Consider the following 57,671-nt stretch of genomic DNA (forward strand, 5'->3'; position numbering starts at 1 on the left):
AATTTAGCAGGTAATTGGTATTTGTCTTTAGATGTGCGTAGCTGTTTGTCAATCTCAAATTTAGAAATACCCCAAGCCTTTAACGAGCCGAACTCATTCCACAAGTCAGAGCGTAGTTGTCCTAAACGCAAAGCAATTAAATCAAGTTCGTTAGATTTCCAAGTATTTAGTTTTTTAGTCCCTAAAATGGCGATTCTCGTAACGGTTAACTGATTTTTAACTTTGAGTTTCATAGTCTAGACTCACTACCTTCTATTAAATCACATTGGCTACTATTTGGCTCATAAATATTTTGTTTTTCGGCTATTTTTTCCTTGTCAGCCCCCACAAGCGATTGTCTTGGAGTGATAGCTGAATTGTTTATAAACTTGTTCTGGAGTTAGGTATTTCATCTCGCGTTTAAATACGATTAACCCCAATATACTACGTTATTTTGAGATTAAATCCCAAGACCATTAAAAATGCACAAACTCCAAAAAAGGGGCTTGTGCATTTAAAATTATAGAACGGGCGAGGAGGGATTCGAACCCCCGACACCGTGGTCCGTAGCCACGTGCTCTAGTCCACTGAGCTACACACCCTTGACTTACAACCTTGACTTACAAGATTTATAATAACACACACTTTCCCAATTATGCAAGATCATTTTTCAAATTCTTTTTCGTTAACCCATTTGGATGCTCAAGGAGAGGCTCAAATGGTTGATATATCAGGTAAAACAGCCACTATTCGTCAAGCGGTGGCCACTGGTAAGGTGCGGATGTTACCTGAGACTTTCGCTGCTATTCAAGCGGGAAACACTCCTAAAGGTGATGTTTTAGCAACGGCTAGGTTGGCGGGAATCATGGCCGCTAAACAAACAGCTAATTTAATTCCTCTCTGTCACCCCTTACCTTTACAGAAAATTACCGTTGAGATTATCCCTGATGCCCAACTACCTGGTTATCAAATTGATGCTACTGTGAAAACTCAGGCGGAAACTGGTGTGGAAATGGAGGCTTTAACAGCGGTGTCTATTGCTGCTTTAACTTTGTACGATATGGCTAAAGCGTTAGAAAAAACGATTCAAATTGAAGCGATTCATTTAGTTAGTAAAACAGGTGGAAAGTCTGGAGATTGGGGATAGTGGGCATTTGTTGAATAAATCAGTACACTATTATTTGTTAGGACATTTGCCGTACACTAAAGATTTACACATCACATTTATTGTGTAAGAAGTATCATGACTCACTCAATGGCTAGAAACAGCCCAGAAAAATCCTTGCGTTCCAAATCAGAAAGATTAGAAGCCCGTATCAGTCCACAGAATAAAGACCAGATTATTCAGGAACATGAAATCATGGTTTTAAGCAGAAAAGACCAAGAGGTTTTTGTAGAAGCACTGTTTAATCCACCAGAACCCAGTAACAAGTTACGGCTTGCGGCTCAACGCTATAAAAAGAATATGGGTGTAGTAAGTGCAATTAACAGATAATTTTGATGCTTTTAATCATTATTTAATAGAGCCGCTAAAAAAAAAGCATACTTTTTATGAGCATTATCAATTCATTTGCTTTCCTGATTATTCTCATCGGCTTTTTTTGATGATGGAAACGATAGCTAAGATGATCAATTCCGATTAAATAAATTTACTCAAAAACTACCGTTCTATTGCCATAAACTAAAACGCGATTTTGTAAATGTAATCTTACCGCTCTTGCTAAGACAATTCTTTCTAAATCTTTCCCTTTTCTGATTAAATCATTCACTTCATCTCGATGACTTACCCGCACCACATCCTGTTCTATAATTGGTCCTGCATCCAATTCAGGTGTAGCATAATGGGCTGTTGCACCAATAATTTTTACACCCCTTTCAAAGGCTCGATGATAGGGATTAGCACCAACAAAGGCGGGTAAAAATGAATGATGAATATTAATAATTTGCGGGAATTTTGCAATAAAATCTGCACTAACTATTTGCATATATTTGGCTAAAACCACTAAATCAATTTTGTATTCATGCAGTAATTCTAGTTGTTTAATTTCCTGTTCTTGTTTATTTTCTTTAGTTATAGGTATATAATGGTAATCAATGCCAAATTGTTTAACTACCGCTTGTAAATCGGGATGATTACTCATAATTAAAGGAATCTCTGCATGAAATTCTTTTGCGCGATGTCTCCAAATTAAATCAAGTAAACAATGATCTTGACGACTTACCCAAATGGCAATGCGGGGAAGAGTATCAGAAAAGTGTAATTCCCATTTTGCATTTAAAGGTTGAGCGATAGCATTAAAAGCAGGAGCAATTAAATCTTTAGGTAAATTGAATCCTTTTAATTGCCATTCTATGCGATTCAGAAATAATCCGGCTTCAAAGTCTGTATGTTGATCTGCATGAGTAATATTGCCACCATTAGCATAAATGAAATTGGCAAATTTAGCTACTAATCCTCTTTGATCTGGGCAAGAAATTAATAAGGTTGCTGTTTGTTTTGTCATGGCAAGTTTGGTTTAGGTAGGATAGGTAATGGTTTTACATTAGTCTTTTCTTGTATTTGTTTCCATTCTGATATGTCTCGATTGACTGCATTAAAAAAATCCTTGGAAACTAACAATAATTTGAGATTTTGATTAGCATCAGCTTGAGCATATAAGAACCGATTATTAAACTCAGCTTTACCTAAAATCAATTGATAGTTTTGTTTATTTTTCAGTTGAATATCAATAGTCGCTACAGGTTTATCTAAACCAAATTCTGGTAATTCAGTGGGTAAAACTGATACTGTTCTTTCAATTTTACCATCAACTAACAAATCCATCAAGTAAGAAACAATTGCATCATTTGCCGGTGCTGATATGGGAGATTTGATTTCCCATTCAGGTTTTTTAGTTGTATTCCTTTTTTCTAGTTTTAATGTTGTACTTTTGGCTTTAATTGTTAAAGATTGGACATCGTTAGCAGTAAAGGAGAAAATTTTCTGTTTTTGGGCTTTTATTTCTGTTGGTTGAGTTTTTCCTTTAATTTCATAGAAATATACAAAACTCCCTAAACCCAGAGCTAAAAGTATTAAAATCCAAGTCGTTTTTGGCAATTTCATATTGATAACCAATTAATAAAATCATTTAGTTAATGAGAAATTAAAACCGCTTTTCGCCATTTTTGCACTGAGTTAATTATATAGATACGCTGGCTATATTTTAACATTTCTACCGTGATAATTTCCTCTCTAATTTTACATTTTTCAAGTAGATTAGCGCGAAAAGTCCCTGCTAATAAACCGCACTTTACTGGGGGTGTCAGCAATTCTCCATTCAAGTCTACCACAATATTACCAATACAGGTTTCTGTTATTTCACCTCTTTCATTCCACAATAAAACATCATCACAATCAGGAAAAGGGGCTTTTGCTATTTCATAAACTTGGCGATTTGTTGTTTTATGATACAAAAATATATTATTGGATTGAATCGGTGTGCAACACATACCTAGTTTGACAAGTTCATGATTATTTACAGGCAATAAAGGTATTGTTTGATATATAATTTCACCCTGGGAATCTAATAATAACCGTAGTTTATAATCTTGATTGTAAAATGATTTTGTTAATTGATCAAGTTGAGTTTTGACATTATTTATATTCACATTAAAACCAAAGTAATTTGCTGAATCTTGTAACCGTTGTAAATGATAATTCAATACAAAATAACCATTTTGAGGTTGCCATAAAATTGTTTCTAAAAGTGAGAAATCTGGTTGATTTAATGTGAGAACTTGGGCTTTAATCTGACATTCTTGATATTCGTCACTACTCACAGAATCCCAGACAATTCCTCCTCCAACTCCATACTCTGCTTGCTTATTTTCTTTATCAATTAATACAGTGCGAATAGCAACATTAAATTGGGCTTGACGTTGGGGACTAATAAAACCAATACAGCCAGTATAAATACGGCGCGGTGTATTTTCCAATTCCTGAATAATCTCCATCGTCCGGGCTTTAGGTGCGCCGGTAATAGAAGCGCAGGGAAATAACGCGCCCATAATTTCACTCATGGAAGCTGTAGTTTTGGCTGTAACAGTAGATGTCATTTGCCAAACTGTGGGATATTTCTCGACATTAAATAAACTGGGAACTTTGACTGTATTAATATTAGCTACTCGTCCGATATCATTGCGAATCATATCCACAATCATCACATTTTCCGCGCGGTTTTTTTCGGAAAAATGTAGTTGATTAGCAATATCATGATCTGCTACTAATGTTAAACCTCTAGCTGCTGTTCCTTTCATGGGACGCGAGGTTAAGTGATGATCATCAAGATGAAAAAAAAGTTCAGGGGAAGCGGAACAAATAGCAAAGTTATCAATATCAACATAAGCCCCATAATCTGCTTTTTGTGCTTGCACTAATTTCAGAAATAATTCCCAAGTATCACCACTAAAAGGTGCATTTAAACGTAATGTATAATTGACTTGATAAGTTTCCCCCAAGGAAATATATTTTTTAATTTTACTAATGGCTTGATGATATTCTTCTTCACGTACTGAAGGTGTCCAATTAAGTTTATATTCACCAGCTAAGGTAGGTTTTGGTAAATCAATAATTTCTGGTTTTTTATATAATCCAAACCAGAGTAACGGAAATGAACAAGGAGAATGGGTTTTTAGTATCGAATCAAAAGCTGTTGAAGCTTCGTAACTAATAAAACCCGCCCCATATATTTGATGTTTAGCAATCAAATCATTCACGAGTTGCAATTTGGTAACAACTTGATCAATACTATTAGTTTGGATGATTTCATCAGGATCTTGAAAGCAAAGCCAATGCTTTAGTTTAGCATCATGAATTACTAATTTATTTTTCATCTACGTTTCCACCAAATAATAAAACCTGTTAGCAACCCCAGTAAAGGTAATAAAAACACAGCAGATATTGTTAACAAGTTAGCTTCCCGATTTGATATAATAATCCGGCGATTTTTTGGTTGTTTAGGACGAATTGACAGAAGTTTTTCATCCTGTTGACTTAACCAACTAACCGTATTTAAAAAGACATCTCCATTTAACTGTTGTTCAAATAAACTATCAGTGGCAAAATTTGAGTTTCCGAATACTACTAACCGTGATTCTTTAGCAGTATTTCGGGAAGTTTTGGCAGTTGGAATTGCAGTTGGAATTGCAGTTGGAATTGGAGTTGGGGAAGTTTTGGCAGTTGCAGTTGGAGTTGGGGAAGTTTTGGCAGTTGGAATTGGAGTTGGGGAAGTTTTGGCAGTTGGAATTGGGGAATTTGATAATTTTCTAGTTAATGCTACTCCTAAAGTTAAAGGTCCTTTTAAGTCTTTATCTTCATTAAACTCTAGTTTTTCACTTTTTTGATCACTTTCTGCCCAACTATTAGGATAGGGTTTAGTTTTTAATAAAACCATAGACTCAACACCAGAGACAGGATCAATTTCCAGAGGACGAGTTAATGGATATACAGAAATATTATTGGCAAAATCTTTAGTAATAGGATGCTGTCCATATTCTGTCACCAAAATAGTAGCCGGTCCTAGTTGCAAACTTTCTCCAGAATTATCAATGACCAAGCGATTATCTAAACGCACACCCCACTCTTTCAGAAGAGTATCTATTTTCGGGTTGGTGTTGGGATCAATCATCAATAATAAGTTACCACCACGATTAAGATAATTTTGTAACGTTGTAACTTCTCCCGTCAATAATTCTTTTTGGGGTCCAGCTACAATTACAACATCAGCATCATTAGGAACTTGAGGACGTTCTGCTAAATTCAAAGTTGATGTAGTAAAGTTTTTATCAGTTAAGCCCTGTATTGCTTTAGAAATTGCCCCTTTACTACCGGAAAGTGGGTGTTCACTATGTCCTTGAAGAAAGTAAACTTTAGCCGTTTTAGGATTGATCATTTGTTGTAAACGATTAGTTAATTTTATTTCTGATAGTCGTTCATCCTCACTAATTATTTGTACTAATTGCCGTTTTGTTTGAAATTCTAGATAAACTTCGCCATAATCTTTAACACCAAATCTGTCTACTAGTCCTGGTTTTAATTCAGGATCAACATACTCAAATTTAAACTTGTTACTTTGACGATGATAGTTATCTAATAATTCCTGATCTTGGGAATTTTTTTCTTTAGTAAATAACCAAACTTTCATTGTTTCGGGTAAATTACTGACTAATTCCCTGGATTGAGGTGATAAAGTAAATAGTTGAGTATCTGTTAAGTCTAGACGCAGGTGGTAACGAATACCTAAAAAGTTAATTAATCCTAATATAACTAATACGGACAAAGTTGCGATTAAGGCATTAGTAGTAGATTGGGTAGAACGCTTTTGCCACCATTTACTTTGTTGGGTTTGTACTACTACCCACAAGGCACAAATAACTGCACCTGTTATTATTAATGATAGGGGGATTATTCCTGAATTTACTGATGTTAAACGAATGGTTAAACCAGCGGTGATGAAGAATGGTCCTAGCCAAAATATAAGTTTCCAAAGTTTGTTTCTATTCATTTTTTATTCATTATTTATAGGAGAGAATAATCAAGAGAAAATAACTAGTGACGTTGAAAGCGAAGTGCATCAATTGATTGGGCTGTGAGAAAAATACCTAAGATAATGTAACTGGCAAATAAAATCAAGCCGCTGGTATCGAAAATTCCTTGAATCAGGGTATTGTAATGTTTGAGGAGGGATAGATGACTAACTGCTTCACCAATTGGACTGGGAATGGTTTTGGCAATTAAATCAACAAATAACAGCAAAATAACTATGGCAAAGGTGAGGACTGCCGATAAAATTGTACTATCTGTTAATGAGGAAATAAACATTCCTAATGATAAAATTGCTGCTGCTAGTAAGAGTAATCCTAAGTGACCCAGCAAGGGAATTGTGGGTGATATGGGAGGAGTGGAATTGGATAAAGCGATCGCTTCAAATCCCATTAAAGGTAAAATCATTGTCAATAAAAATGTTAATACTCCTAATAATTTGCCTACGGCTACAGCCCAGTTGGTAACTGGTGATGTGGCTAATAGTTCTAAAGTTCCTCGTTTGCGTTCTTCGGCGTAGAGTCCCATTGACAAAATCGGCAAGATAAATAACATTAACCATCCCATTCTATCTAAAAATGCCCGCACAAATTCATAAGGAACATCTATTATTGGTGCTGGAAATCCAGGCTGCTGCCCTTGTAAATCATAACCAGAAACTGTAACTAAAATTCCTTCTGGTCCCAATAAAATCATGACGAAAAATAAACCTGCTAAAAACCAAAATGCACTGGCTATGCCATAAGCTAATGGGGAAACAAAATAACTCTGTAGTTCTCGACGGTAAATGGCAATAATATTGGCGATGACTATACCCATTTATGCAGCTTCTCCTTCTTCGATTTCTGAGTTTATATTTGTGGGTAAATTCTTTTCTGTTGTGGTTAATTCTAAGAAAACATCTTCTAGTGTTGCACTAATACGACGCATTTCATATAAACCAAAGCCAGCCCGAATTAAAGCAGTAGCAATTTCTTTTCCTGGTTCTTCTCCCTGCTGTAATATTACCCGTAAATAAGTATGATCTTCTAGCAAATGTTGATGGTTAGGCATTGATTCTACTAAACTCACGCCAGATATATTTTGTAACATTTGTTTGGCTAAAGGTGCTTCTCCTGTAATTTCTAATTCATATCCTGCCCCACCTGTTAATTGTGTCATTAGATTTTCTGGGGTATTAGTTGTCACTATTTGTCCGCGATTAATAATGGCAACTCGGCTACAGGTCATACTCACTTCCGGGAGAATATGTGTAGAGAGAATAATAGTGTGTGTTCCTGCTAAACTTTTAATTAAGTTGCGTACTTCCGTAATTTGTCGGGGATCAAGTCCCACTGTAGGTTCATCAAGAATAATAGCTGGAGGATCATGAACGATCGCTTGGGCAATACCAACCCTTTGCCGATAACCTTTCGAGAGTTTACGAATAATGACTTGGCGCTTCTCCTCTAGGTTACATCTCTTTATAGCTGCTGTTACTTTTTTCGAGCGATCGCCTGAAGAAACTCCTTTAATTCTCGCTACAAAGTGTAAAAATCCTTCTACCGTCATTTCTGGATATAAGGGTGGTGTCTCTGGTAAGTAGCCAATGCGCTGACGCACAAGCAAAGAATTATCATGGACATCATAACCGTCAATTTTCGCTGTCCCACTGCTGGCAGGTAAATAACCGGCTAAAATTCGCATGGTTGTGGTTTTACCGGCACCGTTTGGACCTAAAAACCCTAAAATTTCCCCTGGTTCAACGCTAAAAGTAACATCAGTAATTGCTGTTGTTGAACCATAAGTTTTAGTAAGATGCTCAACTTCAATCATTTGCATAAATCATAATAATACCTAAACAATCTTAGCTAAATTTGAGATTTTAGATTGATGAGTTTTCTGTTATTTTTAATTTTTAATTGATTTATGCCTCATCTAAAATTAGTAACAAGATAACCTAGTATGGAATGGATAAAATCATGAGAGTTTGGCTGCTATGCTTTTTTGTACTGTTTGCTGCGGCGGAGTTTTTTAAGTGGTTGCGAGCTTTTTCTATACCTTTGCCCATATATATTTTAGCGGGTGCATTTTTAGCCGTCGCTTCCAACTATGATAAGATTTTTGGTGATAAACTTAACCAAAACCTGATAAATCCTGACAAACCAGAGATTAAATAGGGTTTGCTGATAGGTTGCATCGTGTAGCCATAAAAGTCTTGCGGCGGAGTATTATATATTCGCCGAAAACTTTTCACAGATCCTCTTAATCCATAATTACCTGAATTTGATCAAGTTGATTAATTACCACATCTGCACCTTGAACATGATCTGCTTTACCAATCCAAGTAATACCAATACAGCCAGCAGCTTTAGCATCACGCGCCATTTGCATATCACCCACAGAATCACCTATCATTAAAGTCGCTCCTGGCTCTACTCCCAAAGCTTGACAAGCTTCTAAAAACAGTATTGGATCTGGTTTACTAGGACCATCATCAACACCCTTTTCTAGCTGTAAATAATTACTTAACTGATGAGTTCTTACAAATGTCTGTACCTCTTCAGTGGTTGCTGCTGACAGAATCCCCAATTTTAACCCCGCTACTGACAAAGACTTTAATACCTCCAAACTCCCCACAAATAAAGGTGAAGGAGTTTTACTAACATATCGGTCAGCCTCATTTATTGCTTGACGGGCAATTTTTAAAGACTCAAACCATCCCCTCCCGGTTTCCGCAATATAGGCCGCTGCTGCAATTTCTGTTTCTCGACGACTGGCTACTGATATTAAACCCGCTGGATCTAAGAAATCACCGTTAATACCAAAAGCCATTAACAATGGTTCGCCAATACCAGGAATTTGCGCGTCTATCATCCTCGCTGCTTTTTGTCCTAGTGTTCTTAAATATGCCTCAGAATCTTCTAAAGTGCCGTTTTTATCAAATAAAATTGCTTCGATACGGTAAAACGCCGTGTTTTGACATTTAATAGTTACCAAAATATCTCACCCTAGTCATATTCAAGGTAAAAAAAAGGGGGGTGTCCCCTCTTGATCATACAACGATCTCAGTTATAATTACTTATAACTATAAATCTATTATTCTTCAGTCGCTGGGGGAATTTCTTCCTCGGCCACAGCTTCCACAACTGCAACTTCTTCAGCTATGGTTTCTTCAGATCCGGCTTCCAGCGGTGCTACTTCTGTCGGTGTGGTAATACCTTGCTGTTTAGCAAGCAGTTGTTCCCGATACTTAGCTGCCATTTCTTCAGCCTTGTCATAAACCAAATCACGGTTTTTGATCATGTCACCAGGTTCGGGTTCCAACTGTTTAGTAGACAGCGAAATCCGTCCCCTTTCGGCATCCAAGTCAATGATCATAACTTTAACTTCATCATTGACATTGAATACGCTATGGGGAGTGTCAATATGCTCCTGGGAAATCTCCGAAATATGTAGTAGTCCGCTTACACCACCAATATCAATAAAAGCACCATAAGGTTTGATACCGCGAACCGTACCAATGACTACTTCGCCAACTTCTAAACGGTTCATCTTGCGCTCAACTAGCGCCCGACGATGGGAGAGAACTAAGCGGTTACGCTCTTCATCTACTTCTAGGAATTTCAAAGGTAGTTCTTCACCTACCAAATCTTCCTTGGGTTTGCGAGTGCTAATATGAGAACCGGGGATAAAGCCGCGCAGTCCTTCAATTCGCACTAATGCACCACCACGGTTGGTTGCGAAAACGCCAGAACGGACAGTAGCATCTTCTGCTTGTAACTGTCGTACCCGTTCCCAAGCACGCATATACTCAATCCGACGAATTGAAAGGGTGAGCTGACCATCTTCATTTTCATCGGTAAGGATGAAAAATTCCCGCGTTTCGTTTGATTGTAAGACTTCTTCCGGGGCATCTACCCGGTTAATAGACATTTCTTGTATGGGTATATATGCTGCGGTTTTCGCACCTATGTCAATCAGAGCGCCGCGCGGCTCTATACTGAAAACTGTACCCGGTACGACATCACCAGGGCTGAAGTGATAGTCGTATTTATCAAGTAGAGCAGCGAAATCTTCGAGAGTAAATCCAATTTCTGTAGCGGTTAAATTCTGATTGACCATGCTAATGTGTTCCTGGTTCTAGTCTCCGTAAAGGTTTTGTCATAAATTCAGTGCATAAGTAAGCAGTCGGAGAACCGTCTGCACTTACATTTCTGTCTTATCCTAGCTTAGAATAGCTAATCTTAACACATATCAACTTCCAGATATAGGATTATATCATATTTAGGGAAGAGGGAAAAGGGAAAAGGGAAGAGGGAAGAGGGAAGAGGGAAGAGGCAATAATGACAACTGACAACTGACCACTGACCACTGACCACTGACCACTGATGAAAATATCCGTTGCTACTATTAGTAACAACGGATATTCTAGGCAATTCAAAAGTCAAAAGCCATGGGTTCAAAAGTGAATAAATTATTTTTCACCAATGACCAATGACTAATAACTGATTAACTACTTATCTTTCTTCTCAAAACGGGGGGGTTCGCGGAAGGCGATCGCAAAAAAGAGAACACCGATGGCGAGGGTTAAAATCAAGATGTAAGCAACACTTTCCATATTTTTCAGATCCTGCCTGTTGAGCCAGTAATTTTAGTTGACCAAGCCAGGGAAAAAGCATGAAGTAGATATTTTCCACTTCATACCTCATCCAAGTTTTAAGCTTCCTTACGACGAGTTGACTTGTCGCCCACTTTCTGGAACAGACCCCATTCAACTTGTTCTTCTTCAATTTCTACACCGGCAAATACATCACGGTAGATAGTCCGTGAACCGTGCCACAGGTGACCAAAGAAGAATAATAAAGCGAATACAGCATGACCGAAAGTAAACCAACCTCTGGGAGAAGTACGGAATACACCGTCAGAGTTCAAAGTTTCTCTGTCAAATTCAAAGATCTCGCCACCTTGAGCTTTCCGGGCGTACTTCTTGACATCAGCGGGGTCTGTGAAGGTTTGACCATTCAGATTACCACCGTAGAAGCTGACAGTCACGCCAGTTTGTTCAAAGCTATATTTAGATTCTGCCCGACGGAAGGGGATGTCAGCACGGACAACACCATCTTTATCGGTCAAAATTACGGGGAAAGTTTCAAAGAAGTTAGGTAAACGACGAACTGTTAATTCCCGGCCTTCGGCATCTGTGAACACAGCGTGACCTTGCCAAGATTCAGCAATACCATCACCTTTCACCATTGGTCCTGTACGGAATAGACCACCTTTCGCGGGGCTATTACCAACGTAATCGTAGAATGCTAATTTTTCAGGAATTTTCGCCCAAGCTTCAGACAAAGTAGCGCCTTCGGACACACTGGTTTGCACACGACGCTGAATTTCTTGACGGAAGTAGCTTTGATCCCACTGATAGCGGGTAGGTCCAAATAGTTCTATGGGGGTAGCAGCGTTACCGTACCACATAGTTCCAGCAACGACGAAAGCAGCGAAGAATACTGCCGCGATACTGCTGGAAAGTACGGTTTCAATATTACCCATCCGTAGGGCTTTGTAGAGCCTTTCGGGGGGTCTAACTGTGAGGTGGAATAAACCAGCGATAATACCGACTACACCAGCTGCAATGTGGTGAGCAACAATGCCACCGGGGTTAAAGGGGTTAAACCCAGCCGGACCCCATTCTGGTGCTACTGGCTGAATACTGCCAGTGATTCCGTAAGCATCAGATACCCACATTCCTGGACCAAAGAGTCCAGTTTGGTGGAAAGCGCCAAAACCAAAACAAAGTAAACCGGATAAAAACAGGTGAATACCAAACATTTTTGGCAAGTCTAGGGCAGGTTCACCTGTGCGAGGATCTCTAAAGAGTTCTAAATCCCAGAAAACCCAGTGCCACACGGCAGCCAAGAATAATAAACCCGAGAGAACGATGTGAGCCGCAGCAACGCCTTCAAATGACCAGAAACCGGGGTCTACTGCTGTACCACCGGTTACACTCCAACCACCCCAAGATTCGGTCACGCCTAAACGTGCCATAAAGGGAAGTACGAACATCCCTTGTCGCCACATGGGGTTAAGAATTGGATCACTAGGGTTATAAACGGCTAGTTCGTACAGTGCCATTGAACCTGCCCAACCAGCTACTAAAGCTGTGTGCATTAAGTGTACAGAAATCAGCCGACCTGGATCGTTCAGAACGACTGTATGTACTCGATACCAAGGTAGTCCCATTAACTACAAGCCTCCTGGATAGTTATGTTGACAAAGCAATTTTGTGACTAAAGTTCTAAAATGACGGAAATCGCCCATCATTAAGAATCTCTGAGTTTTTTATTGCTGATTTTGATTTTGGCAATGCTGACGGACTACCATAACTTGATTCTTTTGTCAAGAACTTGCTATGGGAATGTTTGAGCAATCGCTAAACAAAAATGAGAATATTTTAAAAAGTGTAACTATTGATGGCACGCTTTGCAAGCGTTTCCATCCTTGAGGTTACGGAGTTTGTGGTTTGAATGTCGCTATCAGTCGCCAGAAATGCTGATTATAACCTCATCTATCTGGAAAGCTGAAGTTTTTTAAGTCCACTATTCCAGGATAAAACTAAATTGGGGTTTTACCAGGCGATCGCTCCTTGAATAATTACCAGTTTTATTTCAGACTCAGTTTACGCGGGTAAATTCTGGCTATTGGGGAACAATAGACGCAAGTGATCAACCACAACTATGAAACTAACAGATCATCTCTGGCTAAAGCGAATAAATACATAATAAAGCAGAATCTAATAAGTAGTAGAGAAAACATCAGAAAATATAATTATTTATTATAGATTTATAATAGTTTGTCCGCTTCATGATCAAGATTTAGATATTAAGGCAGAAAAGTTATGGCAGTGCCGATGGTCTGAATTATAATTCAGATGTGCAGCATGGGTCAAATCAAAAATTGCCCAGAAATAGCATGATCACGGAACTTACACGATGAACACCAAAACCAAAATTGACTGTCCTGTTTGCGGGTATCAAGGAATTGATGGTCATATCTGTCCTAGTTGCGACACTGATATTTCTCTAATTCGCTCTTTGGAGGAATTGCCCCAGCGCCCAAAATCTTGGACAAGAGAAATCGCCATTTTAATGCTGATGATAGGTATTACTATCGGTGCTGGGGGCAGTTTTTTCTCCCTGCAAACAGCTTTGTATACTGCGACTATCCCCAATCGTACTCCTAAAGTTACTAGTAGTCCCAACCCCAGTCCACAGATAATTACTACTACTCCAAAGAAGCCGCCAATACTAGCCACTTATAATGTAAAATCAGGAGATACTCTCAGTAGTATTGCTGGAAAGTTGTGTAGTAAACCTACTGATTGGCAATTAATAGTTGCAGTTAACCCCGAATTACAAAAGCGGGAAAATAAATTAGATATAAATCAGGTGTTGAAAATTCCTAGTAGCTGCAAAGGCAAAACCCCATGAGTATAATTTACAGATTGAAACAAGATAGTCAGAAAGCTGAAAATTTCGCCCAAAATAAACAATTTGGGAGCGATTTTTTGCTATATAAATTATTTTTTGTTTCTCAAAATTGTCAAAATATGGCAATCATGTCTGATTTGTGAAAACCTCCCATGGCTAGATACCGGAATTGTTAAATAATTCGGCTATCTGATTTTTAGATATCATTTTTTTAGCTTCTAATACCTCTTAGATAATTTGTTATTTATGAGCTTCATTAAATAGGCTCATATTTTCTCGAATATAACTTAAAGTTTCAGATCCCTGACCTCTTTAAGAATTTAGGGATCTTTTTATTCCTGTCCTCCAAGTAAGATAGTGTATCATTATCTTTATCTTTTTGCCCATAATTTACCATGGCTACAATTAACGACAACTACCTGAAACTCAAAGCTGGTTATCTGTTTCCTGAAATTGCGCGACGGGTCAATGCTTTTGCACAGGCTAACCCAGATGCTAAAATCATTCGGTTAGGGATTGGTGATGTCACCGAACCCTTGCCAGAAGCCTGTCGCACAGCCATGATTAAAGCTGTGGAAGATATGGGCGATCGCTCAAGTTTTAAAGGATATGGACCAGAACAAGGTTATAATTGGCTAAGGGAGAAAATCGCCACCCACGACTTTCAAGCGCGAGGAGCAGCTATAGAAGCTGATGAAATCTTTATTTCCGACGGTTCTAAGTGCGATTCTGGCAACATTTTAGATATTTTTGGCAAAAATAACGTTATCGCCGTTACTGACCCCGTATATCCCGTTTACGTAGATACTAACGTCATGGCAGGTAACACGGGAGATGCGAACGAAAAAGGCGAATATGGTGGTTTAGTTTATTTACCTGTTACTGCTGAAAATAATTTTACAGCGGAAATTCCTAGCCAAAAAGTTGATTTAATTTATCTTTGCTTTCCTAATAATCCCACAGGTGCAACTGCTACGAAAGAACATTTGCAAGCATGGGTAAATTATGCTAAAGCCAACGGTTCAATTATCTTTTTTGATGCTGCTTACGAAGCATTTATTAAAGATCCTAGTTTACCTCATTCTATTTTTGAAATAGAAGGCGCTAGAGATTGTGCAATTGAATTTCGTTCTTTCTCTAAAAATGCCGGGTTTACTGGGACTCGTTGCGCTTTAACTGTTGTTCCCAAAACCCTCACCGCTAAAGCTGCTGATGGTTCTAATGTCGAACTTTGGAAACTTTGGAATCGTCGTCAGTCTACTAAATTTAATGGCGTTTCTTATATTATTCAAAGAGGTGCAGAAGCGGTTTATTCAGAAGCAGGACAAGCACAAATTAAAGCTTTAGTAAACTTCTATTTAGACAATGCTAAAATCATCCGTCAAGAACTAACAAACGCTGGTTTAAATGTTTATGGGGGCGTAAATGCACCTTATGTATGGGTGAAAACTCCCCATGGTTTATCCAGTTGGGAATTTTTTGATAAGTTATTAGAAACTGTGAATGTGGTGGGAACTCCTGGTTCTGGGTTTGGTGCTGCGGGTGAGGGTTATTTCCGCATTTCGGCCTTTAATAGTCGGGAAAATGTGGAAGAAGCCATGAAGCGAATTACGGCTAAGTTTACGGTGTAATTCAAGTTTAATTATTTGTGGTGGGTAATTCCCACCCTAATTTTGTTAAACTTAATCAATCAATAATAATAATAAATGCTATGAGTGTAGCTATTCCTGTTTTCAAAGCCGTAAGTCAGATACAATTAACACCTGGTAGTACAGTTAATATTCCAGATGTTAGCTGGGAAGAATTTGAGGCGATTTTACAAGAACTGGGAGAAAAAAGAGCTTCACGAATTGCCTATAATCAAGGTAATTTAGAAATTATGCTCCCTTTACCTGAGCATGAAATTTCCAAAGATCTAATTTCTGATATTGTTAAAATATTGTTGAAAGCTAAAGGGATTAAATATCAACCTTTTGGTTCAACAAGTTTCAAAAAACAAGGTACAGCAGGAATTGAACCAGATGCTTGTTTTTATATTCAAAATTATCAACAAATTGGTTTACGGAGGTTACAACCTGATCATCTACCACCAGATTTAGCTATAGAAATTGATGTGACATCAAAAACAACTCTTGATGCTTATGGAGCGATTGGAGTTCCAGAATTATGGATATATGATAGTGGTAAATTGGCTATTTATTTATTGAAAAATGGTAAATATATCAAATCTGATCAAAGTCCTTATTTTGAAGATATAGCTATTACTCAGATTATCCCTAATGTGAGCAAAAGGAGTTGGGAAGTAGGCAGTTTTCAGGCTTTGGAGGAATTTGCAGTACAAATATAATCCATAAATATCAATTTTTACTTAACAGTAAATCAAACATCAAAATCTAGAGATTATTTTGTTAATAAGGGTTGATTGAAGTATAATGTTAGTACAACCTCCTGGTAAATCACATCTATTAACTTGTCGGACAATTTTAACAGATCAAGATAAAATTAATATTAAATGTTTTTGTCAGCAAGACGAAGAAATAAGGATAAGTGTAGAATCCTTATTATCTAAATAATTAATCTAAATAACTAATATTATTCCCTATGCTCTCCTTTCCCCCGCAGTTCTAATTAATTCCCCTATCAAAGCCACAATAGCAGTGATCGAAATTAACATCACACTTAAAGCATTAATATCCGGTTTAACTCCCGTTCTAATGCGGCTAAAAATTTCCATTGGTAAGGTATTAGTCCCACTTCCCGCAGTAAAACTAGCAATTAAAAAATCATCTAAACTCAATACAAACGCTAATAAGCAACCGGAAATAATTGCTGGCATTAATTGAGGTAATAAAACTAAAATAAAGGCTTGTATTGGTGTCGCACCTAAATCTAAAGCTGCTTCTTCTAAATGAGGGTTGATATTATTCATGCGCGAAGAAACCACCAAACCCACATAAGATAGACAAAATACAATATGAGCAGCGATAATAGTCCAGATACTCAAAGGAATAGCAAAGGCTGATAAACATACTAACGTAGAAACAGCGATCGCAATATCAGGAATTAATAAAGGTAAATAAGCAATTCCCTGATATAATCTCTTGCCAGGAAAGTCATAACGTGCTAACCCCACAGCCATTAATGTTCCCAAAATTGCGGAAACTCCCACAGCGCAACAACCCACCAATAAACTATTATATAAACCTGATAAAATCCGTTCGTCACTAAATAATTTACCGTACCATTCTAAGGTAAATCCTTGCCATTTAGCGCTGTAAGGTGACTGATTAAAGCTATAAAAAGCCAGTACCAGAATAGGTAAGTACATAAACACAAATACCACCAGCGCAAACACTGCTGGCCACGAAACACGCGATTTATTTATTTGTTTGTATATATTCATGTCACCTAATATACCCAATATTTGCCTCTCATATTATATGACAATATGGTTCTCTGAGAAAAAAAATAGAAAATTAAGACAATTGATCATCTTTTTTCCTGGTATTAAATTAGCCTAGCCAGTTAAAGATTTTTTGTGATCAATAAAATGTATGGTATTATACTCGTTTTCCTTTCTATTTCCAGCAGCAAATCCCAAAAATAACTATTGTACTATGTGTATTATGTCTAATTTATTCCTGAAGTATCAGACATTTACATTACCTCAGATAGACAAAAAATATCGAATATAAAACATAAGATCTAATAGTAATCATAAATAAGGATGGTTTTTGTATTTTTGGCTATTTCTCTGTTAGTTATTTCATTTATTCATCAACTAACTAGAAGTAGAAATCTGATATTTTAGGAGATTGATCATGAAAATTGCTCAGGTTTCTCCACTGTGGGAAAGAGTACCACCACCAGCTTATGGTGGGATAGAATTGGTAGTAAGTTTATTAACTGATGAATTAGTCCGTCGGGGACATGAAGTGACTTTATTTGCATCAGGAGATTCTTTAAGTTTAGCCAAGTTAGTATCAGTGCATCCCCGCGCTTTAAGGCTAGATCCTACTATTAAAGAGCCTGGTATTTATGAGATGTTACTGTTAGGTTTAGTTTATGAACAAGCAGAAAATTTTGATATTATTCACTCTCATGTAGGACTAGGATCACTAGTTTACGCCAATTTAGTCAAAACTCCTACAGTTCACACTTTACATGGAATTTTTACTCCAGATAACGAAAAAATTTTTAAATATGGCAAAAAACAGCCTTATGTTAGCATTTCTAATTCTCAGCAAGAACCCAGATTAGGCTTAAACTATGTAGACACTGTTTATAATGGTATTGATGTTAGTAGTTATGAATTTTATCCTCAACCAACAGAACCACTTTATTTAGCTTTTTTGGGAAGAATGTCTCCCGAAAAAGGACCCCATTTAGCAATTGAAATTGCTCAAAAAACTGGTTGGAGGTTAAAAATAGCAGGTAAGGTAGATGTGGTAGATATGGAATATTTTACGCAAAAAATTAAACCACATATTGATGGTAAGCAAATTGAATATTTAGGTGAAGCTAATCATATCCAGAAAAATGCCCTCATGGGTGGTGCTTATGCGACTTTGTTTCCCATTACTTGGCGAGAACCTTTTGGTTTAGTTATGGTAGAATCAATGGCATCAGGAACACCTGTAATTGCAATGCGACTGGGTTCAACGAGGGAAGTTATTGTGAACGGGGAAACCGGTTTCCTTTGTAATAATGTGGAAGAATGTATTAATTCTCTTGACAGGGTAGCTGATTTAAATCGTTACGCTTGTCGTCAATATGTGGAAGAAAATTTTAGTGTTCAAAAAATGACTGATGGTTATGAAGTGGTTTATCAAAAACTAATTGCAGAAAAATTAGCGCAACAAAATGGTTATTTACGTAATAGTAATACTCTAGTTAGTTAATAATCAATTAGATACAGCAGTTTCCGATATGATGAGGTACGGATATTAATGATAAAAATAAAAATCTTGTGGTGCGGGCATCTTGCCTGCTAAAAGTGTACTTCACCCTGATGGTAATATGCTGTATTTGTTTTTCATCATCCTTGTAGAGACGTTCCATGAAACGCCTCTGCTTTTTCATTTAAACACCTTTTTGATGTTTAACTTCAACCACTGTATGTACATTTCCACGGGGGGTAAAATCGGTTTTTACAGTCACTTCCACAGGATCACAAGCTGCGACAAAATCATCTAAAATTTGATTGGCTGTTTCTTCATGGGAGATATAGCGATCGCGGTAACTGTTAATATAAAGTTTGAGTGCTTTCAACTCTACCACCCGTTGATCTGGAATGTAAGTAATATAAATGGTCGCAAAGTCAGGATAACCGGAAAACGGACATTTACAAGTAAATTCCGGTAAGGTAATATTAATATCATAGCGCCGTCCGATGCGGGGGTTAGGAAAGGTAATTAGTTTCCCTTCCGCAATTTCCCGTTCACCATATTTCATTTCTTGAATGTCTGGGGGTAGGGTTTCAGGTGCAAAGTTACTCATTGTGTTAGTAAAAAGAAATGTAGAGATTCACAATTATTAACTTAGCACTCAATTTCCTTTTCCCAGTCTGGACAATTTTGATCATCCCAACCATGGGGGTGCATAGCACAAACTAACAAATTACCGCCATAAACCTGTCCGTGATAGTGGCTACAACCAATACAAGCCGCATTTTTCTTTATTGTAGCTTCTACTGCATAAGGAAAACCTGGATCTACATCTTCCGTGATGTTGATGTCTTCTAGTTCCCAGTAAATTTCCAGAATTGGTTCTGCTAATTCTTGTAAAAATTGTTCGTGCAGCCTAGCGAAGTTATCAATGTCTGCTACATAAGTGCTTTGTACTTCTTCAGTAATTTCTTCCGCGAACTCAAAAAAAGCATCTACCATGTCATTCATTCCCAGGAAGAACTGCTCTACTTCATCAGCCACGTTTTCGATCATGTCTATTAAGTCTTTTTGCCACTGTTCCATAAACTTAAAGCCCTTACTGGCTAAAAACATGAAGCTTAACGCCATCAGGCTGGAATTGCTAGAGTACAAGGTAAGTAATTACACTTAAAACCACTTTGGGTATTCTGTGACTTTTCTATAATTGACTGTGACTGATACCAAACTCAAGGTAAAAAATTGTTTTTTACGGTTCTCGTTGCAGCCGTTTTAACTCTTCCTGTAGTTCTCGCACTTGATCCCGCAGCTGATTTACATTATCGCCATGATCTTTATTATGATCTTTATTTTCTTTTTTCGTCTCTTTCCCAGTTGGTTCTTCGTCATCCTCTAGGATATCTATCCGACGAGGTTCAGAAGTAGGGGTTTTTTGAGACGCTTCTCCATATCCTGGCTGCTGTTGGGCTTGCTTCATCATATCCTCGACGAAGCGGCGAGCTTCTTCTGTGTTCATCTCGCCTTTAGCCACCATTTCATCTGCTAATTTTTGGACTTGCGATCGCAGTTCGGCTAATTTCCCCCCAGCTTTTTCACTGGCGTAGGAGGCTAACCCAACACCGAGATAAAAAGCTTTTTGTACAATATCTCCAAAACCAGGCATTGCTGCTAAAAGCTCCTACAAGTAAGGCGACCCGGAGACTACGCCTACCACAAGCATCCCTTATTGCTGCTACCTTCCGGTCCTGACAAGGTTTGGGCGTTGAAGTTGCATAGATCCAGGTCTTCATTTATCATAACACGAAAATTCAGAATTTGTATATTATTCCAAAATTATTCCAAAACAATTTGCCATTGCAATAGTTGATAATTGACACAATCGTTCTGTATCAAGGGGTCAGCGGTTACTATTGCCTGTGCTTCATCCATTGACTCAGCCTCAAATAACATCATACCACCACCTTTTTGCGCCCAATAACCTGTTTTGGCTTTGTGTCCTTTCGCAATTAATTGTTGTACGTAGGCTTTGTGGGCGGGTACATATTTGTCAAAGGTCGCCTTATCAACCTTACCAGTTTCAATTTTGACAAACCAAGGCATATATTTGGATCGGCTTTTAAATTAGTAATTTCTCGTTGATCACAAAGTATCATGATTTATGATCATATTCCCGCCAATTTATATCGCCAATTTATATACTTTTATAATTTTTATAATTTATGTATTTTTTTGTAAAAACCGTTGTCAGATTACATAGTCATACTGTATTATTAACTAAGTAAGGTCTCATTTTCAGTTAATCTCTGCTTTCAATTACGAAACTGATCAAACTAAAGTTACCAGGATAGCATTATGGCTAACAAATTAAATCTCGACAGCGGTGAAATCCTCAAACAAGGTGCAAATGGCGCAAAAGTTCAACAACTACAGGAAATCTTAAAAGCACTCAATTTAGATCCGGGGACAATAGATGGTGATTTTGGCAACAATACTGTCAAGGCTGTCAAACAGTTTCAGAGTCAAAATGGGCTTAACGCAGATGGAATAGTCGGAAAAAATACTCAGAATGCTTTAAATAATGCTCTTGACCAATTAACAACAGATCCAGTACCATCCCTAACTCCTCAAACAAACGGTTTTGGTGGTGTCACCGGAAAACTACCACTGCCAGCAATTCCGCTGATCAAAAAATTTGAAGGTTGTTATTTAAAGGCTTATCCAGATCCCCGAACTGGTAATTTACCTATCACCATTGGTTGGGGTTCTACAAAAAAAAGAGATGGTAGTAACTGGAAATTAGGTGAAAGCATCACTCAACAAGAAGCAGATGATTTATTAATGCTTCAATTAGAAAATAATTATCTACCATCTCTGCAAAAAATTCCTGTTTGGAATGAGTTAAATACTAACCAACAGGGTGCTTTATTAAGCTTTGGTTATAACTTGGGTGCTAACTTCTATGGTAGTTCCAGTTTCAAAAGTATGACTAGAGTTTTGAGAGATAAAAAATGGGATGAAATTGAAGAAACTTTTCTAAAATACAGGAATCCTGGTAGCAATGTGGAAGTAGGATTAAGACGGAGAAGACAGGCAGAAGCTGACCTATTTTTAACTCCAGTTTAAGCCTACATTGCTATATTAAATTCAAGCCCTGTAGAGACGTTCCACGGAATGTCTCTACATTCAAAAAAATACCAATTACTTGCTATGAGGACGTTGAATAATTGTTTCTACCACTCGTCGTTTTGCTTGTGGATCAATTCCTACTAAACGCACATATTCACCGCTATATTCAGATAAGCAAGATTCTAAATTAGAAATAGCGTCGGAATGTGCATCAATATTAAAAAAAGAACCGCAACTTTGCCAAGAACCTGTACGGAAACGTCTTTCATCAATGTGTTCAATCCCAATTTTATAACCTTGAGCTAAAATTTGTCGAACTTGTTCTTGAGTTTCTAAACTTAAATGATTGGCTTGATTATTGATAGGTTTACTAACTGGAACTTCGACAACAGGAGCAGCAACTTGATAACCTTTACCTCGATTTAAGCGATTATATTCATCAACTAAATGGGAATTTTCCACCCGTTTTTGTTCACTAACCATGAATTTACCAGACTCAATTAAATGAGAGAGAGTAAAATCTGGCTTTTTAAATGCTGGTGGTCCATCCAAACTATTGACAACTCGCAAAGAGACATTTTCAAAACCGATTTGATGGATAAAATTACGAATTTGCTCATCATAAATCCGGGAACGTAAAGCACTAAAAAAGTCAATAGATTGTTGGGGAAAAGTATCAACTAATTGTGAAATTTCTGCTTGTGAAAGTCCATCTTCGGCAAAAATTCCGCCGACAATTCCTATTCTATCATCTCGGTTAGGTTCCCAATAAAATTTATCCATTCTCCCATCACGAATTAATGGTGCGTAGAGGGTAGAAAAATCATTTCCTGTGACAATAATCGGAACACGACATAAAGGATTGGAGTCATAACTTCCCGGTAATTGTACATCTGTGGGATTATCAGCAATATTCATCAATGTAGCATTTACTAATTGAGTATTTACTGTATATTGAGTTCCTTCATCAAAACGTCCAGCACCCGCATCTAAATCATTAATCATCAGTACGCACATTTTCCCCCGGACTTTGATTAATTCTGCTGTTTCTCGATATCGTAACCGAATTAACCGCGCAGGATCTCCAGCGTCTGGACTTTCTAATTCTCCCCCAGATATTAAAGTTACCCCGATACCCATTTTTTCAAAAACTAACTCGCATTGAAAGGATTTTCCCTCTCCTTTGCGACCATGAATACCTAAAATTAGGGGAACTCGAATACCGGGAAGGTTTAAGAAGTTTTTGGTGATATGTACTGCAAGTTTATCGAGAAAACTAGGAGCAATGTAGTAATTCATAGAATTATCCCTGGTGATGATTTATGTAAATTAGTATATATTATATATTTTTTTGGTAACGATAGTCAATTAAATGGTAAATTAAGTTTGTCAGTTCGGAAATTGTTTTACTTAATTTTCATTAGGTTCTAATTCTCACTATGAATGATCCATCAATTACCATTACTCAGTTATTAGATACAGATTTGGAAACACTCAGAAAAATCAGTCGAGAAATTTGGTTTACTCATTATCCTACAATTATCAGCAATGAACAAATCGAGTATATGCTAGATAAAATCTATGGAACAGGAGTAATTGAAAATGAAATTTATAATCAAGGGATATTTTATGATCAGGTATTACATAATTCCCAATTAGTCGGTTATTTATCTTATGGTGCAGAAATGATGGATAATATCAGTTATTTAAAATTACATAAATGTTATTTATTACCGTCATTACATGGTTTTGGATATGGTCAAAAGATGTTATTTCATATTTACCAAAAAGCGCAAGCAATGAAATTGAAAAAAATAATTCTTAATGTCAATCAAAGGAATGAAAAAGGGATTAAAGCTTATTCTCGATTTGGTTTTAGAATTATTGATAGTCAAGTAATAAATTTTGGGAATGGCTTTGTGTTGGATGATTATATCATGGCTTACGATATTTAAGAAATAGGAAAGACAATGATAAAACGTAAATATTCAGTTTATTGAGTAGGGTGTGTTAGCGACAGCGTAACGCACCTAATTTCTATGTAATAGTTTTTAATTGTGCAGTGATAAGATGATACATATTTATCAGAAATTGTACTAATTATAAATGTAATAATTATAACACTATATTCTTTTATGCCCAGTGTTTGAATTATTTAGTCACAGCAGTTTTCATATTTTTTATTAATTTTTATTAAAAGTTAAACAGAAAATAATCATTATTTAAACAGGACTTGATATAGTGATTTGTACTGACTGGAATCAGTAAAATTCTGTTTGAAATAATTACGATGAAATGTCGTAACTGGTGACTACTACCGCTATAGCCTCTGTTTTCGGTGGAAATATGAATATAGCTCAAGCCCAATCTCTACCGACACACTGCACTGGAGCGGATGCTAGTGAGTTAAGAGCGATCGCCTGTAGGCTGTTTGTTTGATCAAAATCACATTTTGAAGTGATGTGTTACGCTTCCCTTACTCATGCTAGGAAGAAGCTACCACACTCAGAATACTACATAACAGTCGTTTTTTTATATAGGCAAGATTTCTGCGTGCTAACTAAACCAGGAGTAATTAAAATGAGTCAGCAAAATCTAGTTTTCACTAATCCCAATGAAATTACCATTCCTAATGGTGGAGCAGCAACAACCTACCCCTCAAGTATCAACGTCTCCGGGTTAAATGGCACAATTACGAGTTTGAAAGTAACCCTAAGCAATATTAGTCATACTTATCCCGATGACCTTGATGTTCTACTGATAGGTCCTACAGGTGCCAAGGTCTTGTTAATGTCAGACGCAGGTTGGTCTTGGGACTTAAACAATGTCACCTTAACCTTTGACCCCAATGCCACTGATTTTCTGCCGGATCAAGGTCAGATCAGCAGTGGTAGTTATCGAGCCACAGACTATGAAACAGGTGACAGATTTAATAATTCTCCTGCTCCCAGTGGTAACTATGGAATAGATTTTTCCGTATTTAACAACACCATCCCCAATGGTGCATGGAATATATATGTAGTGGACGATACAGGGGTAGATATTGGCAACATCGCGGGCGGATGGTCAATAGCTATTGATACTACGGAGGTAACGACAAAACCAATAGTCACATTAGCTACTTCTACGAAAAAAGTAGCAGAAAATAGTGGAGGGAATATTCTCTACACCTTCACCCGAATAGGCAATATCACCAGTGAGTTAACCGTCAATTACACCGTATCAGGTTCAGCTATATTCAACACAGACTATAGTCAGACTGGTGCCACATCCCATACTGCCACTACCGGAACAGTTTCCTTTGCGGCTGGAGCGGATACAGTTACCCTAACAATTTCTCCTCTTGAGGACAACATTCAAGAAAATGACGAGACTATCATCTTAACCCTGGCAACAGCGACAGATTATATCATTGGCACGACCACAGAATTGACTGGAACGATTACCAACGGGAATGATCAGTTGGAAGCGACGGGCAGTAATCTAGTCAGCAACAAGATATATGACGGTGGCGATGGCACTGACAGACTAGTTGTTGATTATAGCAGCGCTAGTTTTAGATATTTAGGTTACCATGGACTTGGGGTCACTAACATCTATGCCGATAGTTTTGAAGCTTATCGCCCTGTATCCGCCGGGTGGAACCGCGAGATCCTGCTAAACTATAGCAATATAGAAACATTTGAAATTACGGGGACGGCTTACGCAGATTACCTCAGAGGCTACAGTGGAGATGACAAGCTCATCGGAGGTGAAGGAAATGATATTATCGGGGGTGGAGATGGCAATGACACCATCAGAGGTGGTGATGGCAACGACACCCTGAAGGGGGAAGGTGGAAATGACGAAATTGAGGGTGGTGATGGCAATGATACCATTGATGGTGGCACAGGTCGTCATGTTATCCGTGGAGGAACAGGGAATGACACAGTAGTCAGTGCTAAAGCTGGAGACAGCATTGACGGGGGAGAAGGAACAGATACGCTACAAAGCCTAGACCTGAGCAGTTTAGATGTAGATTTAGTTCTGAATTTAAGAGTTACAGAACAGGTAAGTGGGGATAATAATACCCGCATTAACAATTTTGAGAATATTTCCTCAGTGACTTTAGGCAGTGGTTATGACACCACTATTGCCACTGGTAATTTACTGGTCAGCAATGGCAGCATTAACGCTGGGGGTGGCACTGACAAACTGATTGTGGATTATAGCAGTGCAACCTTTAGTGGATTAGGTACAAATGGATTGGGAGTGTCCAATGGATATTGGTCAACTATTGCCTTTCATGATTATAGAGGCTCCTATCTCAACAATAATGGTTGGGCTTGGAGAGCGAATAGCCCACTATTGTCCTTTAGCAATATAGAGACATTTGAGATTACCGGGACAGCTTATGCAGACTACCTCAGAGGCTACAGTGGAGATGACACCCTAATTGGGGGTGAGGGGAATGATGATATCGCGGGTGGAGATGGAAGTGACGAAATTGAGGGTGGTGATGGCAATGATACCATTGATGGTGGCACAGGTCGTCATGTTATCCGTGGAGGAACAGGGGATGACACAGTAGTCAGTGCTAAAGCTGGAGACAGCATTGACGGGGGAGAAGGAACAGATACGCTACAAAGCCTAGACCTGAGCAGTTTAGATGTAGATTTAGTTCTGAATTTAAGAGTTACAGAACAGGTAAGTGGGGATAATAATACCCGCATTAACAATTTTGAGAATATTTCCTCAGTGACTTTAGGCAGTGGTTATGACACCACTATTGCCACTGGTAATTTACTGGTCAGCAATGGCAGGATTAACGCTGGGGGTGGCACTGACAAACTGATTGTGGATTATAGCAGTGCAACCTTTAGTGGATTAGGTACAAATGGATTGGGAGTGTCCAATGGATATTGGTCAACTATTGCCTTTCATGATTATAGAGGCTCCTATCTCAACAATAATGGTTGGGCTTGGAGAGCGAATAGCCCACTATTGTCCTTTAGCAATATAGAGACATTTGAGATTACCGGGACAGCTTATGCAGACTACCTCAGAGGCTACAGTGGAGATGACAAGCTCATCGGGGGTGAGGGGAATGATGATATCGCGGGAGGAGATGGAAGTGATACTATCATACCAGTAAATCCCAATGTCGCCAAACCAGGGTTAGGTACTGTAGATACAGTCACTGGGGGAACAGGAGAGGACACTTTTATTCTGGGGGATGTCACATGGATTGGTTATGATGACTATAATCGTACCACTGCTGGTACAAGTGACTACCTGATCATCAAAGACTTTAATCCCCTGGAAGATATCATTCAGCTTTTGGGTTCCAGTAGTGATTATACGACCACAGTTTCAGGTAATAACATTAACCTCTACATCAATAAACCTGATAGCGAACCTGATGAACTGATTGCTGTTTTAGAAAATACCCAGGGTTTAATCAACTCATTGCAATTTAACCTCACTGGTAGCTATTTCAATTATGTCGCCAGTAATGCTGTCCTAAACATCACTAGCACGTTTACATCTAGCATACAAACGGAGGGCAACTCAGATCAGAAGCCATTTGTGTTTACTGTCACTCGGTCAGGAGACACTAGTGGTACAAGCACAGTAGATTGGTTTATTACCCCGTCTGGTAATAACCCCGTTAACTCCACCGATTTTTTTGGTGGAGCAATGCCACCAGGAGAAAGCCTCACCTTTTTACCAGGAGAAACCAGCAAGGAAATAAGAGTGCGGGTCAGAGGAGACAGCACCATTGAATCCAACGAAACTTTTACGGTTTATTTGTCTACTCCCTCCCGATCTACTATCGGTACTCGCAGTGCCACAGGCATCATTTTAAATGATGATGGTAGTCAACCGACTCTCCCAGTGTTCGGTACTTCTGGTAATGATACTCTCAGTGGTACTATAAATGTTGATTGTCTTATAGGTTTAGCGGGCAACGACACCTATACTGTGAATAATGCGGGTGATGTGGTAGTAGAAAACCCCAGTGAGGGAACTGATTTAGTTAACGCATCTATTTCCTACACCCTGACCGATAACTTTGAAAATCTTACGCTTACGGGAAGTGCTAACCTCAATGGTACAGGCAATAACCTCAACAATAGCCTCACTGGCAACACAGGCAATAATATCCTCACAGGAAATGCTGGTAACGATACTCTTAACGGTGGCGCTGGCATTGATACCTTAATTGGTGGTTTAGGTGATGATATTTATGTCGTAGATAGCACTACTGATACCATTACTGAAAACTCAGGAGAAGGAACAGATATCATTCAATCTTCTGTTACCTTTGATTTAACGGTTTTCCCCAACATCGAAAATCTGACCTTAACAGGAACAGCTGTTATTAATGGTACTGGGAATGCAGGTGACAATTCATTAACAGGTAATAGTGGCAATAATACCCTCACAGGAAATGCTGGTAACGATCTTCTTAACGGTGGTACTGGTAACGATCTTCTTAACGGTGGTGCTGGTGCAGACACCCTCACAGGTGGAATAGGAATCGATACCTTGGTTTTCCAATTTGGACAATCCCCAGTATCAGGAGCAGACCGAATTACCGACTTTGCCATTGGCACTGATAAAATTGACCTGTTGACTTCCCTGGGTGTAGCTATGAATGCTCCCACTGCTTTCACTCGCGCTGCTAATAGTACAGACACTACCTTAACAAATGTGGTCAATAGTGTATTTACTGATGCTGATGGAGCGTTAACTGGTAATCAGGCTTTAGGTGTAAGTAGTGCAGCTTTAGTCAGTGTCACCACTTCTGGTATTGCGGGGACTTATTTAGTGATTAATGATGGTGTGGCTGGCTTCCAATCCAGTAATGACCTATTGGTGAATATCACAGGATCCAGTGGTATATTACCAGCTTTGGGTACTATTGCTGTTAGTAGCTTCTTTATCTAAGTGCCTAAGCTCTCCTTTTGTAATTGGGGAGCTATTTTCACCCAAATACAGCAGTTTCGTAAGATATTATGAGCGATCGCCTCCGGTGGACGGAATGCGATCGCTATCAAAAGTTATCCAGTTATTAAATTCAGGTTTCACTAGATGCCCAGATTAAGGAGACTTCATATTGATTAAATGTTGAATCTGCACTTACAAGCGTCATTTCTTCTACTTGAGCTTGTGCAATCAGCATTCTGTCAAAAGGATCACGATGATGTAAAGGTAGTGCAGCTACCCGCAAAGCATGAGAAGTAGTAATCTCTAAAGATCTAGCTCCTAGTTGGTTCATGCGAGTGGAAATATAATCTTCTATTTGTTCCGGTAGTGGCAACTTACCGATGGAAAGCTTAATTCCTATCTCCCAAACACTAGCAACTGAGAACCATACTTCATTGGTTTCATCCGCAATTTGCTCAATTACCTTCTGATTCAACTTTTCTGGTTGAGAAAACCACCATAACCAGCATTGAGTATCTAATAAAAGCCTCACTCTGCACCGCCTTCAAATGCAACTAAAATCTCTTCGGGTAGAGGAGCATTAAAATCATCTGGAACAATAAATTTTCCTCGATCTTGACCTAAGCTAGAACGACGATCTAACGATGTCCGAAATGGAACTAGTTTAGCAACTGGAACGCCTCGGTTGGAAATAATAATTTCCTCTCCAAGCTCCACACGGGAAAGTAGTCGAGAAAGGTTTGTCTTAGCCTGATGAATATTTACAGTTGCCATGATTTTAATGGACTAGGTTTGTGAACTAAGTCTAGTCTAGCTATGGCGATTCTGCAAGGATATTCTGTACTAAAAACTAAAAAAGAGAGATAGAAAACTCTACCTCTCACCAGGGTATAAATAAGCTTAATTAAACCAAATCAGATTTTAGTATCTGCTGGGTTTGTGAACGATGAAGCTAAGAACTTGACACTGCTTAATGTTGTCAAAACCAACAACACGGATGTAGCAGTTGCTATACTGAGAACGGCAACCTTGAACTTCGCTCAATACTTCTTGAGTAGATTTAGCGCCGAACAAAGGTAACTTCCACATTGTCCAGTAAAGTTCTGTAGGTTCAGAAGTTTCGTTAAATTCAATGGCGGGGATGTAACCTTGGTTCAAAATATATTGAACTTGCTTGGCAATTTGCGCGTCAGACAGAGGGGGAAGGTAAGAAAGGGTTTCGTAACGACGCTCTTTAGGTAAAGTTTGCATAGTTTTTGATCAGTGGGGGAGATTTTTTATTACTTGGTTGACTGACTAATTAGATAAATTATCTAAATCAGAATCAGATATTGTTTGTCTTTCAGTTTCGAGGCTGGGACTTGATAAATTTAATTGCGTAATACGTTCGAGATGCTGGCGACGCTGTTCCATATTGGCCTGCTGAATACCAGTGATCACCATTTCTGGTAAAAACTCTGTCACTTCCGCCGCTATGTGTTCCCTGACAGTCATAATCCGCAAAGCCAAATCTGACTTTTCTAGAAACAGTTCCTCAATATAAGCTTCTCCATCCTGGATTTTGCCGGCGGAAAAGTTTTGCAACCAATGTGCTAAAGGTGGATTTGTTTCGCCTAACTGCGCCAATACAGTCCTTAATGCCTGATAAGTCAGGTAACTTTGGAGAGTTTTGGCTGTTTCTTTCGCAATTTGCTTTAAATCCATGCTTGACCCAGCCCTTGAGATTTTTAGATTTTGGATTGTTTATGAATCCAAAATCCCAAATCTTAAATGATCAGACGGTATCCATTGCTTCAAACTCGAACTTAATTTCTTTCCACAGTTCGCAAGCAACAGCCAACTCAGGAGACCACTTAGCAGCTTCGCGGATAATGTCGTTACCTTCACGAGCCATGTTACGTCCTTCGTTACGAGCTTGGATACAAGCTTCTAGAGCTACGCGGTTAGCTGTAGCACCGGGAGCGTTACCCCATGGGTGTCCAAGAGTACCACCACCGAATTGCAGTACGGAGTCATCACCGAAGATTTCCACCAACGCGGGCATATGCCATACGTGGATACCACCGGAAGCAACGGCCATTACACCAGGTAGAGAAGCCCAGTCTTGGGTAAAGTAAATACCGCGAGACTTGTCTTGCTCAACGTAGTTTTCACGTAATAGGTCAACGAAGCCCATGGTGATACCGCGTTCACCTTCTAATTTACCAACAACTGTACCGGTGTGGATGTGATCACCACCAGACAAGCGGAGGGCTTTAGCTAATACGCGGAAGTGGATACCGTGGTTTTTCTGACGGTCAATTACAGCGTGCATAGCACGGTGAATGTGCAACAGAATACCGTTATCACGACACCAACGAGCCAATGTGGTGTTAGCGGTGAAACCTGCGGTTAGGTAGTCGTGCATGATGATGGGCTGTTTGAGTTCTTTAGCGTACTCAGCCCGTTTCAACATTTCTTCGCAGGTAGGAGCGGTAACGTTCAGGTAGTGACCTTTGATTTCGCCGGTTTCTGCTTGGGCTTTGTTGATAGCTTCAGCTACGAACAAGAAGCGATCGCGCCATCTTTGGAATGGTGCTGAGTTGATGTTTTCGTCGTCTTTGGTGAAGTCCAAACCACCACGTAAACATTCGTATACAGCACGTCCGTAGTTTTTAGCGGAAAGACCTAATTTGGGTTTAATTGTACAACCCAACAGAGGACGACCATATTTGTTCAATTTGTCGCGCTCAACTTGAATACCGTGAGGAGGTCCTTGGAAGGTTTTGATGTAAGCTACTGGAAAACGAATGTCTTCCAAACGTAAAGCCCGCAAAGCTTTAAAACCAAATACGTTACCGACAATAGATGTCAATACGTTGGTGATAGAACCTTCTTCAAACAAGTCCAAAGGATAAGCAACGTAACAGATGTATTGGTTATCTTCACCGGGAACTGGTTCGATATCATAACAACGACCTTTGTAGCGATCTAGGTCGGTGAGCAAGTCTGTCCAAACTGTTGTCCAAGTACCAGTGGAAGACTCAGCAGCTACAGCCGCACCAGCTTCTTCGGGGGGAACTCCAGGTTGGGGAGTCATCCGAAATGCTGCTAGTAAATCTGTATCTTTGGGTGTGTAATCCGGTGTGTAATAAGTTAGTCTGTAATCTTTAACCCCAGCTTGATACCCAGACTTAGCCTGAGTCTTAGTTTGCGCGTAAGACATATTTTTCTTCCAAGAAGTCTTTCTTTATTACTATCAAATCACGTTATGTGCAACTTCTTCTCATTCTTACTCTTTATTCATTCTTAATAAGATCATAAGTTTTGCTTATATTTTGGGGCGATTAGTTTCTATGGTGGCAGTGCGGCTGCACAAATTAAGTTATAGTCACAATTACCATAACTCATTTTTTACCATGGTTCAGACGTACTCTTTTGACGCTGTTGTTTTTCGTCCCAGCAATACAAAATCTTTTCATCTTGAGGAAAGCATATCCCACTCAACCGATTTGATTAAGATTAACTGGCCTTTATTGGTCTTCTGCGGAACTTTACCGGAAAATTACATTCCAGATATTAACCTGGTTTGCTGCAATTCTCTTTTTTCCTGATCTATCCACCTCAAGCGGGTAAAGATTGGTCATGAAGCATTTTCTCTGAAGACCGATTTAGTCATGGGATGAGCAAGGGAGAAAAAACTGCACATCACTGAATTTGTAGCTTACCCCACAATAGATCAAAATTCAATAAGTTATTTCTGAAGTTTTGTTAACTAACTTATTTAATTTTCCTATTATAGAAAGATTTAACATTTTGTTAAATCTACTTTACAAATGTGCATATCTGAGTATTGCTGTGTCTGCAAGGTCTTTAACCCCTGTGGCTGTATTAGCTATTTTACGCATAAGTAGATATATTTTTTTATCGAACCGCAGAGGCACAGAGAACACAGAGGAAGAGAGTTAGCAGATGTCTACATTTTAGAGTATGTTTTAAAATTTGATGACTAGTATAATACGGCTTCGCCACGAATTGAAACTCTTGTAGTGACGTTGCTCATCTAGGGATTCTCGACTCTACAATCTTTATCTCCAGTATATTTTTTGTAAAATGTGAGAAATGGAATATTTAGGTGATAATTAACAATTAAACAATTATTTATGTCAGTTACTACTCAACAATTAACTCAGTGGAAACAACAGGGACGGACGATTGTTGCGTTAACTGCCTGGGATTATGCGATCGCTCAACTTTTAGATATATCTGGTGTAGACTTGATCCTGGTTGGTGATTCTCTTGCGGTAATCTTGGGTTATGAAACTACGTTACCAATTACCTTGGATGAAATGATACATCACGCTAAGTCCGTCCGTCGTGGTGTTAAAAACGCTTTGGTCGTGGTTGATTTACCATTTTTGACTTATCAAGAAAGTATTTCCCAAGCTATGCACTCTGCTGGTAGGGTCTTGAAAGAAACAGGAGCGCAAGCGGTAAAGTTAGAAGGTGGCTATCCCGCTATGGTTTCTACCATTACCAGACTGGTTCAAGCGGGGATTCCCGTTATGGGTCATGTCGGTTTAACACCCCAATCAATTCATCAATTAGGGTTACGACAACAAGGAAAAACCCAGGAAGCAGGAGAGAGAATTTTTAATGAAGCGATCGCTCTCGAAAAGGCCGGTGTTTTTGCTATAGTATTGGAACATATTCCCACCAAACTAGCAATGGAAATCACTCAGAAAATACGTATTCCCACTATCGGTATTGGTGCAGGTTCTAGCTGTGATGGTCAAGTATTAGTCACTTCTGACATTTTGGGACTTTCGGAAAAACAACCACCATTTGCCAAAGTTTATACTAACTTACGAGAAACAATTACCAAAGCTGTACAAGATTACGCTGTGGAAGTGCGAGAAGGAGAGTTTCCTAAATAGTTAATATTCTAGGAAGAATAGCTTTATGAAAGGCTATTGATTCTGAGATTCTTGATTGATTTTGTTTTTTTCTTCTATCAAAGGAAGTTTCATATATTTTTCTGCTGCAATAATCATATATTCAATCAAACGTTTATATTCCGTCTCCCTTTCTATGTCAGTCCTAATTAACTGCTTTTCGCGCTCTAAGGCAATTCGTTCCTGAATAGCTTGTTCCCCTAACCGGATATTTTCTTCTATTGGTACACCTTCTGCTGTTACCATTGGCGCATACCATGTAGCTTCTGAATCAGGAGTACGACGACTAACCAGAATATCTAAAGCCTCCCAGTCATCATGGTTTCTCCGTACATAAGCTCTCAAATCATCTGTTGGCATTTGATCAAAATTAGGTTTCATCAATAAACCTCCAATTTCCTTCAGGAAAGATTAAAATTTCCATTTCATCACCTGCCAGAATGTATACATATCCCTTAATTTCATTAAACCGAATTAAGTGGATGTCTAGAAAGCTGTTAGAGACCATCTGGCAAACCCTGAGACAGGTTAGGGCTTGTACAGCAGTAGGATTAAAAATGGTAGTTTCCTCAATTATGACATCAATAATCTTAAAACTAATGTCGCAATTTTCCATTACCAGTCACTTCTAACTGTTTTCAGCCCTAATCCCCAATTAAACCAATTTCAAATCAGGATATTCCGCAAACAAATCATCTGATGTCAGTGTATCCCCTGGTGCTTGGGGAGTCCACAAAACTTCAATTGCTAACAGTTGTTCACTGGGAAGACTACCAATTTGACGCAAAGCTTGACGCAAATCATCAGCAGTATTAATAGCGGGAATTTGACATTTACCTAAAGTCGCTGCTAACAAGGTGACAATAATATATTCCCCTGGACCTTCGCTAATTAAGCGGGTGGGGTTATCTTCCCCTGATAAAGCTTGTTTGCTCAAAACAGCTTTTAGTTGATTATTCACATTAGAGAGAGTTTCTTCGCTAAACTTACTCCGTTCAGCCAAAGATAAACGATTAAATTGGGATTCGGCGGCATTTAACTTTGCTTGTTGAGTTCCACTACCCGCATATACCCAGTATTCAGGATGACGCAGTAAAGCTAAACTAGCCTCTTGTAAAATTTCGCTTCTTCCTTCTGGAGTATTGGTATCAGCAGTTTCCGCAATGTGATTCAGTTCAGTTTGTAAATCTCTGGCTTGAGCTAATAACCCAACTTGTAAACGAGTCACAGACACGGAAGCGTTACTATTATAACTTACTTCTTCCGTTTCCCCACTGGTAACACGGCGGAAGGTTTGGACTAAAAAATTCGCCATAGCGAACAAGATTAAAATTCCAAACAACCCACCAAAACCGCCTCCAAAACCCCACAAGGGTAAAAGAAAGGGAAAGCCAAAACCACCGCCATAAGGGGCGTAGTAACCGCCACTACTCGGCATATTGGGACGGGGTGCATAAGTACGGCTAGAAGGCATTCTAAAAGAACCACCACCAATTCTACCACCAGAACGGGCTGCTAGGGCATCACTGGTATGACTAAAGGCTAAAGTTAGCACTAGGCTAAGAATAAAGACGGTTTTAAATAGGGGCTTGAGAAATCCTTGTAATTTTTTATTCATAACTCATGGATGACGACAACTGTATTTTTACACTGGCTCTTCTGGGAAAAGCAGCGCAATCTATAGCACTACCTTCAATCTAACGCTTCTGATGTTGGTTAGCCAGGAAATTAGGGGGGATTTCTGACGTTGATAACCGTACCGTGAAATCTCCTCTCTCCCAAAAAACTTTGGAATTAATTAATTATTTCTATTTCCCAGCAATGCCATATTCAATAATCTTAGTGCTAAAAAATTCATTAGTATCACTAATAATTCTAATTTAGTATTTTAGCACTTATTGATTAAGTGTGAATCTTGCTACCGCTCTGCAAAAGTGTTTTAAATGATTGGATTTTTTTCTATTCATAATTTTGCTACTAACTAATTTTTTCCGGATAGAGACGGAATATGTAGCACCTATAGTCCAGTGGGTTTGACTTTTAATGAATGATGTAAGCATAGTAACAATTAAAATTTTACATTTACTACCTATTAAGTATAGGGGCAAGTTGAAAAATTTGTTCATATATAGGTTGTAATGTAGCAAATCTAGCTATGATTAACGCCTAAATATTTTCAAATTAATGGCGGGTAAATGCAATGATTGATACCCTGAATTTTGATGAAAATCATGTAAGCAACACAGGTAAAAATAATGGGCATTATTAAATCATTATTTGGCAGTAAATGCTATCATGCAGATTACAAAATTGCTGGCTATTTTCTGGCGATCTGGCACGAAAATAGCCAATATTTAGGGTATTATAGGGGAAATAGTTAGATTGAACAATTTTCCAAGTAGTTTCTGAGTAATCTCTTGGAAGTGTCAATGATAAATCATAGCTATCTTTGATGATGCAGATAACTTGTCCAGCATTGATAACATTGAGCAAATTCAATAATAATTGGCAACAAAATAGGTAATAAATTTATAGTTTTGTCAGGAAGGTGTTTCATAATATAAATTCATCTTGATCTTGTGTATTAATTAGAAAGTGAGAGTTTTACTTATCAGCAAAAATGTCAATACCTAATTTTAATATCGCAAATTTTTTGCTCATATCCAGCATTAAAAAATCCCTATTTCTACCTCCTTTCTGTTGTTAAATTTCTCAAAAATGATTATCTCAATCTCAATTTCTGTAATCACTAATCTGTGGAAATTACCAGTTAGATAGTTTTAGCAATTTATTCAGATGGCTATTGAGCAGTAAGTAATGAATCTTGGTGAATTTAATTCAAGATAACGCCTTAATTCTAGTTAATTTATGAGGCTTAATTATGGAAAATATATCGCAACTAGGGTTACAAGTTAGAGATAAAACAGCTTATCCAGATATCCTAGTTATTTCCCGAATATTCCGGCCACAAGAAGCTGTAATTGGTGAATATGTCTATAATCGTTGTTTACAAGATCCAGACCGGGTAATTGTCTTAGCTGGTGGTTGTGCTGGGGATAAAAAATTTGATAAATCCCAGCAATTTCCGGTTTATCGTTGGTTTTATTTTCCTGCTTGGTGCGATAACTGGTTAGGAAATATTCTCCAATCTGGCTTGAATATTACTGCTGCTTTTTTACTAGCTATTAAATTATATTTTCGCTATCATTACCGCTACATTGAATGGTGTCATGGTTATGATTTCCCAGCTTTGTTGGTACTCAGTTATATTTTACCAATTCGCTTTTTTATCTATTTACATGGTCATGATTTACTTCGTATAGCTACTAATCCTTTATGGAGATGGCTATTAAAATTAACTCTCAAACGGGCTGATGGAATTGTTTGTAATAGTTCTCATATTCGCAATTCTTTAAGAAATACTTTTCGTCTAGATACTCCAACTCATGTGATTAATCCAGTAGTCAGGCCAGAAAGATTTGGTACTCCTACTAGTTTTAGTCATATTGATGATTTACGTAACCGCATTCGTCAAACTTACAATATCTCAGAAACAGCAATTGTTATTCTTTCTGTTGGTAATTTGGTTAAATATCAAAACTTTGATCGGGTGATAGATAATATTCCTGTATTGCTAACTATTGGTTTCGATGTTCATTGTATTATTTGCGGTGCAGGATCTTGTGAAAACCAGCTAAAATCGCAAGCCCAAAGACTAAGAATCACTAAACAGGTTCATTTTGCTGGCTATGTACCAGAACGAGATTTAGCCGGTTATTATGCAGCTTGTGATATTTTCGCTATGTTAAATTCAGATGATCATGATGATAACACTATAGATAACTTTGGTTTAGTTTATTTAGAAGCAGGTTATTTTGGTAAACCTGTAATTGCTCCTCGTTTGGGAAGTGTTTTAGATGCAGTTCATCATGAAGAAAATGGTTTATTAGTAAATCCTAATTCTGGCTATGAAGTTCTGCAAACTTTTAATCGTTTGTGTCGAGATTCACAATTACGAGAAAAACTTGGCCGTCAAGGTAAGGAATTAGCAAAACGGAAAAACTATCATCGCTGGTTATATACTCCTGAATCTTCTTCCTCTTGTTTGTTGAATTAACCACCACCAACTATGGTGACTATTTCCAAACAATCACCATTTTTAACTTCAGTTTCTGACCAAAATTGACGATGTAATATTTCACCATTGTATTCTACCGCAACTAAACGAGGATTAAAACCTAGTTGTTGAAGTAATTCTGGTAAAGGAGTTGGGGATAAACAATTGCGAGTTTCTCCATTGACTTGGAGACTAATTTGATCAGACATAAAACCGTTTTTATTTGACTCGATGGAGTTGAGAGAGAAAATACTGTGTTACTAAAGTAGGTTGATCCGATTGCATGAGCGATCGCACTATCGCTACCCGCTGCGCTCCCGCATTCATGACATCATTCAGATTACTCCCATCTATACCCCCAATTGCAAACCAGGGAATTTGACAATTTTGGGAAACATACTTAACATATTCTAAACCCGCTGCGGCTTTACCTGCTTTAGTTGGTGTTTCATACACAGGTCCCACACCAATATAATCTGCACCTTGAGTAATTGCCATTTGCATTTCTTGCGGATTTGTGGTAGAGCGGCCGATAATGCGCTGATTTCCCAGTAATTGACGAGCCACAGCAATGGGTATATCCTGTTGTCCCAAATGTACACCATCAGCATCTACAGCCAATGCTAAATCCACCCGATCATTAATAATGAATAAAGCTCCGTAATGGTGACATAGCTCCCGTAACTGTATAGCCCGTTCTAAACGCACCGAATCATCAGCGGTCTTTTCTCGATATTGTAACAGAGTTAGTCCACCTTGAAGAGACGCTTCCACAATTGCCAATAAGTTGTCTATAGGAGATGTTACCAGATATAAATGCGATTGCCATAATAAACGATGACGCTGATAACCCATCAAATTACTTTCCAGGGTATAAACCTGATAACGCATTTGCTTACAGACCGTTCCCATTTGCATATCCTTTTGAGGGTTATAAAGCTTACCATATTCCTCCAGGACTCTGAGTGCTTCTTGCACACGGCAAAAATTAGCCTGTAATAGAGATGTAATATCAGCCCTTTCTTCCTCTTGGGGGTGGCTTAAATCAGTTCCCGGATCTCCAGGTGTATCTCTTGCTGCTCGTATTTCCGCCGTATGCCAAGTCCCCAATTCTTGACGTAAGTGTTTACATATACTTGAAAACTGGGAATTATTTAAACCAAAGCGACACCATTCTTCAATAATTCGCAAACCCTCACGAGCGCGATCTAAATTAGCATCTAAAATGCGATAAACAGTTTGCTGCGTGTGGCTGTGGGCTGAAACCATTACAGCAACCTCATTTTTATTGCTATTCATCGTAATAGCCGGCCTGATTCATTATGTTTGATGATTAAATATTTGCTAACTAATTATTTTGACATACCCCTCGTCCTTTCATGAGCGAGGATTCCTTGACACTTCACTGACTGGTGCTACCGAAAAGTAGTCTTATCCGGTCTGGAGTGTCCGTTTATAGTCTCCCAATGCCCTGTGGCGACTATACTTAGTCTACCATAAAGTCGTCCTAGAAGGACGGGGCTTGTATCCGATTTTTTTCGGTCAAGGTACAAGTAACATCGTGGATATACTACTATGAATTAATAGTATAAAAATTGATTGTATAGCAGTAGCAGTTGATATACTATGCTTAGTATGTGTTTTACAGGAGTCTTATAGAAATGATAATTCCAGAAAAATCTGTTAACACCCCTAATAATTCCGTGAGTTTCTCAATTTTCAGTTTAACAGTTAGTTTAGGATTTACAAGTCTAACACTCTTAACTACCAGTTTCCATAGCGCCTTTGCTCAAATACCCACAGGATTAGAACAAAAGCTGCCAGACGAGAAAACAATATCTCAGGTTAACCAGTTTTTTGTCAACCCAAGTATAGGAAATGACAAGACAGGTAATGGTAGTGAAAGCGCACCTTGGCAAACAATTAGTCAAGCCTTAGAAAAATCAAAGGCTAACACTTTAATTATCCTCACTCCTGGTACATATAGTACCAAAACTGGCGAAATATTTCCTTTAATGTTAAAACCTGGTGTAGCCATTCAAGGGGATATTAGCAATAAAGGCAAAACTGTGACAATTATTGGAGGTGGTGAATACCTCAGTCGCAGTTTTGGCGGTCAAAATGTGTCCATTGTCGGTGCTAACCAAGCTAGTTTAAGTGGTGTCACTGTTACTAACTCCAATAGTCGTGGTTATGGGTTATGGATTGAATCGAGTAATATTATAGTTCGGGAAAATACCTTTACTAATAATATTCAAGATGGAATTGCTGTCACAGGTGATGGTACAGCTAGTATTAGCAAAAATTATTTTGTTGCCAATGGTGCTAATGGTATAACTATTTCTGGGAATGCTCGCCCGGAAATCAGGGAAAATGTCTTTCAACAAACTGGTTTTGGGATTAACATTGCCCAAAATGCTGCTCCGGTAGTAGTAGCTAACCAAATTCAGGACAATAGATCGGGTATTATTGTCCAAGCAAATGCTACACCACTATTCAGGAATAATTTTATTCAAGGTAACAAAGAAGATGGTCTAGTAGTTATTGCCCAAGGTAGACCAGATTTAGGTAGTAATTATGATCCAGGGAAAAATGTATTTCGGAATAATGGTCGTTATGATATCAATGCCAAAACTGCTAAATTGATAATTTCTGCCGCTGGGAACAATCTGGTTAGTAATCGTATTAGCGGTAAAGTAGATCTTCAAGGTACAAGCGCACCTACGGACGAAAATTCTCCTTCTAATCCTTTACCAACAGCAACTTCAGGGGAGACACCAATCACTTTTTCCGCGCCCACTGTTTCCAATTCTCCTCATCAGAGAAATATAACACCTTTAAGGGTGACAACTGCCCCTAATTCCAATAAATTGCCAGAATCACCAAATAACTCTAATTCACCCCAATTTAATTCTGTGAGACTTGACTCAGGTGCTATTGAATTTGTTGCTCCTCAAGCCGTAAGGGGGGGAAATATTCGTAATTCAGTCTCGCAAAGTTATACAGCTACTGAGAAAAATGTCAGTTATCGGGTGCTTGTATTTGTTGCAAATCAGCAGCAAGAGGATTTAGTCACTTCTTTGACTACTGGTGCTTTTTATAAAGTTTGGCAAGGACGAAGGGTAATGCAAGTGGGAGTATTTAGTAGTCAAGAAAGTGCTTCTGAAGTGGTTAACATCTTCAATAGCAAAGGTTTAAAAGCAGTTATTGACTCTGAGAAGTAAAGTAATGGGTAGTGGTTGATTGATGATTTGTAAAAGCAGAAATACAGAGAACAGAGAACAGAGAACAGAGAACAGAGAACAGACTAAAATGCCAACTCCAAGTTTTCACCAGTGAGGGCTTTGAGTTTGGATGTCAAGGATTCAGTGCGATCGCTCTTTTGGGGGGTAAACTGTCCAATAGGGGGATTATTGGCAGTTTGTTGTGGGGGCAACTGTTGTGCTGGTTGAGGTGAAATGTCCGCAATAATTGCTGGTTGACTTACTTCTGTATTTTCTGCCTCAGTATCCCAGTTTTCTGCTGCTGGTGGTAAATCATGATTTATTTGGTAATTATAACTAACGTTAGCTGGTAATATTTGAGGAAATTGAGGATGTTGATATTGTTCAGTCCTGATCTCCTGTTTAGCAGGTGGTAAAACTGGTAAGGAGAGGGACGTGAGGCGTTCAGGAAATTTGCTACAAATCATGCGCTCAAATTCCATGTTAAAATGATACGTTGTCTCTCCCTTTCGCCGCCAAAAGGTCAAGATTTGCTGTACAGATATAGCTTTATAACGACCTTGATACAAAGCCTCGATTACCGCCAGGTGTAACCAATGAATGGGATATTCTACTTGCCAGCGGTCAATTAACTCACTAGCATTATATCCATTTAGATCAAAGCTATAGTGAGTTAATAATTTAGCTGCTAATTCGGCAGGAGCCGCAAAAGTTTGAGTAACGGGGGATGTTGTTAACATGGGCTATAAATTGCAGGCAATAGGCATAAACATTTCACCCATCGCATCTAGCCTAGCGTACTTTTAGCTACATGAGTGGTTTTTCACCAGCGGCAAAATTGATAGGCAATGTTTTTTATTCTACTTGTCAATTGCTGATCTGCAAAACAATATAAGGTGAGTTAATAATTTTTGTCCGTCGAGTAGCTACTAATGCTTGATAGACCATGGCCGCCACTTCAGCACGAGTGGCTTCCCTAGTAGGTGCAAGCAAATTGGGATCTGGATAATTAACAATAATTTTTTGTTGGGTAGCGATAGTAACTGCTGTTTGGGCATATTCAGGAATTTTATTCTGGTCTTTGTAGGTTAAGGTCTGTTGATTAGTTGCTGAGAGTCCCAGTCCGTTGACCAAGGAGACGATGATTTGTAACCTTTGAACCTTTTGGTGGGGACGAAAGGTGCGATCGCTAAATCCGCCCACAAAACCGCCTCTAGCGGCTATTTCAATGGCGTTAGCCGCCCAAAAATCCTTGGGTATGTCCGTAAATTCGGGGCTAGGGCGTTTAGCAGGGGGGTTAAAGGCCGTGGCAATTAAAGCCGTGTATTGGGCGCGGGTCATGGCTTGATCTGGTTGGTAAGTCCCATCAGCAAAACCTTGACTTAAGTTCATACTAACTAATGCCCGAATAAATGGTTCTGCCCAATGTCCGACAATATCACAGAAGGAGGGAATCTCTGTCTCTGGTTTGACAATATAGGAACAAGGGAGGGGATTTTCTTTGCCTATGGCTAGTAATGCCTGGTAAATTAGGGCGGCTACTTCGGCGCGGGTAATTTCCCGCAGCGGTTCTAATTGATCTGGTTGGGGATAATTCACCACTAATAATTTTTGGGTAGCTACGGTAGCGATCTTGGTGGCATAACTGGGAATTTGGGCGCGATCGCGGTATACCATTAAGATGTTAGGATTACCACCACTCAATTTTAAACCGTTGACAATGGAGACTAAAGCTTGAATTTTTGTTAAATTATTTTCTGGTCGAAATGTCCCATCGGGAAACCCTGTCAAAAAGCCGTTCTCAGCAGCACTGGCTATGGCTTTGGCCGCCCAAAAGTTCGATTTAACATCTTTGAATCTATCTAGTTGCTTACTCTCAGGAAGTTGGAATGTCTTAGTAATCACAGCCGCATATTGAGCGCGGTTAATCGGTGTGGCTGGTTGAAAAGTCCCGTCGGGAAAACCGCTAATAAAACCTTTGCTAACCAGGGCTTCCACAAAAGCAACGGACCAATGTCCTTCTAAATCGGCAAATCTGCTACTAACTCCTATTTGACTGGGGGTATCAACAGTAGCAGTTATGAAGTCTATTAATCCAATCACCCGGGCAGGATTTAACTGATTACCAACGGAGATGATTTTTTGATTTGTAACATTTTGTAAATCGAATTTCCCCTGTTCCCGAAAAATGTTGTCGGCAGGATCTTGGGGATTTCCTAAATCGGGAACGGCATTACCATTGACTAACAAACCTCCTTGGGTATTACCGACAATCAGATTTCGTCGTAATACGGGTCTAGCATCACGAGCAAGGGCGATCGCTGTCCCATTTGCTGAAAGTTTATTATTTGCCACTAAAGGGGCTGCAAAGTCACTAATGGCTATACCTAAAGCGTTGTTTTGAAATAAATTCCGCAGCACTTCCCCTTTGCTATTCCTAGCCATGACTAACCCACTGAATTGATTATTAATAAATAAATTATCCATAATACCCGGTTTAGCATTGCCAGTAGTAAAGATTCCTTCTCTAGCACAGTTCTTAAATGTACTATTGGCTACCGTAGGAACTGATGATTCAATCCAAACACCAGTACCTTTGGCTATGGTATTAATCACGGTTACACCTAAGAGACTGGCATCACCTCGTAATAGTAAAGTGATATTCTGTAACCCGAAACTAGAGCTTTGATATTCCCCACTGCCAGAAATGATAATTTCCTGGCCTTTATTGGCTTCATTACCTACTACCAATACCCCCTGTGGAATGATGAGGGGAAATACCTCTCCATTTGCTGTTCCATAAGTTCCATTGGCCAACTGAATAATTGTTGATGTTTTTGCCTGTTTTAGGGCGCAGGTAATACTTTTCAAGGGATTGAGACGAGAACCAGTATTACTATCCTTTCCTGTAGCAGGATTCACATAAATTGTAGCAATAAGACTAGAATTAACCATTGGTTGTCAAACTCGTATGGTTTAAATGGTGACATCCATAAATTAACCATACTTTTGACACACTGAAAATTTCAAGTTGATAATTTTAGTCAAAATCTAGTTCATCCAGAAATGTGAGTTTCTGTGTGAGAACGCCAATTAATTCTTAATAGACGTAACCAACCCATCCAAATTCTCGCAGGTTGGTCAAAAAACGTGAAAATATCGCCAAAGCCCAAGTTAGTTTTTTGGTGATGTAACCAATGTTGTTCTGGTGTAGTAATAAACAATAACCTACACAAAACAATTACAGCTTGAGGTGTTTGCCTCCCTAAGGAAGTTACGTGTCTCCACCACACATGGAACTGACCAAACAATAAACCACAAATTACGCCAATGGGAGATAAACCCCATAACCAGAATGCTATCAGTAAATAAGGTAAAGCTCCCAAAATCCCATCTAAAACCACGTGGGGATTAAATGTTAAAATGGCATAGTGGCGGAAATTCTTTTTCGAGGAGTGGTGAGTTGTCAGGTGGAGGCTACCAAAAACGTGTTCAGGTACATGATAGAAAAAGGTGGAAAGGAAATCCCCCAAAATCAGTAGTAGCCAAGAGACAGCAATAGCCTCAATCATTTGATATCCTGTATACATCTATAAGCTGATAGATATACTATATTTTTTTATTTTATATTTGTGATTTTATCACTAACGGCATAACCAGAGAACAAAGATTGAGTTAACATCAGTATAAATTTAGGTTAAATTATCTATTGAGGGAATAGGTCTTAAAATTCAAATTCCTAGATTGTTGCCGCTGAGAATTTAAATATGACAAAATAAATCATGATAACACAGCCAATCTTCATGTACTGAACTTAAATAGTAGGAAATACCAACAGCGAATATTGCTAAAAGTACGGGAAATAGAACAGTAAATTCTAATTTGCCTTTTTTAACTACTTCTAAGCAAGAGATAACAATAGCTACAGGCCAGAAGATTGTAGTAATGATGAACATCATAAATGATAAAAATTTATCCTCTGGAGAAGATGTAGGGGAACGGAGGGAAAAAGTTAACCAATTAGTAAAAAAATATGCAGTCATTAGCAAATAGCTAATAAATAAAGTTAACTGGATTTGATTCACAGCACTTACTCCTTTAATAATATAAGTTAAGTTCTCATAAATATATCTATTTAAGATACATTTTGACTGAGTGCTAAAAACACATTAATCAGCAATCATACTTGATTTAAAGCTGCATTTTAGAGTATGGTGATTATGCTTATTAATGTTAATTAGCCGTTTCTAGACTGGTATAGCATAGATATTAAAAAAGTGGCAAATAAAATGAAAAATTAGATACCCTCCAAGTTAAAAATTCAAAGTTAGTATAATAAATGTCTAATTATTTAGAAACGATAATTCACAAATTATTGGGAATTTAAAACTGGTAATTAGAAGAACTTCGATAACTACAGCTGATACAAGAATCCTTTTTAAGATGTTGTTTAATACTGTCAAAATCAGTAAATTCATCAGCTACATCAATAAGATAGTCACTAGTTGTTGTTTGTAAACCAATTACCTCTACCCTAGCTCCCATACCGCTAACTGCATTGACAGCATAGGATAGATCTCCATCTCCACTGACCAAGATAGCCGTATCATAATAAGGTGCTAAAGTAATCATATCAACGGCAATTTCCACATTCAGATTTGGTTTTTTGTAATTATCTACAACTACACTCATATCTTTAGTAACTACACGATAGCCATTTCGACGCATCCATAATAGAAATCCCTGTTGCCTTTCGTTGCCAATATCCAATCCTGTATAAAAGAATGCCCGTAATAGACGAGAGGTTTTAGTTAAACTACAAAGCAATTTTACATAGTCAATTTCAATTCCCAATTGCAACGCGGTCTGAAATAGATTTAATCCATCAATGAAAATTGCAACGCGACCACGATTTTCATCATCATTTAATGCAGTATTGTTGACTGTATTGACTGGATTAGATTCTTTCCCTTTAATAGTGCCTTTAGTAGTTGGACAATACCTTTGAGGTTTTTCTTTAAGTTCTTTATATTCGTTGTTTTTTTTGCTAAGATGATTAAACTGCATTGATACCTCTAGATGTTATTATAGGGATGTTAGGAGTAAATCGAAAGTAGTACAATCTTGACTAATTTATTGACACTGCCCTAGTTAAATTAACAGTTATCAGGTATATTTTAGGCAATTTTTTGCAAGTAAATATATATTTTGCGATTTACCTGCATTTATTTTACACAAAATGCACGCTTTTGGGAAAAATTTACTATTAATTTACTATTTATTAAATATTTTATATATTATGTACCAGGGAATCAGCGAGGCTGCAAGAGGAAAGTAGATATGCAGGCCGTTATTACAAAAAATTAAGATCAGATGGGATTTATGTAGGATTGTTATTAAACTTAGTCTTTAAAAAGACATAAATTTATGGTAGTAAACTTACCCAATATTTCCGATAATTTTTTCCCAGGGTATTAGCAGTGAATTAACATTAGTTAGTGTTAAGTAGTAAGAGTTTACTGTGATACTCAGAAATTAGGTTTGTTGATATCTACTCCTGTAGCAAAAATTCTTGTCACCAAAACCTTATATACTAGACTAAACTTTGATAAACTTCAGATTTGTGTTAAGTAAGACACGATAAACTATTAGTTCCTAGATTAAATACTAGGATATTTATGGTTTTTAAGGTTTAGTAAAAACTAAATCCAGTATCATTGAAAAATCAAAGAAAAATCAAAAATTGTGTGTGGTGTGAAAATCAAGGAGTGAACAAAATGGATTTACGTGGAGATGCGTTGCAAATCCTCAAAGAGACTAGTCGAACTTTTTATATCCCAATTAGTATTTTACCATCAGGATTGCAAGAAGCAGTGGCATCGGCATACCTGTGTATGCGAGCCATTGACCAAATCGAAGATGATCCAATTCTGGATCATAAGACCAAAAAACGCTTGTTGCAAAATATTAGCCTGACATTACAATCTGGAGTAGATGGTTTTCCGCTTGATGCCTTTTCTGTGGTGTTTAAGGGACAAGAAAATTCTTTGGAAGAAGTCAGTTTACGCATTAGAGAATGGTCAATATTAGCACCGGAAAGTATTGCTCCACGGATTTGGGATGCAACGGCCGCAATGGCCGATAGAATGGCTTATTGGGCAGATAGAAATTGGAAAATAGAAACTGAAGCGGAATTAGACCGTTATACATTTGGAGTAGCGGGTGCGGTAGGGTTGTTACTCTCAGATTTATGGAACTGGTATGATGGAACCCAAAGCAACCGGACTCAAGCCATAGGATTTGGTAGGGGTTTACAAGCGGTAAATATTCTCCGTAACAATTCTGAGGATTTAACTCGTGGGGTAAATTTTTTCCCAGCGGGTTGGAATAAGGACAATCTCCAAAAATATGCTCGTCGCAATTTGATCTTAGCAGATGCTTATACCAAATCCTTGCCAAAAGGACCGGCCTTGCAATTTTGCCAAATTCCTCTGGCTTTAGCTCATGGTACTCTTGATGCTTTAGCAAATGGCAAGGAAAAGCTCAGTCGTAGTGATGTTGTTTCACTGATTGAAAACTTGATGAGTGTAAATGCTAAGGCTAGTTAGGTAAAAATTGACCAAAGTAAAAAATTTGCGTGTGAGAGATATTCATGAAAACTACTTTATTTTTGAGTCCACCGTCTTTTGATGGTTTTGATGGTGGTGCAGGAGCGCGGTATCAAGCAAAACGAGAAATTACCTCCTTTTGGTATCCGACTTGGTTAGCACAACCTGCGGCTTTAGTGCCTGGTAGTAGGTTAGTTGATGCACCTCCCCATGGGCAAACGGTGGATGATGTGCTGAAAATTGCCAAGGATTATGAACTGGTAATTATGCACACTAGTACACCGTCCTTAGCGAATGATGTTAAGTGTGCGGAGACGATAAAAGCACAAAATCCGAGTGTGCAAATTGGCTTTGTAGGAGCGCACGTTGCTGTTTTACCAGGGGAAACTTTACAGGAAAATCCGGTCATTGATTTTGTTTGTCGCAATGAATTTGATTATACCTGCAAAGAATTAGCAGAGGGGAAACCTTGGGATGAAATCAAGGGTTTGAGTTATCGGGATAAGTTGGGTAATATTCACCACACGGAGGAACGTGCTTTAATTCATGATTGGGATGCTATGCCCAGTGTATTACCAGTTTACGCCCGTGATTTGGATATTAGTAAATATTTCATTGGTTATTTGCAACATCCTTACATATCTTTTTATACTGGGCGGGGTTGTCCAGCAAAATGTACTTTTTGTTTGTGGCCACAAACCATTGGCGGACATTTATACCGTCATAAAAGCCCGGATGCGGTAGGACGAGAAATGGAGGAAGCCAAGGTTTTGTTTGGGGACAACGTGCGGGAGTATATGTTTGATGATGATACTTTTACCATTGATAAACATCGAGCGATCGCAATTAGTCAACATCTGAAGCGACTGAATTTAACTTGGAGTTGCAATGCCCGTGCTAATTTAGATTATGATACCCTCAAAACCTTGCGAGATAATGGTTTAAGGTTGTTATTAGTAGGTTTTGAATCTGGTAATCAACAAGTTCTGAATAATATTAAGAAGGGTATTAAGTTGGAAGTGGCGCGAGAATTTATGAAAAATTGCCACAAATTGGGTATTACTGTCCATGGGACATTTATTATTGGCTTACCAATAGAAACAAAGGAAACTGTAGAAGAAACAATTCGCTTTGCTTGTGAATTGAGTCCCCATACAATTCAAGTTTCTATTGCTGCACCTTATCCAGGTACAGAATTGTATGACCAAGCGCGAGAAAATGGTTGGTTTGCGAATGAATCTTTAGTAGCAACTTCCGGTATTCAAACTTCAACTTTGCAATATCCAAGCCTTTCTAGTGGGGAAATTGAAGACGCAGTAGAAAGAATGTATCGTAAGTTTTACTTCCGTCCCAAAGCGATTATTCCCATAGTGCGGGAAATGCTGGGAGATAGACAAATGTTAGTGCGTCGTTTGCGGGAAGGTAAGGAGTTCTTTGCTTATTTAAGTGAACGTCGGACTCAAGCTTTAGCTAGGTAAATCGTCTGATAGCGTAGCGTGAGGTAGCCATATCAGGATTTACAAGATTTAAGGATGTTCAGGATTTGATTTAATAATCCTGTTAATCCTTTAATCCTGGTTATCCTGATTCTGACATTTTTAATCCTAATTATGTATATACCAATGTCTTATTTAATTATTAATGCTGATGATTTCGGATTTTCTCATGATGTGAATGCAGCGATTATTCAAGCTCACGAAGAAGGTATTTTAACTAGCACTAGTTTAATGGTAACTGGTGATGCTGCACAAGAGGCGATCGCTTTAGCAAAAAATCATCCTCATTTAGCGGTTGGTTTACATCTGGTTTTAGTTTGCGGTAAATCTGTTTTACCACCAGCACAAATTCCCCATTTAGTAGACTCTCAGGGTAATTTTTCCCATAACCCCACCCAAGCCGGATTAAATTATCAATTTAATCAAGCTACCCGTGCAGAATTGCGGTTAGAAATATCTGCTCAATTAGAAAAATTCCGTGATTCTGGTTTAAATCTGGCTCATGTTGATGGACATTTACACCTTCATGTACATCCTGTAATTTTGAATATTTTAACAGAATTTGCAGCAGAATTTAAGATTAAATTCATTCGTTTACCTTCAGAAGAATTGACCAAAAATCTCAAAATTGATAGACGTAATTTACTCACTAAAATAATTTGGTCTATTGTCTTTGGACAATTACGACACTATGGAGAAGGTTTATTAAAAGCCCATCATATTAACTTTGCTGATAGGGTTTATGGATTGTTACAAACTGGTAACATAAGTGAAGAATATTTACTGAGTTTGATACCGCAAATTGAAGCCGAGTTAGTAGAGATTTATGCTCATCCTGCTTTGGTGAATACTGATACAAATAACTGTGGTGAAATAGAATTAAAAGCTTTGTTAAGTCATAAAGTGCGGGAATTGCTGACTGTGAAGGGGTTTGAGTTGAGTAATTATCACCAGTTAATTTAATTAAAAATCTTGTATAAACCTTGTATAAACATAAATATATAAAATATAATAAATATAATATTATTTGTGTTCGTTTATCAACCCTAAGCTTAATTGTATCTGCCATGCCACGCAAAACAAAAACAGCATCCTCAACCACAGTAACTCCCCTAGCACTATCTGACTTACATCTTCAGTTAGAGGGTTTAGAAAAAGAACACCAATCTCTATTAAAGCAAATTAAAAGAAAGCGTGCAGAATTAAATAACTTTATTGAAAAAATGCGTTCTTTAACAAAAGAGGTATTTCATAAAGCCAGTCCTAATATGAAAAAAATGGCAGAATTAGATGAGGAAATTCATGCTTTATTTGCGGAAATTTTCACTACAAGAAAACTGGGAAAACAAACTCAGAAAAGGATAGAATCTTTGTACAGAAGTTTGCAAATGGGAGGAATTATTAGTTATAAAGCCACTGAAGAAGATCAAGAATTAGAGGAATTATCTGAAAATGATAACTTTCAAGAAAATCATCAAAGTCGTCAATATTGGGAAGCAGAAATAAATTCAGAATCCCCTGTGGGTAAAACAGATGAATCTAGAAAGGTACGACAGATATTTTTGCGGTTAGCGGAGATATTTCACCCTGATAAGGTTAAAGACAATGAAACCCAAATGACTCACACAGAAATTATGAAAGAAATTAATAAAGCTTACCAAGAGGGGGATTTAGCGAGACTTTTAGAAATTGAACGTAAATATGAAGTAGGAGAAATAATTGATAATAATAGCGAAAATGATTTAAATCGTAAATGCAAAACCATAGCACAACAAAATGAAATTCTCAAAAATCAGTACGATAAATTGAAGCAAGAACTCCGGTTAGCAAAAAATACCCCAGAAGGAACAATGGTTGCTGACTACAAAAAAGCAACCAAACAAGGTGTTGATTGTATTGCATTAATGCTAGAAACCATGCAAACTCAAATTAAGTTGGTTGCGGGGATTCGTGATTTTGTTCAAGACTTTAAAGAGCAGAAAATAACCATTAAAGAATTTCTCGCAGGTCCAGAAAGTCTCCGTTCTAATCGGGAGGATATGATGGAAGACCTACTGGAAAAAATGATGGAAGAATTTGGGGAGATGATGAATTTTAGTTAGCAAATAATTTTCAGATTTGCTAAAATACAGCAAGTTCAGCTTGAGTGAGGTACACCTTGTGCGGGCAAGATGCCCGCACCACAAAAGTTTTATTATTAATATCTGTACTTCATAATATCGGGAACTGCTGTATTTGCTAATAATTATTAATTAACCATTTTTCTCATTACGAATTACTCGATGTTTTTGCAAATCTGCTAAATTACAAACTTCTAACGCCCTAGCATGAGTAGCTTCTAAAACTACGGTCGGTGCAACACCAGCTTCTAGGGCTTCTTGCCATCTGGCAGCGCATAAACACCAACAATCACCGGGTTTTAAGCCAGGAAAGCTAAAATAAGGTGCAGGTGTACTCAAATCATTACCCTGGGATTTAGTATATTGTAAAAATTCCTCTGTCACTTGAGCGCAAACGACGTGCATTCCCACATCTTGACCACCGGTAGTACAAAATCCGTCGCGGTAAAAGCCAGTCATGGGAGAAGTACAGCAAATTTCTAATTTTGTTCCCAGTACGTTTTTAGGTTCTGTCATTTGATTTTAGATTTTAGATTTTAGATTTTAGATTGATTTCACGGTCACTTGTACCATTAAGGTATTCTTGGTTATGATTCCTAAGTTTGTGGGAGTTTATCAAATTCAATTTTGCCATAGTTTAATTTAATAATTCTATCAGCTAAATGAAAATAATGATCATCGTGACTAATTACTAAGATGGTTTTTCCCTGTGCTTTTAATTCTGGTAATAATTGAGTATAGAATATATCTTTGAATAATGGATCTTGATCAGCAGCCCATTCATCAAATAGATAAATTGGGCGATTTTCTAAATATGCTGTTAATAATGCGAGGCGTTTTCGTTGTCCTTGGGAAAGGGCTGTGGTGGAAAGTTGCCCATTTTCGATTTTGACTTTATGATCCAGTTGCAATTTCTGTAAATATTTTTGGGCTTGAATATCTAAGTTATGATTTGCTAATCCTAGCAGTTCTTCAAATAAGTAAAAATCCGAAAATACTACAGAAAAATGTTGGCGATACCATTCGCGGTTGGCTTCGGTAATCAAATTTTGATCTAAGATAATTTCCCCATTGTCAGGAATATATAACCCAGTAATTAGTTTAGCTAAAGATGATTTACCGCTACCATTTCCACCAACAATAAAAACTAACTCCTGGGGATAAAGAGTAAGATTAATTGGACCAAGAATAAAGCTATTATCTTCTTGATCTGTGTAATAAGCATGAGTAACATTTTTGAGTTGTAAACTGTGCCAATTTGTGAGAGAATTAGGAGGTGTAGTGGCAATTTCAGCCCGACTAGCTAAAGATAAACCTAAAGATTCAATTTTTTGTAACGCTACGCTGGCCTTACTAATTAATGGTAAATTATTGGAAATATTATCCATAGGTAACATTAAATAAGTAAATGTGAGAATGTAACCAGATAGAGTTTCGGCATCAATGGCGAATAAATATGGTAAAATGAAAAGGACAAAACCAATGGCAAAGAAAAATATTAATTTTCCCCAACTGGTAGTTGTGGCAAATAAAGTTAAACCTTGTACATTATGATTTCTAAATCTACTAGCTGTGGCTTCTAGACGATGAGTTAAGAAAAATTGCCGCCGTTGATAATGCAGTTTGAGTTCTTTGATTCCTGCCGTAATCGTGCTAAAATTTTTAAATAAAATGTCTTGATCTTCCCGCGCTAAAGCTAATAATTTTTCTCCTCTATCTAATAACCATTTACAACTAGTAATAGCTAATAGCATTAAAACCAAAACCATGATAAACACTAACCAAGATAGCCAAGTTATATATAGTAAACATCCTAAAGCCATGGACATATCAATACATAAAAAGGGAATCACATAGACAGCATTGGCTACCGCTTGAACATCTTCTGTTAAAGTTGCTAATAAGCGCGGATTTCCTAGTTGTTCTAAATGACTTAATTCCGATGCTAATATTTGCCGACTTAACCGCATTCTTAATTGCAAAACAGCATTTTGAGATAAGCGAATTAACATGATTTGGGAAATTACGCCGGTAATTAAAGCAACGAGAACTAAAGCAACGAAACCCCAGGCTATAGTTGTCAGGGGTGAAGTATTGCTTTGACTCGCAGCACTACTAATTAAAGCAATTAATCCCGCACTACTACCACCACTCAAAAAACCTGTAATAATGGCTATTGCTACCATTTTCCAAGCAGAACGTAAAAGAAAGTAAATTAGATTCATTGGTTATTAGTCATTAGGAAAACAATTTCCCCTGCTTATGTTGATCTTCTGTTTATCTGCTATTTTATTTTACATCTATGGGGTTTATACAGCGATCGCTTTTTTGCGTAAATCTCCCCCCATAAACCCGGAATTTCATCCCCCTGTCACCATTCTCAAACCCCTTTGTGGTGTTGATCAAGGGACTTACACTAACTTAGCTTCATTTTGTCAACAAGATTACCCCCAATATCAAATTATTTTTTGTGTTCGCAGTTCCACAGATCCTAGTATAGAATTAGTTGACAAACTCAAACAACAATTTCCAGAAATAGATATTACTTTAGTAATAAATGATTATGTTCTGGGCGCAAATTTGAAAATTAGTAATTTAGCTAATGCTGTCACCATTGCTAAATATGATATTTTATTAATTGCTGATAGTGATATTCGTGTCTGTTCGGAATATTTAAAAACAGTCATTCAACCATTACAAGATGAAAAAATTGGTGTTGTTACCTGTTTATATCGTTCCACAGCCCAAGGAATAGCTACCATTTTAGAAGCTATTTGTACAGCTACAGATTTTCAACCCAGTATTTTAGTCAGCAAACAATTAGAGGGGATAAAATTCGCTTTGGGATCAACCATTGTTATCCGTAAAACAACATTAGCAAAAATTGGCGGTTTTGCAGCAGTGGCCGATTATTTAGCAGATGATTATCAACTCGGTTATTTACCAACCCAAGCAGGTGATAAAATTGCATTATCTCACTATATCGTAGAACACGCACTAGGACATAGTAGTTTATTAGGTTCTATTAATCGTCAAATTCGTTGGGCCCGTTGTATTCGCGTTTCTCGTCCTTGGGGTTATCGGGGATTAGTATTTACTTTTGGGACAATTTCCAGTTTACTATTGTTGGTAACAAGTAGTGCTGCTATTTTCTCTTGGTTGGTTTTAGCCATAACTTTGGTAATGCGATTAATTATGGCTTGGGTGGTAGGAGTAAAAGTTCTCAATGACCCAGTAACTAAAAAGTTTTTCTGGTTAATTCCCTTTGCGGATATAGTGAGGTTTATAATTTGGTGTTGTGGCTTTTTTGGTAATACTATTAAATGGCGAGGAACAAAGTTTAAATTAGTTAAAGATGGTAAATTAAAAATGATTGATTACTAGAGTATATTTTAACAGTATTACTGTATAGGACTCCTATTTGATTTTTGATAGCTTGCGTGGCGTAGCCATACAAGACTCAGTAGGTATCAATTCTGTCTTTCTTCCTGTGTTCCCTGTTCCCTGTTCCCTGTTCCCTGTTCCCTGTTCCCTTTTAACAACATGATTCAACCCCGTAAACAGTTTGCTCAACATTGGTTAAAAAGTGATAAAGCACTTAACGCAATTGTCCAAGCCGCTAATTGTCAAGAAAGTGATAAAATTCTGGAAATTGGACCGGGTACAGGAATTTTAACCCGTCGTTTATTACCACTGGTGAAATCTTTACTCGCGGTAGAAATTGATCGGGATTTGTGTAAATTACTCGTCAAACAAATAGGTGAAAAAGAAAATTTCTTACTCTTGCAAGGTGATTTTCTGACTCTTGATTTACCGTCGCAATTAACAGCATTTGCTAATTTCCAAAACCAGAATAAAGTTGTTGCGAATATTCCCTATAATATCACCGGTCCAATTATTGAAAAGTTACTGGGAACTATTTCTCATCCTAACCCAAAACCTTTTGATTCTATTGTTTTATTAGTGCAAAAAGAAGTAGCAGAAAGATTATATGCTAAACCGGGTTCTCGAACTTTTGGCGCCTTGTCCGTACGGGTGCAATATTTGGCAGATTGTGAGTTAATTTGTACAGTTCCCGCTGCTGCATTTGTACCACCACCAAAGGTAGATTCGGCTGTAGTGCGCTTGACTCCTAAAAAAATAGCAATTCCAGCCCATGACCCCCAAAAATTAGAAAATTTAGTTAAATTGGGATTTGGATCAAAACGGAAAATGTTAAGAAATAATTTACAATCAGTCATTGACCGCGATCGCTTGACACAATTTCTGGAAGAATTAGAAATAAATCCCCAAGTTCGCGCTGAAGACCTCAGCGTTATACAATGGGTATCACTGGTAAATACCATAGGGAATCAATAGCCGGAGAGATCATCAAAATACTGGTCTTAACTCTGGAATTTTCCCAATTACCAATTATCCATTACCAATTACCCATTACCAGCCCTCACAAATATGATGAATGTTCAAATAGACATCAATAAACATTATGCGTTCTTATAGTTTAATTGCACCAGCCAAAATCAACTTGTATTTAGAAATTATCGGCAGTCGTGCTGACGGATATCATGAATTAGCAATGATACTCCAAAGCATAGATTTATCCGACCAAATTGATATCCATACTGCCAGCACTGAAAATATTCGTATCTACTGTAATCACCCCCAAGTACCCACAGATCAAACCAATCTAGTTTACAAAGCAGCGGAATTAATGGCCAAGGAATTTCCCCAGGCTTTTAGTAATTTTGGCGGTGTTGATATTACCATCAAAAAAAATATTCCGGTTGCTGCTGGTTTAGCTGGAGGTTCTACCAATGCCGCAGCCGTATTAGTGGGAATAGATTTACTTTGGGATTTGGGATTAACCCAATCAGAATTAGAAGAATTAGGCGCGAATCTCGGTTCAGATGTACCATTTTGTATTGGTGGAGGAACAGCTATTGCCACTGGTAGAGGTGAAAAACTTTCACCCCTGCAAAGTTTAGATAATCTACATATAGTATTAGCAAAATATCGCAGTTTAGAAGTTTCCACACCTTGGGCATATAAAACCTATCGGCAACAATTTGGCATTAACTATGTGCAAGATGCAGATACTTTTGCGACTCGTGCTAGTGCATTTCATTCAGAAGCCATGGTCAAGGCCATTTTACATCGAAATACAGAAGAAATTGCCCAAAAAATACATAATGATTTAGAGAAAGTTGTACTACCAGCTTACCCCCAAGTATTGCAATTACGAGAATTATTCGCCAATCAAAAAGAAGTTTTAGGGACAATGATGTCCGGTTCTGGTCCTTCAGTGTTTGCTATTGTCGAATCTCAAAATCAAGGAGAAATAGTCAAGCAGCGAATACGTGAAGCTATTCCTGATCAAGATTTAGAATTGTTTGTAACGCGGACAATTAAACATGGAATTAAAATAGGTTAATTGGATCATTAATATGGTTAAATCTTGTGGTGCGGGCATCCTGCCCGCTATAATTATACAAATTCAATGCAGTACAGTTCAGTAGCGGATTCCAGTCGTCTCACAGCTTAAAACCTATTCAGCTTCAATTTTAGCTTCAATTTTAAATTATTATGAATGAACCAAAAGAAACACCATCAGCAGATATTTCCACTCAAGTACCACCCACCCCTTTACGCTGTCTAACCGGGGCAATTATGTCAGGAGGATTTGCATTTGCGGCTTATTCTCTGATGATATCAATCGCCACTACTTTTGCCCGTAAACCCATCCATTCCGATAACCAAATGGTAATTAACATTGGTTCGGCTGTGCGTACCTTGGTAGTAGGTGTAGTCGCCTTGGGAATGGGAATATTTGGATTAGTTGCTTTGGGCTTATTAGCCTTAGCAATTCAACTGATTATTCAGCAATTAACTAATCCTAAAAGTAGTTAATTTTAATTTTATTTAAAACTTGTCCCTCTCCCACTAACTACAGGTACAGGTTTAGCTAATGGTGAATTATTTTCATTTTTGATAAATTGCAACTTGGTATTTTTTGAAGTTGAAGTTAACTGATGTTTTTTACGCCAATGGGCGGGAGATAAACCATGATGTTGGCTAAACTGTCGGGAGAAATGAGAAGTATTTTGATAACCTAATTTAGCAGCAATTTCTTCAATTGTCTGATGCGTATTTTTTAATAAAGCCCGTGCTGCTACCATTCGTCGTTCGATAATCCAAGCAG

55 protein-coding genes, 1 tRNA gene, 1 other RNA gene and 1 pseudogene (1 of these 58 running past the window's edge) are annotated in these 57,671 nt (G+C 38.0%); 22 read left to right on the forward strand and 36 right to left on the reverse strand.

Annotated features, from left to right (window positions below; all coding sequences use genetic code 11):
* Both H6F39_RS07165 and H6F39_RS07170 read right to left on the reverse strand, forming a co-directional pair.
* Positions 1 to 233: pseudogene (locus H6F39_RS07165) on the reverse strand (addiction module component); the annotation flags it as partial.
* A 274-nt stretch (positions 234 to 507) separates the two neighbouring features.
* Positions 508 to 581, reverse strand: a tRNA-Arg gene (locus H6F39_RS07170).
* A 53-nt stretch (positions 582 to 634) separates the two neighbouring features.
* On the opposite strand from H6F39_RS07170, the gene moaC reads away from it, so the two are divergent.
* On the forward strand, positions 635 to 1,126 hold the full coding sequence (gene moaC / locus H6F39_RS07175) for a cyclic pyranopterin monophosphate synthase MoaC (RefSeq protein WP_137909141.1): 492 nt from the start codon (positions 635 to 637) through the stop codon (positions 1,124 to 1,126).
* Positions 1,127 to 1,222: 96 nt separating this feature from the next.
* On the forward strand, positions 1,223 to 1,474 hold the full coding sequence (locus H6F39_RS07180) for a DUF1778 domain-containing protein (RefSeq protein WP_137909140.1): 252 nt from the start codon (positions 1,223 to 1,225) through the stop codon (positions 1,472 to 1,474).
* A 154-nt stretch (positions 1,475 to 1,628) separates the two neighbouring features.
* Here H6F39_RS07180 and purU read toward each other — a convergent pair whose 3' ends face one another.
* Genes purU through H6F39_RS07210 form a run of 6 tightly spaced genes read right to left on the reverse strand, consistent with a single transcriptional unit; the run spans position 1,629 to position 8,374 of the window.
* On the reverse strand, positions 1,629 to 2,483 hold the full coding sequence (gene purU, locus H6F39_RS07185; protein WP_137909139.1) for a formyltetrahydrofolate deformylase: 855 nt from the start codon (positions 2,481 to 2,483) through the stop codon (positions 1,629 to 1,631).
* Positions 2,480 to 3,082: a DUF4340 domain-containing protein gene (locus tag H6F39_RS07190; protein ID WP_137909138.1), complete on the reverse strand. Its 603-nt coding sequence runs from the start codon at positions 3,080 to 3,082 to the stop codon at positions 2,480 to 2,482. The genes purU and H6F39_RS07190 overlap by 4 nt, the downstream gene beginning before the upstream one ends.
* A 29-nt stretch (positions 3,083 to 3,111) precedes the next feature.
* A complete protein-coding gene (gene pabB / locus H6F39_RS07195; RefSeq protein ID WP_137909137.1) occupies positions 3,112 to 4,851 on the reverse strand; it encodes an aminodeoxychorismate synthase component I in 1,740 nt (579 codons plus the stop codon).
* A complete protein-coding gene (locus H6F39_RS07200; protein WP_190396455.1) occupies positions 4,848 to 6,521 on the reverse strand; it encodes a Gldg family protein in 1,674 nt (557 codons plus the stop codon). The genes pabB and H6F39_RS07200 overlap by 4 nt, the downstream gene beginning before the upstream one ends.
* Before the next feature lie 44 nt (positions 6,522 to 6,565).
* Positions 6,566 to 7,378 (reverse strand): ABC transporter permease, encoded by an 813-nt coding sequence (locus tag H6F39_RS07205; protein ID WP_137909135.1) that lies wholly within the window; start codon positions 7,376 to 7,378, stop codon positions 6,566 to 6,568.
* On the reverse strand, positions 7,379 to 8,374 hold the full coding sequence (locus H6F39_RS07210; RefSeq protein WP_137909142.1) for an ABC transporter ATP-binding protein: 996 nt from the start codon (positions 8,372 to 8,374) through the stop codon (positions 7,379 to 7,381). It lies immediately after the preceding gene.
* A 146-nt stretch (positions 8,375 to 8,520) separates the two neighbouring features.
* Here H6F39_RS07210 and H6F39_RS07215 point away from each other — a divergent pair, with 146 nt between their 5' ends.
* Positions 8,521 to 8,718: a hypothetical protein gene (locus tag H6F39_RS07215; protein ID WP_137909134.1), complete on the forward strand. Its 198-nt coding sequence runs from the start codon at positions 8,521 to 8,523 to the stop codon at positions 8,716 to 8,718.
* An 85-nt stretch (positions 8,719 to 8,803) separates the two neighbouring features.
* Here the strand turns inward: H6F39_RS07215 and H6F39_RS07220 are convergent, their stop codons facing one another.
* The 4 genes from H6F39_RS07220 to psbB all read right to left on the reverse strand — a co-directional run bounded on the left by H6F39_RS07220 (position 8,804) and on the right by psbB (position 12,781).
* Positions 8,804 to 9,538, reverse strand: a complete 735-nt coding sequence (locus H6F39_RS07220) for an HAD family hydrolase (protein WP_190372331.1) — start codon at positions 9,536 to 9,538, stop codon at positions 8,804 to 8,806.
* Positions 9,539 to 9,637: 99 nt separating this feature from the next.
* Positions 9,638 to 10,663 carry a 30S ribosomal protein S1 gene (locus tag H6F39_RS07225; protein WP_137909132.1) on the reverse strand — a complete coding sequence of 342 codons (1,026 nt, stop codon included), beginning with the start codon at positions 10,661 to 10,663 and terminating at the stop codon, positions 9,638 to 9,640.
* A gap of 391 nt (positions 10,664 to 11,054) precedes the next feature.
* Positions 11,055 to 11,159, reverse strand: a complete 105-nt coding sequence (locus H6F39_RS07230) for a photosystem II reaction center protein T (RefSeq protein ID WP_071604841.1) — start codon at positions 11,157 to 11,159, stop codon at positions 11,055 to 11,057.
* Positions 11,160 to 11,257: 98 nt separating this feature from the next.
* Positions 11,258 to 12,781, reverse strand: a complete 1,524-nt coding sequence (gene psbB / locus H6F39_RS07235; protein WP_190396456.1) for a photosystem II chlorophyll-binding protein CP47 — start codon at positions 12,779 to 12,781, stop codon at positions 11,258 to 11,260.
* A gap of 749 nt (positions 12,782 to 13,530) precedes the next feature.
* Between psbB and H6F39_RS07240 the strand changes: the two genes are divergently transcribed.
* From H6F39_RS07240 to H6F39_RS07250, 3 genes are all read left to right on the forward strand, one after another.
* A complete protein-coding gene (locus H6F39_RS07240) occupies positions 13,531 to 14,028 on the forward strand; it encodes a LysM peptidoglycan-binding domain-containing protein (RefSeq protein ID WP_137909128.1) in 498 nt (165 codons plus the stop codon).
* Positions 14,029 to 14,423: 395 nt separating this feature from the next.
* The gene (locus tag H6F39_RS07245; protein WP_190372333.1) at positions 14,424 to 15,659 is read left to right on the forward strand and encodes an LL-diaminopimelate aminotransferase; all 1,236 of its coding nucleotides are present in this window, start codon (positions 14,424 to 14,426) and stop codon (positions 15,657 to 15,659) included.
* Between the two features lie 80 nt (positions 15,660 to 15,739).
* Positions 15,740 to 16,375 (forward strand): Uma2 family endonuclease, encoded by a 636-nt coding sequence (locus H6F39_RS07250; protein ID WP_190396457.1) that lies wholly within the window; start codon positions 15,740 to 15,742, stop codon positions 16,373 to 16,375.
* A 252-nt stretch (positions 16,376 to 16,627) separates the two neighbouring features.
* Here the strand turns inward: H6F39_RS07250 and H6F39_RS07255 are convergent, their stop codons facing one another.
* Complete coding sequence (locus H6F39_RS07255) at positions 16,628 to 17,356, reverse strand: ABC transporter permease (protein WP_137909125.1); 729 nt, start codon at positions 17,354 to 17,356, stop codon at positions 16,628 to 16,630.
* A 493-nt stretch (positions 17,357 to 17,849) separates the two neighbouring features.
* Here H6F39_RS07255 and H6F39_RS07260 point away from each other — a divergent pair, with 493 nt between their 5' ends.
* Positions 17,850 to 18,929, forward strand: a complete 1,080-nt coding sequence (locus H6F39_RS07260) for a glycosyltransferase family 4 protein (protein WP_137909124.1) — start codon at positions 17,850 to 17,852, stop codon at positions 18,927 to 18,929.
* A gap of 181 nt (positions 18,930 to 19,110) precedes the next feature.
* Here the strand turns inward: H6F39_RS07260 and queF are convergent, their stop codons facing one another.
* The 5 genes from queF to H6F39_RS07285 form a co-directional block, all read right to left on the reverse strand.
* Positions 19,111 to 19,527: a preQ(1) synthase gene (gene queF / locus H6F39_RS07265; RefSeq protein ID WP_137909123.1), complete on the reverse strand. Its 417-nt coding sequence runs from the start codon at positions 19,525 to 19,527 to the stop codon at positions 19,111 to 19,113.
* Between the two features lie 41 nt (positions 19,528 to 19,568).
* The gene (locus tag H6F39_RS07270) at positions 19,569 to 20,000 is read right to left on the reverse strand and encodes a hypothetical protein (RefSeq protein WP_137909122.1); all 432 of its coding nucleotides are present in this window, start codon (positions 19,998 to 20,000) and stop codon (positions 19,569 to 19,571) included.
* A gap of 163 nt (positions 20,001 to 20,163) precedes the next feature.
* Positions 20,164 to 20,577: a phasin family protein gene (locus H6F39_RS07275; RefSeq protein WP_190396458.1), complete on the reverse strand. Its 414-nt coding sequence runs from the start codon at positions 20,575 to 20,577 to the stop codon at positions 20,164 to 20,166.
* A gap of 25 nt (positions 20,578 to 20,602) precedes the next feature.
* An RNA gene (gene ffs, locus H6F39_RS07280) (signal recognition particle sRNA small type) lies at positions 20,603 to 20,699 on the reverse strand.
* Positions 20,700 to 20,747: 48 nt separating this feature from the next.
* On the reverse strand, positions 20,748 to 21,014 hold the full coding sequence (locus H6F39_RS07285) for a YciI family protein (RefSeq protein WP_137909120.1): 267 nt from the start codon (positions 21,012 to 21,014) through the stop codon (positions 20,748 to 20,750).
* Between the two features lie 252 nt (positions 21,015 to 21,266).
* Here H6F39_RS07285 and H6F39_RS07290 point away from each other — a divergent pair, with 252 nt between their 5' ends.
* The gene (locus H6F39_RS07290; RefSeq protein ID WP_190396459.1) at positions 21,267 to 22,037 is read left to right on the forward strand and encodes a peptidoglycan-binding protein; all 771 of its coding nucleotides are present in this window, start codon (positions 21,267 to 21,269) and stop codon (positions 22,035 to 22,037) included.
* A 75-nt stretch (positions 22,038 to 22,112) separates the two neighbouring features.
* On the opposite strand, the gene H6F39_RS07295 is transcribed toward H6F39_RS07290, so the two are convergent.
* Positions 22,113 to 23,339: a ribulose bisphosphate carboxylase small subunit gene (locus H6F39_RS07295; RefSeq protein ID WP_190396460.1), complete on the reverse strand. Its 1,227-nt coding sequence runs from the start codon at positions 23,337 to 23,339 to the stop codon at positions 22,113 to 22,115.
* 140 nt (positions 23,340 to 23,479) lie between these two features.
* Here H6F39_RS07295 and H6F39_RS07300 point away from each other — a divergent pair, with 140 nt between their 5' ends.
* The 3 genes from H6F39_RS07300 (at position 23,480) to H6F39_RS07305 (ending at position 28,973) form a co-directional block, all read left to right on the forward strand.
* The gene (locus H6F39_RS07300; protein ID WP_190396461.1) at positions 23,480 to 23,995 is read left to right on the forward strand and encodes a GNAT family N-acetyltransferase; all 516 of its coding nucleotides are present in this window, start codon (positions 23,480 to 23,482) and stop codon (positions 23,993 to 23,995) included.
* Positions 23,996 to 24,347: 352 nt separating this feature from the next.
* Complete coding sequence (locus H6F39_RS20970; RefSeq protein ID WP_255501555.1) at positions 24,348 to 24,479, forward strand: hypothetical protein; 132 nt, start codon at positions 24,348 to 24,350, stop codon at positions 24,477 to 24,479.
* Between the two features lie 141 nt (positions 24,480 to 24,620).
* Positions 24,621 to 28,973, forward strand: coding sequence for an S-layer family protein (locus H6F39_RS07305; RefSeq protein WP_190396462.1), 4,353 nt, complete (start codon positions 24,621 to 24,623; stop codon positions 28,971 to 28,973).
* A gap of 130 nt (positions 28,974 to 29,103) precedes the next feature.
* On the opposite strand, the gene H6F39_RS07310 is transcribed toward H6F39_RS07305, so the two are convergent.
* The 5 genes from H6F39_RS07310 to H6F39_RS07330 form a co-directional block, all read right to left on the reverse strand.
* On the reverse strand, positions 29,104 to 29,505 hold the full coding sequence (locus H6F39_RS07310; protein ID WP_190396463.1) for a PIN domain-containing protein: 402 nt from the start codon (positions 29,503 to 29,505) through the stop codon (positions 29,104 to 29,106).
* Positions 29,502 to 29,747, reverse strand: coding sequence for a type II toxin-antitoxin system Phd/YefM family antitoxin (locus H6F39_RS07315; RefSeq protein WP_190372340.1), 246 nt, complete (start codon positions 29,745 to 29,747; stop codon positions 29,502 to 29,504). Before H6F39_RS07315 ends, H6F39_RS07310 begins: the two co-directional genes overlap by 4 nt.
* A gap of 147 nt (positions 29,748 to 29,894) precedes the next feature.
* On the reverse strand, positions 29,895 to 30,224 hold the full coding sequence (locus H6F39_RS07320; RefSeq protein WP_028082366.1) for a ribulose bisphosphate carboxylase small subunit: 330 nt from the start codon (positions 30,222 to 30,224) through the stop codon (positions 29,895 to 29,897).
* 45 nt (positions 30,225 to 30,269) lie between these two features.
* Complete coding sequence (locus tag H6F39_RS07325; protein WP_137908328.1) at positions 30,270 to 30,677, reverse strand: chaperonin family protein RbcX; 408 nt, start codon at positions 30,675 to 30,677, stop codon at positions 30,270 to 30,272.
* Positions 30,678 to 30,747: 70 nt separating this feature from the next.
* On the reverse strand, positions 30,748 to 32,178 hold the full coding sequence (locus H6F39_RS07330) for a form I ribulose bisphosphate carboxylase large subunit (RefSeq protein WP_028090545.1): 1,431 nt from the start codon (positions 32,176 to 32,178) through the stop codon (positions 30,748 to 30,750).
* 937 nt (positions 32,179 to 33,115) lie between these two features.
* Between H6F39_RS07330 and panB the strand changes: the two genes are divergently transcribed.
* Positions 33,116 to 33,889 (forward strand): 3-methyl-2-oxobutanoate hydroxymethyltransferase, encoded by a 774-nt coding sequence (panB, locus tag H6F39_RS07335; protein WP_137908327.1) that lies wholly within the window; start codon positions 33,116 to 33,118, stop codon positions 33,887 to 33,889.
* A 33-nt stretch (positions 33,890 to 33,922) separates the two neighbouring features.
* On the opposite strand, the gene H6F39_RS07340 is transcribed toward panB, so the two are convergent.
* Complete coding sequence (locus tag H6F39_RS07340; protein WP_190372341.1) at positions 33,923 to 34,288, reverse strand: hypothetical protein; 366 nt, start codon at positions 34,286 to 34,288, stop codon at positions 33,923 to 33,925.
* Positions 34,289 to 34,562: 274 nt separating this feature from the next.
* Entirely contained in the window at positions 34,563 to 35,525 is a 963-nt protein-coding gene (locus tag H6F39_RS07345) for a DUF1517 domain-containing protein (RefSeq protein WP_137908326.1), read from the reverse strand.
* 1,263 nt (positions 35,526 to 36,788) lie between these two features.
* Between H6F39_RS07345 and H6F39_RS07350 the strand changes: the two genes are divergently transcribed.
* Positions 36,789 to 38,024 (forward strand): glycosyltransferase family 4 protein, encoded by a 1,236-nt coding sequence (locus H6F39_RS07350; protein ID WP_137908325.1) that lies wholly within the window; start codon positions 36,789 to 36,791, stop codon positions 38,022 to 38,024.
* On the opposite strand, the gene thiS is transcribed toward H6F39_RS07350, so the two are convergent.
* Together thiS and H6F39_RS07360 are read right to left on the reverse strand one after the other, a co-directional pair.
* On the reverse strand, positions 38,021 to 38,233 hold the full coding sequence (thiS, locus tag H6F39_RS07355; RefSeq protein ID WP_137908324.1) for a sulfur carrier protein ThiS: 213 nt from the start codon (positions 38,231 to 38,233) through the stop codon (positions 38,021 to 38,023). The genes H6F39_RS07350 and thiS overlap by 4 nt on opposite strands.
* Before the next feature lie 10 nt (positions 38,234 to 38,243).
* On the reverse strand, positions 38,244 to 39,293 hold the full coding sequence (locus tag H6F39_RS07360; RefSeq protein WP_190372352.1) for a thiamine phosphate synthase: 1,050 nt from the start codon (positions 39,291 to 39,293) through the stop codon (positions 38,244 to 38,246).
* Positions 39,294 to 39,685: 392 nt separating this feature from the next.
* Between H6F39_RS07360 and H6F39_RS07365 the strand changes: the two genes are divergently transcribed.
* The gene (locus H6F39_RS07365) at positions 39,686 to 41,248 is read left to right on the forward strand and encodes a DUF1565 domain-containing protein (RefSeq protein ID WP_190372343.1); all 1,563 of its coding nucleotides are present in this window, start codon (positions 39,686 to 39,688) and stop codon (positions 41,246 to 41,248) included.
* An 83-nt stretch (positions 41,249 to 41,331) separates the two neighbouring features.
* On the opposite strand, the gene H6F39_RS07370 is transcribed toward H6F39_RS07365, so the two are convergent.
* The 5 genes from H6F39_RS07370 to H6F39_RS07390 all read right to left on the reverse strand — a co-directional run bounded on the left by H6F39_RS07370 (position 41,332) and on the right by H6F39_RS07390 (position 46,315).
* Positions 41,332 to 41,988: a hypothetical protein gene (locus tag H6F39_RS07370; RefSeq protein WP_137908321.1), complete on the reverse strand. Its 657-nt coding sequence runs from the start codon at positions 41,986 to 41,988 to the stop codon at positions 41,332 to 41,334.
* Between the two features lie 127 nt (positions 41,989 to 42,115).
* Positions 42,116 to 44,203 (reverse strand): S-layer homology domain-containing protein, encoded by a 2,088-nt coding sequence (locus H6F39_RS07375; protein WP_190372344.1) that lies wholly within the window; start codon positions 44,201 to 44,203, stop codon positions 42,116 to 42,118.
* A 101-nt stretch (positions 44,204 to 44,304) separates the two neighbouring features.
* Positions 44,305 to 44,820 carry a fatty acid hydroxylase gene (locus H6F39_RS07380; RefSeq protein WP_137908319.1) on the reverse strand — a complete coding sequence of 172 codons (516 nt, stop codon included), beginning with the start codon at positions 44,818 to 44,820 and terminating at the stop codon, positions 44,305 to 44,307.
* Between the two features lie 189 nt (positions 44,821 to 45,009).
* Positions 45,010 to 45,291 carry a hypothetical protein gene (locus tag H6F39_RS07385; protein WP_199290883.1) on the reverse strand — a complete coding sequence of 94 codons (282 nt, stop codon included), beginning with the start codon at positions 45,289 to 45,291 and terminating at the stop codon, positions 45,010 to 45,012.
* A 340-nt stretch (positions 45,292 to 45,631) separates the two neighbouring features.
* Entirely contained in the window at positions 45,632 to 46,315 is a 684-nt protein-coding gene (locus H6F39_RS07390) for an NYN domain-containing protein (RefSeq protein ID WP_137908317.1), read from the reverse strand.
* 710 nt (positions 46,316 to 47,025) lie between these two features.
* Here H6F39_RS07390 and H6F39_RS07395 point away from each other — a divergent pair.
* The 4 genes from H6F39_RS07395 (at position 47,026) to H6F39_RS07410 (ending at position 51,454) form a co-directional block, all read left to right on the forward strand.
* Positions 47,026 to 47,856: a squalene/phytoene synthase family protein gene (locus H6F39_RS07395; protein ID WP_190372345.1), complete on the forward strand. Its 831-nt coding sequence runs from the start codon at positions 47,026 to 47,028 to the stop codon at positions 47,854 to 47,856.
* A gap of 44 nt (positions 47,857 to 47,900) precedes the next feature.
* Positions 47,901 to 49,334: a hopanoid biosynthesis associated radical SAM protein HpnJ gene (gene hpnJ / locus H6F39_RS07400; protein ID WP_190372346.1), complete on the forward strand. Its 1,434-nt coding sequence runs from the start codon at positions 47,901 to 47,903 to the stop codon at positions 49,332 to 49,334.
* Between the two features lie 144 nt (positions 49,335 to 49,478).
* Positions 49,479 to 50,315 (forward strand): hopanoid biosynthesis-associated protein HpnK, encoded by an 837-nt coding sequence (gene hpnK, locus H6F39_RS07405; protein WP_137908333.1) that lies wholly within the window; start codon positions 49,479 to 49,481, stop codon positions 50,313 to 50,315.
* A 104-nt stretch (positions 50,316 to 50,419) separates the two neighbouring features.
* Positions 50,420 to 51,454 carry a molecular chaperone DnaJ gene (locus H6F39_RS07410; protein WP_190396464.1) on the forward strand — a complete coding sequence of 345 codons (1,035 nt, stop codon included), beginning with the start codon at positions 50,420 to 50,422 and terminating at the stop codon, positions 51,452 to 51,454.
* Between the two features lie 150 nt (positions 51,455 to 51,604).
* On the opposite strand, the gene H6F39_RS07415 is transcribed toward H6F39_RS07410, so the two are convergent.
* Together H6F39_RS07415 and H6F39_RS07420 are read right to left on the reverse strand one after the other, a co-directional pair.
* Positions 51,605 to 51,988 (reverse strand): DUF2237 family protein, encoded by a 384-nt coding sequence (locus H6F39_RS07415; RefSeq protein ID WP_137908313.1) that lies wholly within the window; start codon positions 51,986 to 51,988, stop codon positions 51,605 to 51,607.
* An 80-nt stretch (positions 51,989 to 52,068) separates the two neighbouring features.
* Positions 52,069 to 53,697: a cyclic peptide export ABC transporter gene (locus tag H6F39_RS07420; protein WP_190396465.1), complete on the reverse strand. Its 1,629-nt coding sequence runs from the start codon at positions 53,695 to 53,697 to the stop codon at positions 52,069 to 52,071.
* Between the two features lie 37 nt (positions 53,698 to 53,734).
* Here H6F39_RS07420 and hpnI point away from each other — a divergent pair, with 37 nt between their 5' ends.
* The 4 genes from hpnI to H6F39_RS07440 all read left to right on the forward strand — a co-directional run bounded on the left by hpnI (position 53,735) and on the right by H6F39_RS07440 (position 57,379).
* Entirely contained in the window at positions 53,735 to 54,856 is a 1,122-nt protein-coding gene (gene hpnI, locus H6F39_RS07425; RefSeq protein WP_190396466.1) for a bacteriohopanetetrol glucosamine biosynthesis glycosyltransferase HpnI, read from the forward strand.
* 159 nt (positions 54,857 to 55,015) lie between these two features.
* A complete protein-coding gene (gene rsmA, locus H6F39_RS07430; RefSeq protein WP_190396467.1) occupies positions 55,016 to 55,831 on the forward strand; it encodes a 16S rRNA (adenine(1518)-N(6)/adenine(1519)-N(6))-dimethyltransferase RsmA in 816 nt (271 codons plus the stop codon).
* A 127-nt stretch (positions 55,832 to 55,958) separates the two neighbouring features.
* Positions 55,959 to 56,903 carry a 4-(cytidine 5'-diphospho)-2-C-methyl-D-erythritol kinase gene (gene ispE / locus H6F39_RS07435; protein ID WP_190396468.1) on the forward strand — a complete coding sequence of 315 codons (945 nt, stop codon included), beginning with the start codon at positions 55,959 to 55,961 and terminating at the stop codon, positions 56,901 to 56,903.
* A gap of 152 nt (positions 56,904 to 57,055) precedes the next feature.
* Positions 57,056 to 57,379 carry a DUF3082 domain-containing protein gene (locus H6F39_RS07440; RefSeq protein WP_137908308.1) on the forward strand — a complete coding sequence of 108 codons (324 nt, stop codon included), beginning with the start codon at positions 57,056 to 57,058 and terminating at the stop codon, positions 57,377 to 57,379.
* 8 nt (positions 57,380 to 57,387) lie between these two features.
* Here H6F39_RS07440 and H6F39_RS07445 read toward each other — a convergent pair whose 3' ends face one another.
* A protein-coding gene (locus H6F39_RS07445) for a DNA-binding response regulator (protein ID WP_137908307.1) crosses the window boundary here: on the reverse strand, positions 57,388 to 57,671 show its end. The gene runs 616 nt beyond the window's last position; the window shows 284 of its 900 coding nt (coding positions 617-900); its start codon lies off the right edge, out of view; its stop codon occupies positions 57,388 to 57,390.

Origin of the sequence: Dolichospermum sp. FACHB-1250 (genome assembly GCF_014696335.1) — a bacterium.
Classification (GTDB): domain Bacteria; phylum Cyanobacteriota; class Cyanobacteriia; order Cyanobacteriales; family Nostocaceae; genus Dolichospermum; species Dolichospermum planctonicum.

What these genes read in the sequence shown, in the direction of transcription:
- moaC (WP_137909141.1), top strand. Translation starts at nt 635, where the DNA reads ATGCAAGATCATTTTTCAAATTCTTTTTCGTTAACCCATTTGGATGCT.
- H6F39_RS07180 (WP_137909140.1), top strand. Translation starts at nt 1,223, where the DNA reads ATGACTCACTCAATGGCTAGAAACAGCCCAGAAAAATCCTTGCGTTCC.
- purU (WP_137909139.1), bottom strand. Translation starts at nt 2,483, where the DNA reads ATGACAAAACAAACAGCAACCTTATTAATTTCTTGCCCAGATCAAAGA.
- H6F39_RS07190 (WP_137909138.1), bottom strand. Translation starts at nt 3,082, where the DNA reads ATGAAATTGCCAAAAACGACTTGGATTTTAATACTTTTAGCTCTGGGT.
- pabB (WP_137909137.1), bottom strand. Translation starts at nt 4,851, where the DNA reads ATGAAAAATAAATTAGTAATTCATGATGCTAAACTAAAGCATTGGCTT.
- H6F39_RS07200 (WP_190396455.1), bottom strand. Translation starts at nt 6,521, where the DNA reads ATGAATAGAAACAAACTTTGGAAACTTATATTTTGGCTAGGACCATTC.
- H6F39_RS07205 (WP_137909135.1), bottom strand. Translation starts at nt 7,378, where the DNA reads ATGGGTATAGTCATCGCCAATATTATTGCCATTTACCGTCGAGAACTA.
- H6F39_RS07210 (WP_137909142.1), bottom strand. Translation starts at nt 8,374, where the DNA reads ATGATTGAAGTTGAGCATCTTACTAAAACTTATGGTTCAACAACAGCA.
- H6F39_RS07215 (WP_137909134.1), top strand. Translation starts at nt 8,521, where the DNA reads ATGAGAGTTTGGCTGCTATGCTTTTTTGTACTGTTTGCTGCGGCGGAG.
- H6F39_RS07225 (WP_137909132.1), bottom strand. Translation starts at nt 10,663, where the DNA reads ATGGTCAATCAGAATTTAACCGCTACAGAAATTGGATTTACTCTCGAA.
- H6F39_RS07230 (WP_071604841.1), bottom strand. Translation starts at nt 11,159, where the DNA reads ATGGAAAGTGTTGCTTACATCTTGATTTTAACCCTCGCCATCGGTGTT.
- psbB (WP_190396456.1), bottom strand. Translation starts at nt 12,781, where the DNA reads ATGGGACTACCTTGGTATCGAGTACATACAGTCGTTCTGAACGATCCA.
- H6F39_RS07240 (WP_137909128.1), top strand. Translation starts at nt 13,531, where the DNA reads ATGAACACCAAAACCAAAATTGACTGTCCTGTTTGCGGGTATCAAGGA.
- H6F39_RS07245 (WP_190372333.1), top strand. Translation starts at nt 14,424, where the DNA reads ATGGCTACAATTAACGACAACTACCTGAAACTCAAAGCTGGTTATCTG.
- H6F39_RS07250 (WP_190396457.1), top strand. Translation starts at nt 15,740, where the DNA reads ATGAGTGTAGCTATTCCTGTTTTCAAAGCCGTAAGTCAGATACAATTA.
- H6F39_RS07255 (WP_137909125.1), bottom strand. Translation starts at nt 17,356, where the DNA reads ATGTACTTACCTATTCTGGTACTGGCTTTTTATAGCTTTAATCAGTCA.
- H6F39_RS07260 (WP_137909124.1), top strand. Translation starts at nt 17,850, where the DNA reads ATGAAAATTGCTCAGGTTTCTCCACTGTGGGAAAGAGTACCACCACCA.
- queF (WP_137909123.1), bottom strand. Translation starts at nt 19,527, where the DNA reads ATGAGTAACTTTGCACCTGAAACCCTACCCCCAGACATTCAAGAAATG.
- H6F39_RS07270 (WP_137909122.1), bottom strand. Translation starts at nt 20,000, where the DNA reads ATGGAACAGTGGCAAAAAGACTTAATAGACATGATCGAAAACGTGGCT.
- H6F39_RS07275 (WP_190396458.1), bottom strand. Translation starts at nt 20,577, where the DNA reads ATGCCTGGTTTTGGAGATATTGTACAAAAAGCTTTTTATCTCGGTGTT.
- H6F39_RS07285 (WP_137909120.1), bottom strand. Translation starts at nt 21,014, where the DNA reads ATGCCTTGGTTTGTCAAAATTGAAACTGGTAAGGTTGATAAGGCGACC.
- H6F39_RS07290 (WP_190396459.1), top strand. Translation starts at nt 21,267, where the DNA reads ATGGCTAACAAATTAAATCTCGACAGCGGTGAAATCCTCAAACAAGGT.
- H6F39_RS07295 (WP_190396460.1), bottom strand. Translation starts at nt 23,339, where the DNA reads ATGAATTACTACATTGCTCCTAGTTTTCTCGATAAACTTGCAGTACAT.
- H6F39_RS07300 (WP_190396461.1), top strand. Translation starts at nt 23,480, where the DNA reads ATGAATGATCCATCAATTACCATTACTCAGTTATTAGATACAGATTTG.
- H6F39_RS07305 (WP_190396462.1), top strand. Translation starts at nt 24,621, where the DNA reads ATGAGTCAGCAAAATCTAGTTTTCACTAATCCCAATGAAATTACCATT.
- H6F39_RS07315 (WP_190372340.1), bottom strand. Translation starts at nt 29,747, where the DNA reads ATGGCAACTGTAAATATTCATCAGGCTAAGACAAACCTTTCTCGACTA.
- H6F39_RS07320 (WP_028082366.1), bottom strand. Translation starts at nt 30,224, where the DNA reads ATGCAAACTTTACCTAAAGAGCGTCGTTACGAAACCCTTTCTTACCTT.
- H6F39_RS07325 (WP_137908328.1), bottom strand. Translation starts at nt 30,677, where the DNA reads ATGGATTTAAAGCAAATTGCGAAAGAAACAGCCAAAACTCTCCAAAGT.
- H6F39_RS07330 (WP_028090545.1), bottom strand. Translation starts at nt 32,178, where the DNA reads ATGTCTTACGCGCAAACTAAGACTCAGGCTAAGTCTGGGTATCAAGCT.
- panB (WP_137908327.1), top strand. Translation starts at nt 33,116, where the DNA reads ATGTCAGTTACTACTCAACAATTAACTCAGTGGAAACAACAGGGACGG.
- H6F39_RS07340 (WP_190372341.1), bottom strand. Translation starts at nt 34,288, where the DNA reads ATGAAACCTAATTTTGATCAAATGCCAACAGATGATTTGAGAGCTTAT.
- H6F39_RS07345 (WP_137908326.1), bottom strand. Translation starts at nt 35,525, where the DNA reads ATGAATAAAAAATTACAAGGATTTCTCAAGCCCCTATTTAAAACCGTC.
- H6F39_RS07350 (WP_137908325.1), top strand. Translation starts at nt 36,789, where the DNA reads ATGGAAAATATATCGCAACTAGGGTTACAAGTTAGAGATAAAACAGCT.
- thiS (WP_137908324.1), bottom strand. Translation starts at nt 38,233, where the DNA reads ATGTCTGATCAAATTAGTCTCCAAGTCAATGGAGAAACTCGCAATTGT.
- H6F39_RS07360 (WP_190372352.1), bottom strand. Translation starts at nt 39,293, where the DNA reads ATGGTTTCAGCCCACAGCCACACGCAGCAAACTGTTTATCGCATTTTA.
- H6F39_RS07365 (WP_190372343.1), top strand. Translation starts at nt 39,686, where the DNA reads ATGATAATTCCAGAAAAATCTGTTAACACCCCTAATAATTCCGTGAGT.
- H6F39_RS07370 (WP_137908321.1), bottom strand. Translation starts at nt 41,988, where the DNA reads ATGTTAACAACATCCCCCGTTACTCAAACTTTTGCGGCTCCTGCCGAA.
- H6F39_RS07375 (WP_190372344.1), bottom strand. Translation starts at nt 44,203, where the DNA reads ATGGTTAATTCTAGTCTTATTGCTACAATTTATGTGAATCCTGCTACA.
- H6F39_RS07380 (WP_137908319.1), bottom strand. Translation starts at nt 44,820, where the DNA reads ATGATTGAGGCTATTGCTGTCTCTTGGCTACTACTGATTTTGGGGGAT.
- H6F39_RS07385 (WP_199290883.1), bottom strand. Translation starts at nt 45,291, where the DNA reads ATGACTGCATATTTTTTTACTAATTGGTTAACTTTTTCCCTCCGTTCC.
- H6F39_RS07390 (WP_137908317.1), bottom strand. Translation starts at nt 46,315, where the DNA reads ATGCAGTTTAATCATCTTAGCAAAAAAAACAACGAATATAAAGAACTT.
- H6F39_RS07395 (WP_190372345.1), top strand. Translation starts at nt 47,026, where the DNA reads ATGGATTTACGTGGAGATGCGTTGCAAATCCTCAAAGAGACTAGTCGA.
- hpnJ (WP_190372346.1), top strand. Translation starts at nt 47,901, where the DNA reads ATGAAAACTACTTTATTTTTGAGTCCACCGTCTTTTGATGGTTTTGAT.
- hpnK (WP_137908333.1), top strand. Translation starts at nt 49,479, where the DNA reads ATGTCTTATTTAATTATTAATGCTGATGATTTCGGATTTTCTCATGAT.
- H6F39_RS07410 (WP_190396464.1), top strand. Translation starts at nt 50,420, where the DNA reads ATGCCACGCAAAACAAAAACAGCATCCTCAACCACAGTAACTCCCCTA.
- H6F39_RS07415 (WP_137908313.1), bottom strand. Translation starts at nt 51,988, where the DNA reads ATGACAGAACCTAAAAACGTACTGGGAACAAAATTAGAAATTTGCTGT.
- H6F39_RS07420 (WP_190396465.1), bottom strand. Translation starts at nt 53,697, where the DNA reads ATGAATCTAATTTACTTTCTTTTACGTTCTGCTTGGAAAATGGTAGCA.
- hpnI (WP_190396466.1), top strand. Translation starts at nt 53,735, where the DNA reads ATGTTGATCTTCTGTTTATCTGCTATTTTATTTTACATCTATGGGGTT.
- rsmA (WP_190396467.1), top strand. Translation starts at nt 55,016, where the DNA reads ATGATTCAACCCCGTAAACAGTTTGCTCAACATTGGTTAAAAAGTGAT.
- ispE (WP_190396468.1), top strand. Translation starts at nt 55,959, where the DNA reads ATGCGTTCTTATAGTTTAATTGCACCAGCCAAAATCAACTTGTATTTA.
- H6F39_RS07440 (WP_137908308.1), top strand. Translation starts at nt 57,056, where the DNA reads ATGAATGAACCAAAAGAAACACCATCAGCAGATATTTCCACTCAAGTA.